The 49,635-nt window shown below is 69.2% G+C and carries 40 protein-coding genes and 1 pseudogene; 21 read left to right on the top strand and 20 right to left on the bottom strand.

The window, feature by feature from the left end:
• Nucleotides 1-204 precede the first annotated feature (204 nt).
• Nucleotides 205-1,416, bottom strand: coding sequence for a methionine adenosyltransferase (gene metK / locus M3U25_RS19755; RefSeq protein WP_010342184.1), 1,212 nt, complete (start codon nt 1,414-1,416; stop codon nt 205-207).
• Between the two features lie 206 nt (nt 1,417-1,622).
• Between metK and M3U25_RS19750 the strand changes: the two genes are divergently transcribed.
• From M3U25_RS19750 to M3U25_RS19740, 3 genes are all read left to right on the top strand, one after another.
• The gene (locus M3U25_RS19750) at nt 1,623-3,338 is read left to right on the top strand and encodes a GNAT family N-acyltransferase (protein ID WP_355500424.1); all 1,716 of its coding nucleotides are present in this window, start codon (nt 1,623-1,625) and stop codon (nt 3,336-3,338) included.
• The gene (locus M3U25_RS19745; protein WP_355500427.1) at nt 3,335-4,153 is read left to right on the top strand and encodes a UDP-2,3-diacylglucosamine diphosphatase; all 819 of its coding nucleotides are present in this window, start codon (nt 3,335-3,337) and stop codon (nt 4,151-4,153) included. Before M3U25_RS19750 ends, M3U25_RS19745 begins: the two co-directional genes overlap by 4 nt.
• A gap of 405 nt (nt 4,154-4,558) precedes the next feature.
• Nucleotides 4,559-6,739, top strand: a complete 2,181-nt coding sequence (locus M3U25_RS19740; protein ID WP_355500429.1) for a tetratricopeptide repeat protein — start codon at nt 4,559-4,561, stop codon at nt 6,737-6,739.
• A gap of 66 nt (nt 6,740-6,805) precedes the next feature.
• Here M3U25_RS19740 and M3U25_RS19735 read toward each other — a convergent pair whose 3' ends face one another.
• On the bottom strand, nt 6,806-7,192 hold the full coding sequence (locus M3U25_RS19735) for a hypothetical protein (protein WP_355500432.1): 387 nt from the start codon (nt 7,190-7,192) through the stop codon (nt 6,806-6,808).
• Between the two features lie 363 nt (nt 7,193-7,555).
• Here M3U25_RS19735 and M3U25_RS19730 point away from each other — a divergent pair, with 363 nt between their 5' ends.
• The 5 genes from M3U25_RS19730 to M3U25_RS19710 all read left to right on the top strand — a co-directional run bounded on the left by M3U25_RS19730 (nt 7,556) and on the right by M3U25_RS19710 (nt 12,985).
• Nucleotides 7,556-8,248: a hypothetical protein gene (locus M3U25_RS19730; protein WP_355500435.1), complete on the top strand. Its 693-nt coding sequence runs from the start codon at nt 7,556-7,558 to the stop codon at nt 8,246-8,248.
• A gap of 186 nt (nt 8,249-8,434) precedes the next feature.
• Nucleotides 8,435-9,115 carry a hypothetical protein gene (locus tag M3U25_RS19725; RefSeq protein WP_355500438.1) on the top strand — a complete coding sequence of 227 codons (681 nt, stop codon included), beginning with the start codon at nt 8,435-8,437 and terminating at the stop codon, nt 9,113-9,115.
• 335 nt (nt 9,116-9,450) lie between these two features.
• Entirely contained in the window at nt 9,451-10,524 is a 1,074-nt protein-coding gene (locus M3U25_RS19720) for a metal-dependent hydrolase (protein WP_355500441.1), read from the top strand.
• Between the two features lie 654 nt (nt 10,525-11,178).
• Complete coding sequence (locus M3U25_RS19715) at nt 11,179-11,862, top strand: hypothetical protein (protein ID WP_355500444.1); 684 nt, start codon at nt 11,179-11,181, stop codon at nt 11,860-11,862.
• A gap of 430 nt (nt 11,863-12,292) precedes the next feature.
• Nucleotides 12,293-12,985: a hypothetical protein gene (locus M3U25_RS19710; protein WP_355500447.1), complete on the top strand. Its 693-nt coding sequence runs from the start codon at nt 12,293-12,295 to the stop codon at nt 12,983-12,985.
• 152 nt (nt 12,986-13,137) lie between these two features.
• Here the strand turns inward: M3U25_RS19710 and M3U25_RS19705 are convergent.
• From M3U25_RS19705 to M3U25_RS19680, 6 genes and pseudogenes are all read right to left on the bottom strand, one after another.
• Nucleotides 13,138-13,963, bottom strand: a pseudogene (locus tag M3U25_RS19705) (methyltransferase domain-containing protein).
• A 26-nt stretch (nt 13,964-13,989) separates the two neighbouring features.
• Entirely contained in the window at nt 13,990-14,988 is a 999-nt protein-coding gene (gene dusB / locus M3U25_RS19700) for a tRNA dihydrouridine synthase DusB (RefSeq protein ID WP_355500449.1), read from the bottom strand.
• 148 nt (nt 14,989-15,136) lie between these two features.
• Complete coding sequence (locus M3U25_RS19695; protein ID WP_355500452.1) at nt 15,137-17,488, bottom strand: glycoside hydrolase family 98 domain-containing protein; 2,352 nt, start codon at nt 17,486-17,488, stop codon at nt 15,137-15,139.
• Between the two features lie 443 nt (nt 17,489-17,931).
• Nucleotides 17,932-18,534, bottom strand: coding sequence for a DUF4893 domain-containing protein (locus tag M3U25_RS19690; protein WP_355500455.1), 603 nt, complete (start codon nt 18,532-18,534; stop codon nt 17,932-17,934).
• A gap of 97 nt (nt 18,535-18,631) precedes the next feature.
• On the bottom strand, nt 18,632-19,585 hold the full coding sequence (locus M3U25_RS19685) for a ribokinase (RefSeq protein ID WP_355500458.1): 954 nt from the start codon (nt 19,583-19,585) through the stop codon (nt 18,632-18,634).
• A 67-nt stretch (nt 19,586-19,652) separates the two neighbouring features.
• On the bottom strand, nt 19,653-20,951 hold the full coding sequence (locus M3U25_RS19680) for a nucleoside transporter C-terminal domain-containing protein (protein ID WP_048490482.1): 1,299 nt from the start codon (nt 20,949-20,951) through the stop codon (nt 19,653-19,655).
• Between the two features lie 210 nt (nt 20,952-21,161).
• Here M3U25_RS19680 and M3U25_RS19675 point away from each other — a divergent pair, with 210 nt between their 5' ends.
• The 5 genes from M3U25_RS19675 (at nt 21,162) to M3U25_RS19655 (ending at nt 26,501) form a co-directional block, all read left to right on the top strand.
• A complete protein-coding gene (locus M3U25_RS19675) occupies nt 21,162-22,133 on the top strand; it encodes an aldo/keto reductase (protein ID WP_355500462.1) in 972 nt (323 codons plus the stop codon).
• 173 nt (nt 22,134-22,306) lie between these two features.
• Entirely contained in the window at nt 22,307-22,507 is a 201-nt protein-coding gene (locus M3U25_RS19670; protein ID WP_017907561.1) for a hemin uptake protein HemP, read from the top strand.
• Between the two features lie 176 nt (nt 22,508-22,683).
• Complete coding sequence (locus M3U25_RS19665; RefSeq protein WP_355500465.1) at nt 22,684-24,915, top strand: TonB-dependent hemoglobin/transferrin/lactoferrin family receptor; 2,232 nt, start codon at nt 22,684-22,686, stop codon at nt 24,913-24,915.
• Between the two features lie 6 nt (nt 24,916-24,921).
• Nucleotides 24,922-25,515, top strand: a complete 594-nt coding sequence (locus M3U25_RS19660; protein ID WP_355500468.1) for a Hemin transport protein — start codon at nt 24,922-24,924, stop codon at nt 25,513-25,515.
• Nucleotides 25,516-25,562: 47 nt separating this feature from the next.
• Complete coding sequence (locus M3U25_RS19655; protein WP_355500471.1) at nt 25,563-26,501, top strand: DUF6607 family protein; 939 nt, start codon at nt 25,563-25,565, stop codon at nt 26,499-26,501.
• Nucleotides 26,502-26,630: 129 nt separating this feature from the next.
• On the opposite strand, the gene M3U25_RS19650 is transcribed toward M3U25_RS19655, so the two are convergent.
• The 7 genes from M3U25_RS19650 to M3U25_RS19620 form a co-directional block, all read right to left on the bottom strand.
• Nucleotides 26,631-27,500 carry an ABC transporter permease gene (locus M3U25_RS19650; RefSeq protein WP_355500473.1) on the bottom strand — a complete coding sequence of 290 codons (870 nt, stop codon included), beginning with the start codon at nt 27,498-27,500 and terminating at the stop codon, nt 26,631-26,633.
• Nucleotides 27,497-28,375 carry an ABC transporter ATP-binding protein gene (locus M3U25_RS19645; RefSeq protein WP_355500476.1) on the bottom strand — a complete coding sequence of 293 codons (879 nt, stop codon included), beginning with the start codon at nt 28,373-28,375 and terminating at the stop codon, nt 27,497-27,499. Before M3U25_RS19645 ends, M3U25_RS19650 begins: the two co-directional genes overlap by 4 nt.
• A 1-nt stretch (nt 28,376) precedes the next feature.
• The gene (locus tag M3U25_RS19640) at nt 28,377-29,435 is read right to left on the bottom strand and encodes an ABC transporter substrate-binding protein (RefSeq protein ID WP_355500479.1); all 1,059 of its coding nucleotides are present in this window, start codon (nt 29,433-29,435) and stop codon (nt 28,377-28,379) included.
• A 70-nt stretch (nt 29,436-29,505) separates the two neighbouring features.
• A complete protein-coding gene (locus M3U25_RS19635) occupies nt 29,506-30,399 on the bottom strand; it encodes a TauD/TfdA family dioxygenase (RefSeq protein WP_242160715.1) in 894 nt (297 codons plus the stop codon).
• A gap of 353 nt (nt 30,400-30,752) precedes the next feature.
• The gene (locus M3U25_RS19630; protein WP_355500919.1) at nt 30,753-31,667 is read right to left on the bottom strand and encodes a trypsin-like serine protease; all 915 of its coding nucleotides are present in this window, start codon (nt 31,665-31,667) and stop codon (nt 30,753-30,755) included.
• A gap of 165 nt (nt 31,668-31,832) precedes the next feature.
• A complete protein-coding gene (locus M3U25_RS19625) occupies nt 31,833-34,316 on the bottom strand; it encodes an FtsX-like permease family protein (RefSeq protein WP_355500483.1) in 2,484 nt (827 codons plus the stop codon).
• Nucleotides 34,313-34,915 carry an ATP-binding cassette domain-containing protein gene (locus M3U25_RS19620; protein WP_010342203.1) on the bottom strand — a complete coding sequence of 201 codons (603 nt, stop codon included), beginning with the start codon at nt 34,913-34,915 and terminating at the stop codon, nt 34,313-34,315. The genes M3U25_RS19625 and M3U25_RS19620 overlap by 4 nt, the downstream gene beginning before the upstream one ends.
• A 124-nt stretch (nt 34,916-35,039) precedes the next feature.
• Here M3U25_RS19620 and M3U25_RS19615 point away from each other — a divergent pair, with 124 nt between their 5' ends.
• The 3 genes from M3U25_RS19615 to M3U25_RS19605 all read left to right on the top strand — a co-directional run bounded on the left by M3U25_RS19615 (nt 35,040) and on the right by M3U25_RS19605 (nt 37,894).
• A complete protein-coding gene (locus M3U25_RS19615; protein ID WP_355500487.1) occupies nt 35,040-35,699 on the top strand; it encodes an arylesterase in 660 nt (219 codons plus the stop codon).
• Nucleotides 35,700-35,791: 92 nt separating this feature from the next.
• Entirely contained in the window at nt 35,792-36,505 is a 714-nt protein-coding gene (locus M3U25_RS19610) for a response regulator transcription factor (protein ID WP_003481607.1), read from the top strand.
• A 108-nt stretch (nt 36,506-36,613) separates the two neighbouring features.
• A complete protein-coding gene (locus M3U25_RS19605) occupies nt 36,614-37,894 on the top strand; it encodes a HAMP domain-containing sensor histidine kinase (RefSeq protein ID WP_355500493.1) in 1,281 nt (426 codons plus the stop codon).
• 121 nt (nt 37,895-38,015) lie between these two features.
• Here the strand turns inward: M3U25_RS19605 and M3U25_RS19600 are convergent, their stop codons facing one another.
• The 5 genes from M3U25_RS19600 to M3U25_RS19580 all read right to left on the bottom strand — a co-directional run bounded on the left by M3U25_RS19600 (nt 38,016) and on the right by M3U25_RS19580 (nt 45,473).
• On the bottom strand, nt 38,016-39,185 hold the full coding sequence (locus M3U25_RS19600) for an efflux RND transporter periplasmic adaptor subunit (RefSeq protein WP_355500496.1): 1,170 nt from the start codon (nt 39,183-39,185) through the stop codon (nt 38,016-38,018).
• Nucleotides 39,175-42,387, bottom strand: a complete 3,213-nt coding sequence (locus M3U25_RS19595) for an efflux RND transporter permease subunit (protein WP_355500499.1) — start codon at nt 42,385-42,387, stop codon at nt 39,175-39,177. Before M3U25_RS19595 ends, M3U25_RS19600 begins: the two co-directional genes overlap by 11 nt.
• Before the next feature lie 187 nt (nt 42,388-42,574).
• Nucleotides 42,575-43,984: a HAMP domain-containing sensor histidine kinase gene (locus M3U25_RS19590; protein ID WP_355500502.1), complete on the bottom strand. Its 1,410-nt coding sequence runs from the start codon at nt 43,982-43,984 to the stop codon at nt 42,575-42,577.
• Nucleotides 43,962-44,648, bottom strand: coding sequence for a response regulator transcription factor (locus M3U25_RS19585; RefSeq protein ID WP_355500505.1), 687 nt, complete (start codon nt 44,646-44,648; stop codon nt 43,962-43,964). Before M3U25_RS19585 ends, M3U25_RS19590 begins: the two co-directional genes overlap by 23 nt.
• 108 nt (nt 44,649-44,756) lie before the next feature.
• Nucleotides 44,757-45,473: a GDSL-type esterase/lipase family protein gene (locus M3U25_RS19580; RefSeq protein WP_242081733.1), complete on the bottom strand. Its 717-nt coding sequence runs from the start codon at nt 45,471-45,473 to the stop codon at nt 44,757-44,759.
• A gap of 188 nt (nt 45,474-45,661) precedes the next feature.
• Here M3U25_RS19580 and M3U25_RS19575 point away from each other — a divergent pair, with 188 nt between their 5' ends.
• From M3U25_RS19575 to M3U25_RS19555, 5 genes are all read left to right on the top strand, one after another.
• Entirely contained in the window at nt 45,662-46,042 is a 381-nt protein-coding gene (locus M3U25_RS19575) for a diacylglycerol kinase (protein ID WP_019796877.1), read from the top strand.
• A 39-nt stretch (nt 46,043-46,081) separates the two neighbouring features.
• Nucleotides 46,082-46,831, top strand: coding sequence for a TerC family protein (locus tag M3U25_RS19570; protein WP_019796876.1), 750 nt, complete (start codon nt 46,082-46,084; stop codon nt 46,829-46,831).
• A gap of 74 nt (nt 46,832-46,905) precedes the next feature.
• The gene (locus M3U25_RS19565; RefSeq protein WP_242160725.1) at nt 46,906-47,538 is read left to right on the top strand and encodes a LemA family protein; all 633 of its coding nucleotides are present in this window, start codon (nt 46,906-46,908) and stop codon (nt 47,536-47,538) included.
• 81 nt (nt 47,539-47,619) lie between these two features.
• Entirely contained in the window at nt 47,620-48,540 is a 921-nt protein-coding gene (locus M3U25_RS19560) for a TPM domain-containing protein (RefSeq protein ID WP_355500922.1), read from the top strand.
• A complete protein-coding gene (locus M3U25_RS19555; RefSeq protein WP_355500511.1) occupies nt 48,540-49,031 on the top strand; it encodes a TPM domain-containing protein in 492 nt (163 codons plus the stop codon). Before M3U25_RS19560 ends, M3U25_RS19555 begins: the two co-directional genes overlap by 1 nt.
• Nucleotides 49,032-49,635: the final 604 nt, after the last annotated feature.

The following is a 49,635-nucleotide window of genomic DNA, read 5'->3' as shown; positions in this document are numbered from 1 at the left end:
CGCGGGGCCGCGGCCGGGCGCCGCGGCCCCCCCGGGCGCGCCCCGCCCCCCCCCCCCCCCCCCGCCCCCCCCCCCCGCTACTGCTGCGACAGGTATGCGATCGACGCGGCCTCCATCAGCCCAAGCAAGAGCCAAATCCCATCCCCCAAACGCAGAACGGGCCGCAGTGCGGCCCGTTTTTCGTCGCAAGCGCGGCAGGCCGGCTTACTTCAGCTTGGCGTCCGCGCGCAGCGCCTCGGCGCGGTCGGTCTTCTCCCACGAGAACGCGGTGGCCTGGTGCTGGGCACCGGTGCCGTCGGTGTAGGTGAAGGCCTTCGGGGTTCGGCCGAAATGGCCGTACGAGGCGGTCTGCTGGTACATCGGGTGGATCAGGTCGAGCATCTGGATGATGCCGAACGGGCGCAGGTCGAAGTGCTTGCGGATCAGCTTCTCGATCTTGTCGTCGGCGATCTTGCCGGTGCCGAAGGTGGTGACCGAGATCGAGGTCGGCTCGGCCACGCCGATGGCGTAGGAGACCTGCACTTCGCAACGGTCGGCCAGGCCCGCGGCCACCACGTTCTTGGCGACGTAGCGCGCGGCGTAGGCGGCCGAGCGGTCGACCTTGGACGGATCCTTGCCGGAGAACGCGCCGCCGCCGTGGCGCGCCCAGCCGCCGTAGGTGTCGACGATGATCTTGCGCCCGGTCAGGCCGCAGTCGCCCACCGGCCCGCCGATCACGAACTTGCCGGTCGGGTTGATGTGGAACTTGGTGCCCTTGTGCAGCCACTTGGCCGGCAGCACCGGCTTGAGGATCTCCTCGCGCACGGCTTCCACCAGGTGCTTCTGCTTGATGTCCGGATCGTGCTGGGTGGACAGCACCACCGCGTCGATGGCGGTCGCCACGCCGTCTTCGTAGCGCAGGGTGACCTGGCTCTTGGCGTCCGGGCGCAGCCACGCCAGCGGCGAGTTCTTCTTCTTGCGCACCTTGGCCTGCTGTTCGACCAGGCGGTGCGACAGGTGGATGGCGGCCGGCATGAAGCTGTCGGTCTCGCGGGTGGCGTAGCCGAACATCAGGCCCTGGTCGCCAGCGCCCTGTTCTTCCGGCTTCTTGCGGTCCACGCCCTGGTTGATGTCCGGCGACTGCTTGCCGATCAGGTTGAGCACGCCGCAGGTCTCGCCGTCGAAGCCGACGTCGGAGCTGTTGTAGCCGATGTCCAGGATCACCTTGCGGGTCAGCGCTTCCAGATCGATCCAGGCGCTGGTGGTGATCTCGCCGGCGACGATCGCCACGCCGGTCTTCACCAGCGTTTCGCAGGCCACGCGCGCGCGCTTGTCCTGGGTCAGGATCGCGTCGAGCACCGCATCGGAGATCTGATCGGCGATCTTGTCCGGGTGGCCTTCGGAGACCGACTCGGAGGTGAAGAGATAGCTGGACATCGCGGCTATATCCTTGTATTCGGATGAAAAGATGGAGGCGAATGATACACGGGCGCCGGGCGGCGTGCATGATGCCCGGGGTCGACGTTGCCCAAGGTTAACCGGTTGGCGCGCCACGGTGCGGCCGTCACCTTGCCGTAGCCAGATTGCAAGATCGGTGTCGCCGCCGCGGCCGAAGCTGTGCGCAGTCAGCAAGGGGGCTTGCCGTGCTCGCACTCGAACGCCGTCTTCAGGACCGCTACCCGCACTGGTTTGCCGGACGCCGCTCGCGGCTGGTCCGGCCATTGCTGCGCGGTCTGCAGAAATGGTCCGGACTGGACGCGCTGGACGCGTTCCTGGAGGCCAACCGCGACCTGCGCGGGTTCGCCCTGGTCCAGGCCGGACTGGATTTCCTGCAGGCCCGCTACGTGGTCGCACCGACCGCGGCCGACTGCATCCCGGCGCGTGGCCGCCTGCTGATCGTCGCCAACCACCCCTCCGGTGCGCTGGATGCGCTGGCGCTGCTGGACTGCGTGGGCCAGGTGCGGCGCGACGTGAAGATCGTCGCCAACGATTTCCTGTGGGCGCTGGAGGGGCTGCGCGATCTGCTGCTGCCGGTGCGCATCCTCGGCGGCGCGCCGTCGCCGGCCAGTGTGCGGGCGATCGAACAGGCGCTGGCGCAGGAGCAATGTGTGATCGTATTCCCGGCCGGCGAGGTCTCGCGGCTGGGTTGGGGCGGCGTCGCCGACGGGCGCTGGCGCCGCGGCTTCCTGCGCTTTGCCCTGCGTACCGCCGCGCCGGTGCTGCCGGTGCGTATCCATGCGCGCAACTCGGCGCTGTTCTATGGCGCCTCGGCGCTGTTCAAGCCGGCCGGGACCGCGCTGCTGGCGCGCGAGATGTTCGCCCGCCGCGAGCGCCGCATCGCGCTCAGCCTGGGCCGCGCCCGCGCGCTGCCGCAGGACCTGCCCGAAGCCGAGCTGATGCGGCGCCTGCGCAGCGAGCTGTATGCGCTGGGCCGCAGCGGTGGGCAGGCCGCGCCGAACGAGGAAGCGCTGGTCGCCGCCGAGGACCCGGCGCAGCTGGCGGTGGAAGTGGCCGGCCTGCGCAGCCTTGGCCACACCCTGGATGGCAAGCAGATCCGTGTCGGCCGGCTGCGTGCCGGTTCGGCGCTGCTGCGCGAGATCGGCCGCCTGCGCGAACTGACCTTCCGCGCGGTCGGCGAGGGCACCGGCCGGCGCCTGGACCTGGACGACTACGACACTTGGTACGAGCACATCGTGCTGTGGGACGGCGCCGCCACGCGCGTGGTCGGCGCGTATCGGGTCGCCCGCGGCGCGCCGGTGCTGGCCGAACGCGGACTGGCCGGCTTCTACACCGCCGAGCTGTTCCGCTACGGCGAGGGCATGCTGCCGCGCATCGCAGCGGGGATGGAGCTGGGCCGCAGCTTCGTGGTGCCGGACTACTGGGGCAGCCGCAGCATCGACTACCTGTGGCAGGGCATCGGCGCCTATCTACAAGACCATCCGCAGGTGCGCTACCTGTTCGGTGCGGTGTCGATCAGCGCCGCGCTGCCGTACGAAGCGCGCGAGCAGATCGTGGCCTACTACGCGCGCTACTACGGCGACGCCAGCGGCGAAGCCGCCTCGGCGCGGCCGTTCCCGTATCCGGAAGCGCCGCCGGCGTTCGACGAACTGGATGCCGACACCGCCTTCAAGGTGCTCAAGGGCAATCTCGACGCGCTGGGCGCGGCGGTGCCGATGCTCTACAAGCAGTACACCGATCTGTGCGAGCCCGGCGGTGCGCGCTTCCTCGCCTTCGGCGTGGATCCCGCGTTCAACGATGCTGTCGACGGCCTGATCGAACTGGACCTGCAGCGCATCCGCAGCAAGAAGCGCGCGCGCTACCTCGAACGACCCCGCAACGAAGCAGAGGTGGTGGCATGAGTCCGCTCAACAGCCTGGCGCCGCGCCGCGCGGTGTTCGTTTCCGATGTGCACCTGGGGGCGCCGCATTGCCATGCGCGTGAACTGGCCGACTTCCTCGGCGGCCTGCGCTGCGAACAGCTGTACCTGGTCGGCGACATCGTTGACTTCTGGTGGATGGCGCAGCGCCGCGCGGTCTGGAGTGCGGCGCACCAGCGCGTGATCGATGCGCTGCACGCGCTGGCCCGCGGCGGCACCGAACTGATCTACGTGCCCGGCAACCACGACCGGCCGATCCGCCGCTTCTGCGGACTGGCGCTGCCGGCGATGCAGGTGCGACGGCGCGCGGTGCACACGACCGCCGATGGACGCCGCCTGCTGGTGGTGCACGGCGACGACTACGACAGCGTGACCCAGTTCGGCGGCTTGCAGGAGAAGTTCGGCGACTGGCTGTACTACCGCATCCTCACCGGCAACCAGCTGACCAACCGCGTGCGCCGCCGCCTGGGCATGCGCTACTGGTCGCTGGCCGACTATCTGAAGCGGCAGAGCAGCGCGGCCGAGCGCTACATCGAGCGCTTCGTCGCCGCCGGCCTGGACGACGCGCGCCGCCGCGGCCTGGACGGGGTGATCTGCGGCCACGTCCATCGCGCCGGGCTGTTCGAACGCGATGGTCTGGTCTACGCCAACGACGGCGACTGGGTGGAAAGCCTCACCGCGCTCGCCGAGGAGGCCGACGGCACGCTGCGCCTGCTCTCGCATCGCGGCGACGTGCTGCGCGAACTGCCGCCGCGCCTGCGCCTGGTGCAGGAGAACGCCTGGCCGCGCGCGGCCTGAAGCAGGCGATCGGGCCAGGCGGCGCTGCACCGCCTGGCACCTGACTGGGAGATTGGTGCGTTCGACTGCTGCCGCGCCTGCACGCCGTGCCGTGGTCCCGGTCGCGATCGGCCCGGTCGAGGCGTGGCTGCCTCTGCACTGGACGGAAGCGTAGAACCTGGCGTGACCGCCATTCCACGATGATGGTGTGTGGTGTGCATCACCGCCGTGGCATCGGGTCTACTGCGATGCGTCGGTGCGGCATGCCCGGGCAGGACCCCACGTTCGCGCCCGGGCGTCGCGCTGATCCATGTCGCTGCGGCGCGTGTCCGTCGCGTCCCGATCAGTTCTGGAGTTGTGGAGACCGTGAAACCAGGGAAGGCGTCGTGCGGCCGGTCGCGCAGATCCATAAGGATGTGGTGCGGCTTGGCCTGGTCCGCCGTTTCCGGCGATCGCGTGCAGGCGCAGGTCACGGCGCCTGGCGCGCGGCCGCGGACATGCCTGCGCCTGGTGTGCCTGAGCGTGCTGCTTGCGGCGAGTGCGGCCTCGATCGCGCAGAACACGGTGTATGGCTGCGCGGAGCCCGCGGCGCCGCGTCCGCTTCCCGATCCGTTGCTGTGCGTGCAGCAGGCGGGCGTGTCGACGCCGCACACGGCGGGCGAAGCGCGGGTCGCGGCATTGTTTGCGCGTGCCAAGGAGCAGCTCGACGGCGGCCGCCTCGACGCTGCCGAACAGACGCTCGACTGCGCCGCGGCCAACATCGGCGATGCCGGCGATACCCGCCTGCGCTACGAACTCACCCGCCGCCGCGGCATTCTCGATTTCCGCCGCGAACGCCTGCCGCAGGCGCTGGCGCGCTTCGAATGTGCGGCCACGCTGTCCCGGTCGTTGCACGACCGCGCCGGCGAGGCGCGCGATCTGAACAATGTGGGGGCGGCGCTGCGCCGGCTCGGCGATTTCCGTGGCGCCCTGCGCCACCTGACGCTGAGCCTGGACCTGCAGCGCGCGCGCGGCGCGGCGTCGGCGTCCGTGCTCACCAATATCGCCGACGTGTACCGCGAACTGCGCGAGCCCGCCACCGCGATGCGCTACTACCGCGAAGCGCTGGCCGCCAACCGCGCGCAGGGCGACGCCATCGAGGCCGCGCATGTGCAGGAAACCATGGCCGAGCTGGCGCTCGACAGTGGCGACACGGCGCAGGCGCTGGCCTGGTTGCAGGAAGCGCTGGCCGTGTACCGCGCGCAGGGCCGCCGGGTGTACGAACTGCGTGTGCACGATGGCCTGATCCGCGCGGCACTGGCGCTTGGCGACGTGGCGCAGGCGCAGCGCTGGAGCTCCAGTGCGCTGGCGCTGGCCGAGGCATGGGCGCTGCCGTTGCCGTCGGCGTTGCAGCTGCAACTGGCGCGGACCGCCCGGCTCGAAGGCAATGCCGCCGCCGCCGCGGCACGCTTGCGCGCGGCGCTGGCGGCGGCCGCTGGCGGCGATCCGGTGCGGGTGCCATTGCTGGAAGAACTGGCACGGCTGCAGGAAAGCAGTGGCGACACGGGCGCGGCCATCGCCACGCTGCGGCGTGCGAACACGGAAGCCGCCGCACTGGTGCGCGCGCAGCACGATCGCCAGTTGGACTGGCTGCGGGTCCGCTTCGACACCGCCGAAAAGCAGCGCACCATCGACGCCCTGCAGAGCGAAAACCGCCTGCGCCAGGTCCAGCTGCGCCAGCGCACCTTGCTGCTGTGGCTGGCGCTGGTGTCGGGCGTCGCCGCGGTGCTCGGCGTCTGGCTGTGGCTGCAGCGTCGCCGGCAGCGCGAGCGCGTGCTGCAGGCCGCGCAGCAGGTCCGCCATGAGGAGCAACTCGCGCGCTATCGCCGAGAGGCCGATGCGCTGGCCGAGGATCGCAGCCTGCTGCAGACCTTGCTCGACAGCCGCGAGGATGCGCTGTGCCTGCTCGATGCCGAAGGCCAGGTGCTGGCCACCAATCGTGCCGGCCGCCTGCTGCTTGGCGGCGCGGACGCCGCCGAACCGGTCGGGCAGGCGGTGTTCGCCTGCGTTGCCGAGGGCGACCGCCCGGCCTTGCAGGCGGCGCTGGAGCGGATGGAGGACAGCGCCGCGCAGCGACTGGAGGTCGTGGCGCGGCACGGCACGCCGCTCGCCGTCACCCTCGCGCCCTGGCAGGGCGGCGATGGCCTGGTCGTGCTCGCCCTGCAGGAACGCGACAGTGGTGCGGCGTCGGACACCGCGCAGGCCGAGCATACGCAAGAGGCGGCCGCCGCGCCTGCGTTGCGCGATGCCTTCCGACGCGCGCTGGTCGACTTGATGCTGGCGGTCATCGACACCTGGGAGCGCGCCACGGCGACCGGCCGGCTGGAGCTTGCCGAGCGCAGCCGGATCTGGCGCGTGAACATCGACGACGGCCGCCTGCGCGCGCGAGCGATGGAGCGCTACCTGGCGGTCTCCAAATTGCCCAGCAACCCGCGCTGGCGGGATGTGCTGCGCTCGGCCTATTTCGTGCTCGCGCAGTGCGAGGGGCTGTCGGCAGAGGCGCGCGCCGCCTTGCAGTCCAGGATCGACACCGTGCTGGCCTACACCCGCCGAGACGCGCTCGGCTGAGCGCGCCCGGCATTCTTGCTGGCGATCGTTGGCCGCATTGAGGAGCGCGCGCGGCTGCACGGTGCGTCAGCGCCCGCGCTTGGCCGGGCAGACCACGCACGCGCCCTTCAAGCCGTGTTCCATGCGATAGCTGCTGTGGTGGTCGCGGGCCAGGAACGTCGTCGGGCCGAGCACGATGGGCTTGGCCGATCGCGACGGCGCCACCACCTCGCAATAGGCGGCGATGGTGTTCAGCGTATTCGTGTAGGGCTCGTGGCTATCGACCACGCCGCACTTGTCCATCGTCTGCCGCAGTTGCTCACCGTCGAAATCGAACTTCACCACGACTTCCGGTTCCTGGTCCTGCTCCAGGCACCAGTCCGGCGGCAAGGTGTCGTGGCCATGGGCGATCAGGGGAAGGGTCAGCAGCACCGCGACGAGGGCGGTGTGGAAGATGGAGCGGTAGGCAGGCATCGGAATCTCGCAATGCGCAGAGAAGGGACCAGCAGCCTACGAGCGGCGCCGCGGCGGATGCCAGCGCATCCACGGGTATAGACCGGGAATAAATCCGCCTAACGCATTGATTTCCAGGATGGTGGCATTCGCGCCACAGGTGCAGCGCGCGCCCGGTGCAGGCCTGCCGCCGCACTCGGCCTCGCCAATCCCGCCCGGTTCGTTCCGCGGGCGGCCCGGCTTCGCCCTCGTGCTGCGCCGACGCGCTGCCTAGCCTGAAATCGCCGGATCGCAGCGTCTGCCGATGCGGCGGTGGCCATCCCCCGGGGGCGATCCACGTACCCCAGCCATCTCCAATCCCTTCCATAGAGCGAGAGAACCCTCATGAAGAAGAAGTTCCTTGTCGCAACCGCCCTGCTGGCGGGCAGTGTCGTCGGCGCCCCTGCGCTGGCGGTCGAAAACCCGATGGACCAGGCCGGCATCCAGCACAACATGTACCTGGGCTGCCTGATGGAACTCAATGTCTCGGCTGAAGATGCCCTGGCGGTGCTGGTCAAGAAATGTGGCTATGCTCCAGGTGTGCCGATCGAGCGGTTCGTTGCCACGCAGCAGCCCATCGTCGATGGCGTCGATCCGACCCGGCCGATGACCGAGAACCTGGCCGGGCTGCGCCAGCAGCTCAGTGCCTATGAATTCTCGTTCATCGTGCGCATGGACCAGATCGTCGAGAACGCCGAGGACCTGGACGCCGCTGCGGTGCAGTTCGAGGAACTGGAGCGGGAGGCCATCGCGCGGCTCGATCCCAGGTCGAAGAACGGCGCGCTGATCCTCGGCGGGCTGAGCGTGGCCAAGCACTCCAACCGCTACTGGGCCAATGTCGTGGCCGAGCGTGGCGAGGCCGCGGCGGGTGGCACCGCAGCGAAGAAAAAGGGACGGTTCTGGCGGTGGCTGGCGGTCATCGGATCGGACGCGGCCGGCTTCCTGCTCACCGAAAATCCCGTCGTCGCGGCCGCCACCTCCAACACGGTCTACGACATCGTCCTTGGCGAGACCACAACGCCCACCCCGGGAGATTAATCCCATTCCGATGACTGTCCAGTTCCGATCCGGACAGTGTCCTGGCGCCGGGCGGCGTTCTGCCGGTGCGATTTTCCCAACGCCCAGAGAAGAACGGCCTCCCACTGCGCACCGTCGTCGTGGCGTTACGTCGCGGAGTCTGAGCAAGACCACATCGCCACAGCCTTCCCTTGAGAGAACCTATACATGAACAAAAAGTCCCTTGCCGCAAGCCTTGTGCTCTTGGCCGGTGGTGCCGTCGGCGTCCCCGTGCAGGCCGCAGAGAACCCCATGGACCACGCCGGCGTCCAGCACAACATGTACCTCGGCTGCCTGATGGACCTGAACCCGTCGCACGACGAGGCGTTGACCGTGCTGATCAAGAAGTGCGGCTACGACCCCGGCATGTCGCTGGAGCGGTTCATCGCCACGCAGCAGCCGATCATCGATGGGATCGACCCGACCCGGTCGGTGACCGAAAACCTGACGGGACTGCGCCAGCGGTTCAGTGCCGATGAATTCGCGTTCGTGGTGCGGATCGACCAGATCGTCGAGAATGGCGAGGACCTGGAGGCTGCGGCAGTACAGTTCGAGGACCTGGAGCGCGACGCCATGGCAAAGCTCGATCCCACCTCCAAGAACGGCGCGCTGATCCTGGGAGGGTTGAGCGTAGCCAGGCACTCCACGCGTTACTGGTCCAGGCAGGCGGCCGAAAGCGGTGAGGTTGCGGCAGAGGGCGCGACCTCGAAGAAGAAGGGACGATTCTGGAAGTGGCTGGGCGTCATCGCAGTCGACGTAATGAGCTATTTCGAATCGGAAAATCCCGGTACGGCGGCTACGTCCTCCGACGATGCGTACTCGCTGTTCTTCGAAGACTTCGGAGTCTGATCCGGGTGCTGCCTGAGTAGGGGAAGGGCGCCCTGGTGAGGTGCCTTTCCTTTTTGAGTCAGTCGGCCAGCCAAGCCGATGGGTGCTTCATGTTCCGGTGCATGCGCTGTGCGCAACGCCTACTCGGTCGCCGTCGTGACAGGCACCTTCGTGCAACGCAGCCGAACAGCGTCAGGACTGAAGCCCCTCACACACCTGCATGCCGCACATCTGCAGTTGCTCAAACCAGGCCACTGTGGGAGCGGCGTCCGCCCCAAAGGCTGTGTCACCTCTGCCGCTTGCAATGCATCAACACCGCCGCGCACCCATCGCCGCATCGCTGCTAGCATCGGCCGATGGATTCCCTCACCCAGATCGTGCTTGGCGGCGCCATTGCCGCCGCCATCACCCCAGCCGCACATCGGCGCGCGGCATTGCTCGCCGGCGCCGCGCTCGGCACCTTGCCGGATCTCGATTCGCTGATCCTGTTGCCGCTGACCCGCGACCCGGTCACGTTGATGACGGTGCATCGCAGCTTCAGTCATTCGCTGTTCGTGCTGCCGCTGCTCGGCTGGCTGATCTGGTGGCTGTTCCGCCGCTTCGGCCACGGGCGGGTCGCCGAAGCGCCGCGCCGCTGGTTCTGGGCGATCCAACTGGCGCTGATCACCCATCCCTTGCTGGATGCGTTCACTGTCTACGGCACACAGCTGTGGTGGCCGCTGAGGCCGCCGCCAACCATGTGGTCGAGTGTGTTCATCATCGATCCCGCCTACACGCTGTGGCTGCTGCTGGCCTGCGCCATCGCCTGGTTTGCCCGCGCGCGGCGCGTGGCGCAGCAGGCCTTGCTTGCCGGACTGCTGTTGAGCAGCGCTTACCTGGGCTGGTCGCTGCTGGCCAAGCAGCTGGTCGATCGCGAGGCTGACCGCGCGCTGGCGGCGATGGGCCTGGCGCAGGCGCCGCGCTTTTCAGTGCCGATGCCGTTCAACACGCTGTTGTGGCGGGTGGTGGCGATGACGCCGAGTGGCTACGTGATTGGCGAGCGTTCGCTGGTCGCCGATCACGGGCCGATGCGCTTCCAGGGCTATCCCTCCAACACCCAGGCGCTGGCACAAGTGCGCGACCTGCCGGCGGTGCAGCGTCTGAGCTGGTTCAATCGCGGTTTCATGCGCGCGCAGGTCAGGGACGGCGAGCTGGTGCTCAGCGACCTGCGCATGGGCCTGGAGCCGGACTACAACTTCAATTTCGCGGTGGCGCGGCAGCAGGGCGACAGCTGGGAGGCGATGCCGCCGCGGCAGTTGCAGGCCACCTACCGGGCGCCGGAAGCACGTGGGCAGATTCGGGCAGCGCTGGTGCGGATGTGGCAACGGATCTGGGTCGAACCGGCGTCATCCGCGCCGGTCAGCGCGCAGGCGCCGACAGCGGCGCATTGAGCACGGCGCAATCGGCCGTGGCGTGATGCGCCTTCATTGCCGGCGCCAAGTCGCAATAAGCGGCAATCGCTGCCAGGGTATACGAGAAGACTTTTCGTGCTCGGCTGCCCCGCACGTGGCCATCACCTGCCGCAATTGTTCCCCGTCGAAATCGAACTTCATCACCGCCTCCGACTTGTGATCCTGCTCCAGGCAGCAGTCCGGCGGCAGGGTGCCGTGGGCGTGGGCGGCCCAGGGGATGTGTCAGGAGGGCCGCGACGACGGCGGCATGGACGACGGGGTGCTGGCAGGCAGTGAGCTTCCTAAACAGAAAAGCTCGCATCAGCCTAGTTGCAGCGGCGATGCGGATTCCAGCGCAGCCGCGGGTATGGATCGGGATTGAGTCGACGTAAGGGATTGATTCTTCGATTGTGACACGCCGCCGCAAACCAGGGCCGCGTCTCCGCGATGCGGCGGTGGTGCCCACGGATTCGCCAATTCGACCCGGTTCGTTCCCGTCGCGACCCGGTTTCGCCCTCGTGTGTCGCCGCAGACCCGCCTAGCCTGAATCGTCGCATTGCGCCGTGTGCCGGTGCGGTGTTGATCGCCTCGCCTGGTCCTCCGCAGGAACGTCGGAAGACCTGGCCACTCTCTATCCATTGCATGGGAACACGCATGAATAAGAAGCTCTTTGCTGCAACCGCCATCCTGCTGATCGGCAATGCCTTCGGCGCCGCTCCTGCGCTGGCGGCTGAGAACCCGAAGGACCAGGCGGGCATCCAGCACAACATGTACCTGAGCTGCTTGATGGACACCAAGGCCTCGCCCGACGATGCGCTGGTCGTCCTGGTCGAGAAGTGCGGTTACGACCCCGGCATGCCGCTGGAGCGCTTCATCGCCACGCGCAAGCCCATGATCGATGCGATCGATCCGACCCGGCCGATGACCGAGAGCCTGACCGGGCTACGCCAGGAGCTCAGTGCCTACGAGTTCTCGTTCATCGTGCGGATGGACCAGATCGTGCAGAACGCCGGGAGCCTGGACGCGGCGACGGTGCAATTCGAGGAATTGGAACGCGAAGGCATCGCGCGGCTCGACCCCAAGTCGAAGAATGGCGCGCTGGTTCTGGGCGGCCTAAGCGTAATCAGGCACTCCGCGCGCTACTGGTCCAAATTTGCGGTGGGTACCACGTCGAAATACGCCGCGTCTCCGGACCCGAACAAGGGCTGGTTGATCGTCGCAGGGTCCGATACGTTAGGTTACTTTTTGTTTCGCGATGGCGATCAGGGGGCTTCCCTCTCCCATGCAATGTTTAACCATCTCGTTTCAGAAGGGTATTTCCCACTCTACGCGAACTAAGAGCCTTCCCACGGTCTCGGCTTCAGGCAGCGCAGATGAAGTGAAGGATGGCGGGGCGGCAGGCATCGGAGTTCTCCCGACGCAAGAGAGGGGATTGGCAGCCTAAGCGGCGGTGCCGCGGATTCAAGCGCATCCGCGGGTATGGATCGGGAACGAATCGGCCTAAGGCATTGATTCCTCCATCATGGAGTGCCCGCCGTAAGCCAGGACCGCGTTTGCGCGATGCAGTGGCGGTGCCCACGGGTTCGCCAATTCGACCCGGTTCGTTCCCGTCGCGACCCGGTTTCGCCCTCGTGCGTCGCCGCAGACCCGCCTAGCCTGAAACCGTCGCATCGCGCCGCGTGCCGATGCGGTGTGGTCGCCTCGCCTGGGTCCGCCGCAGGAACGTCGGAGATCTGGGCCACCCTCCATCCATTGCATGAGAAAGTTGATGAACAAAAAATTCTTTGTCGCAACCGCCATCCTCCTGGTCGGCAGTGCCTTCGGCGCCGCCCCTGCGCTGGCGGCCGAGAACCCGATGGACCAGGCGGGCATCCAGCACAACATGTATCTGGGCTGCCTGCTGGAGACGAAGGCCTCGCCCGACGAGGCCATCGCCGTCCTGGTCCAGAAGTGTGGCTACAACCCCGGCATGCGGCTGGAGCGCTTCATCGCCACGCACCAGCCCATGATCGATGCAATCGATCCGTTCCGGCCGATGACCGAAAACCTGGTCGAGTTGCGTCAACAACTCAGTGCCTACGAGTTCTCGTTCATCGTGCGAATGGACCAGATCGTGCAGAACACCGAGGGTCTGGACGCGGCGTCGGTGCAATTCGAGGAATTGGAACGGGAAGGCATCGCGCGGCTCGATCCCAAGTCGAAGACTGGCGCGCTGGTTCTGGGCGGGCTGAGCGTGGCCAGACACTCCGCGCGCTATTGGTCCAAATTTGCAACCGGCACCACAGCGAAATACGCTTCGTCTCCGGACCCGAAAAAGGGCTGGTCGATTGTCACGGCGTGTGATGTGGGCGGGTACTTCGCCCTTGGTCTCAGCGGTAACAGCGCAGTGGCGTCTAGCTTCTCCTATGGAGCCTTTAACATCCTTGTTTCACAAGGATATTTCCCGCTCTACGCAAACTAAAAAATCCTCTTCATGATCTCGCTTTAGGCAGTGCAGATGAAATAAACAAAGGCGTTCCCGCTGAGGGACGCCTTTGTCTATCAGACACACCGAGAATGCGGACATGTCGCTGCTATCTGGTGTGCAGGCGCCAGCGGCGCCATGAACGGGGCTCAATACACCGTCGCATGCGCCTGCACGAACGAATAGAAGAACACCGCGTCCGGGTCGCTCTGCACCTGCGCCATCTCCCGGCGCATGCCAGCCACGGTCTCCGCATCCACCGCGCCGGCCTGCAACAGCCGTTCGGCCGCCGACAGCAACAGTTCCTCCCAGAACCCGATCATGGTCTTGCGCCGCGCCGGCTCGCGGTTGTCCAGGTGCAGGGTCTTGATCTCGGTGCTGACGTCGCGATAGCCGCCGGCCAGCAGCAGGTTGCCGAGCTTGGCGCCGACGAACGGGTCCGCCGTGGTCGTACTGGAAGTCGTTGAACGCCATCCAGTAGCGCCACACGTTCGGCGAGTACGGGTGCAGCAGGAACGAGGCGTTCATCACCTCGGTCACGTAGACCGGCGAGCCCGGCGCCAGCACCCGCCGCACTTCGCTGAGCACTCGCGCCGGTGACGGTACGTGCTCCAGCACCCAGCACAGGAATGCCGCATCGAAGCTACGTGGCTGGAACGGCAGGTCGCCGGCGTCGGCCTGCTGCAGGGTGTAGCGATCCTGGCACCAGGGCATGCGCTGCAGGTTGTCGCGCGCGGCCTGCAGCTGCGCCTCGCTCAGGTCGACGCCGGTGACGTGCAGGTCGGGAAAGCGCCGCAGCAGCACCTCGGTCTGCGCGCCGACGCCGCTGCCCACTTCCAGCAGGCGCCGCGCGCCGGTGTAGTCGATCTGGTTGAACAGGGTTGCTTCCAGCAAGCGCGCCTGCTTCAGCAGGCGTGCCTGTTCGGTGTCGGAATAGCCGTGCAGATAGGTCGGGGTGTCGGGAGACGTGCCCATGGCGGTGCTCCAGGGAGAAGAAAACGTCAGGCGGCGGCGGACAAGGCCGGCGGCACCCCGGCGATCAGCGCATCGAAGTACTCGGCGGTCAGCGCCAGTTGCGCCTGCGCGCTCTCGGCGCGGTTGACCACGGCACGGAACGCGGCGTTTTCCGGCCGGTCCTTGGCGTACCAGCCCAGATGCTTGCGCGCGATGCGCACGCCCTGCGCCTCGCCGTAGAAATCGTGCAGGGCCTGCAGGTGGCCGAGCAGGGTGTCGCGCACGAACGCCAGCGACGGCGCCGGCTGCAGTTCGCCGGTGGCCAGGTAGTGGGCGATTTCGCCGAAGATCCACGGCCGGCCCTGCGCCGCGCGCCCGACCATCACCGCATCGGCGCCGGTCGCGGCCAGCACGTGCGCGGCCTTCTGCGGCGAATCGATGTCGCCGTTGGCGATCACCGGAATGCGCAGCATGGCCTTGATCTGGGCGATGGTGGCGTACTCGGCCTGGCCGCTGTAATGCTGGTCACGGGTGCGCCCGTGCACCGCCAGCGCGGCGATGCCGCAGTCCTCGGCGATGCGCGCGATGACCGGGCCGTTGCGATGGTCGCAGTCCCAGCCGGTACGGATCTTCAGCGTCACCGGCACCGGCGAGGCCTTCACCACCGCGCTGAGGATGCGCGCCACCAGCGCCTCGTCGCGCATCAGCGCCGAACCGGCCCAGGCGTTGCACACCTTCTTCGCCGGGCAGCCCATGTTGATGTCGATCAGTTGCGCGCCGTGGTCGGCGTTGTAGCGCGCGGCCTCGGCCAGTTGCTGCGGTTCGGTGCCGGCGATCTGCACGCTGACCGGGTCCGGCTCGCCGGCGTGGTCCATGCGCTGCAGCGACTTGCGAGTCTGCCAGAAGCGCGGATCGGAGATGGTCATCTCCGACACCGCCAGGCCGGCGCCCAGGCGCTTGCACAGCAGCCGGAACGGCTTGTCGGTGACCCCGGCCATCGGTGCCAGGATCACCTTCGGTTCGATCGTGTAGGGGCCGATACGCATGCCGCTAGTGTAGCGGAGGCCGCCTCGGAGCCGCTTGACTGCCGGGGCGAACCAGGCCGCTGAGGCGCGCGGCCGATGAGGGGCAGCGCGCCGCCACCGGCGCAGCCCGCGGGCAAGGCTGCGCCTCGCCCGGGGAGCGGTCGTGCCATCACATCTGGCGTGACAGGCGGATGTTGTCCAGATACAGCGATGCCGGCCGCGCCGCATTGCCGCGGAACTCGATGCGGTTGCTGCCGGCAGTGAGGATCACCGGTTGCTGCAGCGTCGCCCAGTCGCTGGCGGAGGGGGTCTGCGCGAATGTCGGCGTGCCGACCTTCACGCCATTGACGTACAGATCGACGTTGCCGATGCTCGCGCCCGCAGTCGAATAGCGGATCTGCAACTGGTAGGTACCGGCGTCGGTCACGCGGATGTCGTCGCGCACGCTGGCGACCGGGCTGGTGCCGAAGTCCACGTAACCCAGGCCCTGGTAGTTGCGCACCGAGCCGGACACGCCATTGGCGACCAGGCTGCGGATGTTGCGGAAGTCGAAGTGCTCGGCTTCGTACTGGCGCACGCCGGTGTAGGCCGGTGGCGCCTGCGGGGCCTGTACGGACGCTGTGGGTGCTCCGCTGAGGCGTCCGCTGGCGTTGCCGGTGCATCGCACGTTGATGTCCAGCGGCCCGTTGTGCGCCACGCGCAGGGTCAGGCCGTCGGTGGTCGCGGTGCTGGTCACCGTGCTGGGCTGGTGGTCGCCGCGATCGGCGAAGTCGAAGGTGGGCGTGGTGCTGGCACCATCGATGTCGATCGTATCGGTCTTCAGCGCTCCGTTGGGGGAATCGAAGTTGGTCAGATAGATCGACAGCGAATCGGGGAACTCCTTGATCACGCCGCTGGTGTAGGGCGCATAGGTCACGCTGACGGCGGCGCAGCTGTTGTACTTGAGCGGCAGGGTCCCGCTGGCGCTCTGGCCGGCCTTGGACGGGTTGTAGGTCACCCAGGTATTGTCCTGGCGCCCGGCGTAGATGTCGCCGCTGTATTCCTGCGGAAACAGCGCGTCCAGCTCGGCGCGCTTGGCCTCGATGGTGGGCCAGCGCGCGGCATATCCGCTCTTGGCGATCTGCACCTGGAACGACTTGGCGGTGGCGTCGGTCAGTTGCCAGACGGTGGGGATGGCCGGATAGCGTCCGGTCTTCTTGTACCAGCTGTGCTGGTTGAGGTACGTGCCGTCGCCGTCGATCAGGTACAGGCCGCTGAACAGGGTTTCCGGCGAGGAGTACAGGTTCCTGTCGTCGCCGGTGGTGGCGTCGTTGACGATCACCACCTTGGAGCGATCGATCACTTCCTGGCGGTCGAGGATGCGCAGCGTGCCGTCGAGGATCTTGCGGTAGATGTCCAGCTGGATGTTGCGGTAGTGCGGGTAGAACTCCCAGCGGCGGCTGCTGTAGCCGTCGGCCGTGGTGGCGTTGGGCAAGGTGTGCACCGCATCGAGCATGATCTGTTCGGGGCCGTCGAACACGGTCTCGCCGGTAAAGGCCAGGTGCTCGATCAGGTGCGGCGATCCTGCCTGGACCGGGTATGCGCTGTTGTCGCTGGTATACCAGCCGGTGCGGTCGGGACGAATGCCGTAGTGGCCGGCGAAGCCGGACAGGAACATCCCCAGGCTCACGCTTTCGATGTCGTGATAGCCATAGCCGCTGGTGAACTTTTCCTCGATGATGAAGTTGTCGGCGTAGCTGCCCAGCGCGGCGCGCAAGCGCGGGTTGCGCTTGACCATCGCCAGCGGGTTGATGTTCGCCCCCCAGAAGCCGCCGGTGAAGCTGACCGTCAGGTAGCCGCCGTACTTGTGGGTCAGCTTGAGCAGATTCGACCAATGCTCCCAGCGCTGCGCGGCCGAACCGGAACACGGTTGATCGAAGCCCCAGAACTGTTCGGCATAGTTGAAGCCGATGAAGTTGGGATAGTCGCGGAAGAATTCGCCGTAGACGGTCGACTCCAGGTCGGCATCCGGCGCGTAGTCCGGGAAGTGGCTGAAACCGCCGCTGGACGGCTGGATCATCGCCCAAACGCCGTTGGCCGCGGCGGTCTTGATCCAGGATCGCGCGGTTTCGATGCCGTTCTCCACCTGCAGCCAGTTGCATTGATTGCCGGTGGCGCCCTGGTGGTAGATCGAGAGGGAGATCAGCAGCACCGTGTACGGACGCAGATCCGCCGGAATCAGGTCGATGATCTTCTGCGGATCGGCCGAATTCCAGGTATCGGCGTGGACCAGGAACATCGGTTGGCGCGGCGACAGCGGGCGGCGCAGCGGCGTGCTGGAGCCGTCGCTGCCGGCATCGGCATCGGCATCGTTTGCAGCGGTTGCCGTGGTCGCCGGTGTGGCGGTGCGCGTGGTCGCCGACCAGGCCATTGGCGCGGGGTCGGCTGCCGCCGGCGTCGCGGTCCGGCTGTCGCCGTTCTCGTCGCCGCCGCACGCGGTCAGCAGCAGGCACAGCAGCGCGCTGGGAAGCGCGCACGTCATCCATCCTCGGTGCTTGTTCATCGAAGAATCCATTTGCAGTGGGGGAGTGCGTCGGCAGGGGCGGTCGTGGCCGCATCCTGCGACATGGCGAGCGGGCACTGCCTGAGTGGCGGCGAATCTAGCAAGCGTTCATCTGCCGCGACTGCGAACGGCCGCACGTTGCGCGCTGGTGTTTACGGAAATCGCAAAAGACACGTGGCGATTCTGAGCGTGAGGCGCGATGTCGGCATCCAACGGTTACGCACGTCTCATCGCATGGCGGCGCACAAGCACGGCGCAGGCGTGACACGCAACGCATGCGGGCCGCGTGCTGCGTATGGTCGCGTCACACCGAGCAATGAGAAGGGCGAGGCGGGTACCTCGCGGCGCTGTGGCGCACACGGCCAGCCGTGCATGGGCGATGCGCGTCGCTACACCGCACCGGCCGCGGCCCGCCGCGCGCGTCAGCGAATCAGCTGGTACAGCTCGAAGCCGTTGTCCTTGCCGTCCAGGATCAGCAGCAATTCGTCTGGTCCCAGCGCGACCAGGCGGCCGACGCTGTTGCCATGCGTGTCGTCGGAGACATGACCAGGCGCGTAGGCCGCTTCCGGCTCGTCGTTCACCGTGCTGGCGCCGAGGAAGGCCAGTTCGTGGCTGCCGGCGGCCAGCGGGTACAGCGTGCCGCTGCGGCGCTGCGAGCCGCTGGTCTTGCTCAGGTGATAGCCGCAGGGATCGCGGCGGATCTCGGCCTTGAAGTAGGGATAGGCGTAGGCGAAGTGCGGGTCGACCTGGATCGAGCGCACCTTCCAGCGGCCTTCCAGGGTGCCGGGCTGCTGCGGCGTCCGCGCGCGTTGCAGCAGGGTGCGCGCCAGCGCCGCGCCCTTGTCCTGATCGGCATCGTCGTACTGCGCGGCGATCACCTGCTGCAGGCGTTCGGCGGACACGGTCACCGCGGCGCGGTCGGCATCGGCGGCCAGGCTGTTCCAGTCGCAGCGCGGTGCCGCGGCGGCGGACAGCGGGAGCAACAGTGCGCACAGCACACCGAACGGCAGCAGGGAGCGGGGCATCGGGAACTCCTTGTCGGGATGCGGCCGGCGCGGCGGCCGGCGGTGTGCGGTCAGGGAAACACCGCCAGGGCGGCGGCGCAGGCCGCCGCGCCCGGACTCAGGCGGCGTCCGGGGTCAGCCGCGGCATCGACGCCGCCGCGCCTTCGGCCTCGGTGGAGCGTGCCGCATAGTGGTTGGCGAAGCGCACGTGGGTGGCGAACGCGGCGTTCGGCGACTGCGCCATCGACGCCACCAGGGCGCCGTTGAAGGCATCGCCGGCACCGGTGGTGTCCACGGTGTGCGCGGTCTCGGCGCCGATCCGGTAGTAGGGCTGGGTGTCGCCGAGCAGGCGCTCGTCGGGGTGCGAGATGAAGGCGCCGACCGCGCCCAGCGTCACCACCACGGTACCGCCGGGCAGCAGCTTGCGGCACAGCGCGTGCAGGCTGCCGCCATCGGTGGCGGCGACGTCGTCGGCGTCCACGCGCACGCCGACATGGCGCGCGAGCAGGGCGGCGAACTCGGTCTCGTTGGGGGTCAGCACGTCGGCCAGCTTGAGCAGGCCGATGCTGGTCTGCGCATTGGCCGGGGCGGCGTTGAGCACGGTGGTCAGGCCGGCCTCGCGGGCCAGCGCCAGGGTGGCCTCGATGGTCTCGATCGGCGATTCCAGCTGCGCCAGCAGCACCCGCGCCGAGCCCAGCAGCGGGCGCTGCGCCTGCACGAAGTCCAGGCTCAGCGCCGCGTTGGCGCCGGCACCGATGACGATGGTGTTGCGACCATGGCCGTCGACATAGATGCCGCCGGTGCCGGTCGGCTCGCTGCTGGCCTCGGCGACCAGGGCGATGCCGTCCTGCGCGGCCAGGCCGCGTGCCATCGTGCCGCCGGCATCGTCGCCGAGCGCGCAGACGAAACTGGTGCGCGCGCCGGCGCGTGCTGCCGCCACCGCTTGGTTGAAGCCCTTGCCGCCGGGGCCGGTGCTGTAGCGGCCGGCGATGGTCGCCCCCGGTGCGGGCAGATTCTCGCACCGCCACACATGGTCGACATTGAACGAACCGACGACGATGACCGAACTCATAGGCATGTACTGCGTCTCGACTGGAACTGAAAAAAGGAAAAACGGTGGAGCGGATGTTGCGGCCGGATCAGGCGAAGTGCGACAGCACCCCGGCGATGGTCGCGGTCATGAAGGTGGCGATCGAGCCGCCCAGCACGGCGCGCAGGCCGAAGCGCGCCAGGTCGTGGCGGCGCTCCGGGGCCAGGCCGCCGATGCCGCCGATCTGGATCGCGATCGAACTGAAGTTGGCGAAGCCGCACAGCGCGTAGGTGGCGACCAGCCGGCCTTCCGCGCTGAGGCTCACGCCCGGCACCTGGCCCTGGACGATGCGCGACAGCTCGGTATACGCGACGAACTCGTTGATGACCACCTTCTGGCCGATCAGCGAACCGACCGTGGTCGCATCCGGCCACGGCGTGCCGATCACCCAGGCCACCGGCGCCAGCACGTAGCCGAAGATGGTGGACAGATTGGTCGGGCGACCGAGCGCGCTGGCCAGGCCGGTGACGTCGCCGAGCCAGGTCAGCGGCGCGTTGACCAGCGCGATCAGGGCGATGAACGCCAGCAGCATCGCGCCGATGTTCAGCGCCAGGCGCAAGCCGTCGCCGGCGCCGGCGGCGGCGGCATCGATCACGTTGCTGGTGGTCTTCTCCACTTCCATCTTGACCGTGCCGCGGGTCAGCGGCGTGCCGGTCTCCGGCACCAGCAGCTTGGCCACCACCAGCGTGGCCGGCGCGGCCATGATGCTGGCCGCCAGCAGATGCTTGGCGTAGAACGCCTGCTGCGCGGGATCGCCGCCGCCGAGCATGCCCACGTAGGCCGCCAGCACGCCGCCGGCGATGTGCGCCATGCCGCCGATCATCATCGTCAGCAGTTCGGATTCGGTCATGCGCGGGATGTAGGGGCGCACCGTCAGCGGCGCCTCGGTCTGGCCGATGAACACGCTGGCGCAGACGCTGGTGGTCTCGGCGCCGGACACGCGCATCACCTTGGTGATGGCCCAGGCCATCACCCGCACCACCGCCTGCATCACCCCCAGGTGGTACAGCACGCCCATCAGCGCGGAGAAGAAGATGATGGTCGGCAGCACCTGGAAAGCGAAGATGAAGCCGTAGGTCTTGGTGTCGAGCAGGCTGCCGAAGATGAAGCTGGAGCCTTCGTTGACGAAGCTCAGCACCTTCACGAACACCTGGCCGAGCCAGTCGAACACCTCGCGCCCGCCCGGGACCAGCAGCACCAGCGAGGCGAAACCGATCTGCAGGACCAGGCCGGTCGCGACCAGCTTCCAGTCCACCGCCCGGCGGTTGTTGGAGAACAGCCAGGTGATCCCGATCAACACCGCCAAACCGAACAGGCCGAAGCCGATCCTTCCCAATCCCTCGACCATCTGCGTCCCCGGGTCCCCGACCAAAGACGGGAAGCCTAGTGCAGGGGGTGACGGCCGGCAAGGCGAGGCGTGTTCAGTCGGGGATTCGGGAGTGGGGATTCGCAAGAGCGGGGCGTCCCCGCTGCCGCCGACGAGGCCTTGCGGCGCCGCCGCTACACTGTGCGGCCGCCCCCGGCCTTGCCGCGGGTTCGCTCAGCAGGAGGAGTTGCCATGCATTACCGTCGCCTCGGGACCACCGGGCTGCAGCTGTCGGCGCTGTCGTTCGGCGCCTGGATCAACTTCGGCGGGCAGACCGGCCGCGACGAAGCGCGCAACCTGATCGCCGCCGCCTGGGATCACGGCATCAATTTCTTCGACAACGCCGAGGTCTATGCGCACGGCCGCGCCGAGCAGGTGATGGGCGACGTGATCGCCGACCTGCGGCTGCCGCGCGACGGCTTCTGCGTGTCCAGCAAGGTCTACTTCGGCGCCGTGGAGTCGCCGCGCCCGACCCAGCGCGGGCTCTCGCGCAAGCACGTCACCGACGCCTGCCATGCCGCACTCAAGCGCTTGCGGGTGGACTACCTGGATCTGTACTACTGCCACCGCCCCGACCCGGACACGCCGGTGGAGGAAACCGTGCGCGCGATGGACGCGCTGATCCGCCAGGGCAAGGTGCTGTACTGGGGCACCTCCGAGTGGCCGGCCGAGCGCATCCGCGAGGCAGCGCACGTGGCGCGTGCGCTGGGCCTGCACGGGCCGTCGATGGAACAGCCGCAGTACAACCTGCTGCATCGCCAGCGCGTGGAGCAGGAGTACGCGCCGCTGTACGCCGAACTCGGCCTGGGCACCACCATCTGGTCACCGCTGGCCTCGGGCCTGCTCACCGGCAAGTACAACGACGGCATCGATCCGGCCTCGCGGCTGGGCCAGGAGCGCAACGCCTGGCTGCAGCAGGAGGTGATCGGGCCGCCGGCGCAGCGCCGGGTCGAGCGTGCGCGCGCCTTCACCGCGCTGGCCGCGGCCGAGGGCGTGGCGCCGGCGGCGCTGGCGATCGCCTGGTGCCTGCGCAACCCGCATGTGTCCACGGTGATCCTGGGCGCCAGCCGGGTCGCGCAGTTGCTGGAGAACCTGGTCGCCCTGGAACTGGCCGAGCGCGACGACCCGGCGTGGTGGGGCAGGGTCGAGTCCGCGTTGGCGTAAGCACTCGGGCCGGCGCCGCCGCGCCGGCCGTCGCTGGCGTGCCGTTCGATTTTCCGCGTCTTTGGTTGTTGCGGTTTCGATCGCGAGTGCGAATCGAAATGGTCGAGAATGGGTCTTGATTAAGTATTGAGAATCATTATCATCTCGATGCACCCCGTGGATGGAGTCCGACCATGACCGCTCAACCCGTGCTGTTGCGTCACCCCGAAACCCTGAGCCTGCGCGAGCGCACCGTGCCGCGCGCGGTGCCGGCCGAAGAAACCATCAGCAGCCAGGCGCTGCTCAAGGGTCGCCGCGAAGTGCTGATCCAGCACGGCGACCGTGTCTATCGCCTGCGCCACACCAGCAACGACAAGCTGATCCTGACCAAGTAACGCCGTCCGGCCGCCGCGCGCGGCCGGCCTCCCCGCTCGATCTGCCGCCACCTGGCCGACGCCCCTGCGCGTCGGCCGCGGCCGCCTCGCAGTCGCGATCCTTCTCTCTCCCCTCGGCCAGGCGCGGACCCCGCGCCGTGCCGGTCGAGGGTCTTCCGCGACGACCGATGCTCTCCATGTTCCGTACCGCTCCGCTGACCGGCGCGCTGTGGCTGGCCCTGGCCTCCTGCGCGCATGCCGCTCCCGCATCCGCCTCTGTCTCTTCTTCCAACGCTGACGCCGACGCCAGTGCGGCGTCCGCCGTCCGCGATTTCGATCGCCTGCAGGTCACCGCCACCCGCACCCAGCGCGCCATCGTGGATGTGCCGGGCAGCGTCGATGTGATCGACCGCGAACAGATGGATCGCACCCTGGTCCACGACCTGAAGGACCTGCTGCGCTACACGCCGGGCGTGTCCGCCACCGGCAACAGCGGCCGCTTCAGCGGCATCTCCGGCATTCGCATCCGTGGCCTGGACGGCAACCGCGTGCTGATCCAGACCGACGGCATCCCGGTCTCGGACAGCTTCAGCTTCGGCAGCTACCTCAACGCCAACCGCAACTTCGTCGACATGGACACGCTCAAGCGCGTGGAGATCGTGCGCGGCCCGGCCAGCGCGCTGTATGGCTCCGATGCGCTCGGTGGCGTGGTGGCCTACGTCACCAAGGATCCGGCCGACTACCTGGCGCCGGGCAAGGACAGTTACGTCGGCCTGAAGTTCGGCTACGAGAGCGAGTGGAAGGGCCTGTTCGCCGGCGCGCTGGTCGCCTTCGGCGGGGACCGCTGGAGCGGCATGGCCGCGCTCAGCCATCGCCAGGGCCAGGAGAGCGAGACCCAGGGCGACAACCGCAGCATCGGCGCCGCCCGCACCGCGCCCAATCCGCTCAGCAGCGACGGCCGCAGCCTGCTCAGCAAGCTGGTCTACGCGCCCAGCGCCAACCAGCGCTTCAAGCTGACCGTCGAAGGCAACGAGGACTATTCCCGCATCGATGCGCTGAGCAACGTCACCGCCAGCATCCTGTCGCAGCGTGGCCGCGACCATCAGACCCGCGCCCGCGTGTCGCTGGGGCACGAGGTGGACCAGCTCGACACGCTGCTTGCCGACGACCTGCAGTGGCAGCTGTACCGCCAGGACAGCCAGAGCCTGCAGCGCACCGACGAGCGCCGCAGCAACGCGACGCTGCGGCACATGGAGCACGACTTCGACCAGCGCCTGTACGGGCTGCAGGCCAACCTGCACAAGCGGGTGGACCAGGGCCGCGTCGTGCACGACATCAGCTACGGCATCGACCTGTCGCACACCGATACCCACGAGAAGCGCGACGGCCACACGCTGAACCTGCGCACCGGGGCGATCAGCAAGACCGTGGGCATGGAGACCTTTCCGGTCCGCGATTTCCCGATCACCGAGACGCTCAAGGCCGGTGCCTACCTGCAGGACGAGATCGCCCTGGCCGACGGCCGCTTCAGCCTGACGCCGGCGCTACGTGCCGACTACTACCGGCTGTCGCCGCAGGTCGATGCGATCTTCGCCACCGACAATCCCGGCGTGGCGGCGAAGAAGATCAGCGACCGCAACGTCTCGCCCAAGCTCGGCGCGATCTGGCGCCTGGACGACGCCTGGTCGCTGTACGCCAACTACGCGCATGGCTTCCGCGCGCCACCGTACAACGACGTCAATATCGGCTTCACCAATCTGCTGATCGGCTACACCGCGATCGCCAATCCCGACCTGAAGCCGGAGACCAGCCGCGGCGCCGAACTGGGCGTGCGTTACGCCGGTCCGGCCATCTACGCCGGCCTGAGCGCCTACCGCAACGCCTACCGCGACTTCATCGAGTCCTACCGCTTCGTCGGCTTCAACGCCGACGGCCTGATGCTGTATCAGTCGCGCAACGTCGACCGAGTGACCATCCGTGGCGTGGAGGCCAAGGCCGGCATCGACTTCGGCGCACTCGATGCGCGCTGGGCCGGCTGGTCGCTGCAGGCCAGCGCCGCCTATGCGCGCGGCGACAACCGCACCGACGGCACGCCGCTCAATTCGGTGGATCCGCTGCGCGGCGTGCTCGGGCTGGGCTACGACCGCGGCACCTGGGGCACGCAACTGGTCGCCACCGCGGTGGCGAAGAAGCGTCGGCCGGAACTGCCCACCTACTACACGCCGGCCGGCTACGCGACGCTGGACCTGCTCGCGCACTGGCACTTCACCGAAGGCGCGCGGCTCGACGTGGGCGTGTTCAACCTGGCCGACCGCCGCTACATCGACTGGAACATGCTGCCCGGCGCGACCCTGGCCAGCAGCGCCGTGCTCGACCGCTATACCGGCGCCGGGCGCAACGTCTCGGTCAGCCTGGCGCTGGATTGGTAGCCGCGCATGCGCACGGCGTCGCCAGCGCGGACGGAGCAGGAGCGGATGGCCGCGTTTGCGCCGCTGCCGCGCCCGGCGCAACTGGCCGCGCTGGGCACCGTGCTGTGCCTGTACCGCGCCCGCACCGGCGCCGAACTGATCGGCTGGCGCCATGCCCGCGGCGTGGCCGCGCACCTGGACGTGGACAGCGACGGCGTGCTGGAGAGCCTGCGCTTCTACGATCGCCAGCAACAGTGCTGCTGGCGCCTGTATCTGCTGCCCGACAGCGATTTCGTCGCCTGGGACATGCTGCTGTCGGCGTTGCCCGCGGCGCAGGATGCCGCCGACGGCGGCGTCGCCGAGCGGCTGTGGCGGCGCGTCGCCGGGCGCCTGCGTGGCGATGGCTGGCACGCGCGGGCGCTGCGCCTGCACGCGGCCGATGGCGTGCTGGCGGCCAGCGTGGCCGGCGTGTCGCCGCTCGGCGCCAGCATCGCCCGGCGCATCGCGCGCCTGGAGGCGGCCGAGGGCGACGTGCTGGTCGACGACTGCTGTTGCGCCCGCGCCGGCCGCCCTGCGCCGCGTCCCGATCCCGAGCGGCCATGGCCGCTGCTGCGGTTGTGAGCGGCCGATCGGTTTCCTCGTTCCCATCACCCAAGACAACTCTCTCGATGATGAAAGCTCCGCCTCTGTTCTGCGCCCTGCTGCTTGCCGGCAGCCTTCCCGTCCATGCCGAGAACGCCGACCCGGCACGCGACCGCGCCAGCATCCTGGCGATGCAGGGCGAGTACACGGTGGCGTTCGCCTTCGACGAGACGGTGCTGCTGCAACCCGGCTACACGCGCGCCGCGCCGATGCGCAGCGGCGGCGACGAAGTGGTGATCGTGGTCGAGGACAGCCCGCGCAAGGTGGTGCTGCAGCATCTGCTGGTGGAGCCCAAGAGCGGCCACGTGACCAAGCACTGGCGCCAGGACTGGATCTACGAGGCGCCGCAGCGCTTCGAGTTCAGCGCCGACCAGACCTGGCAGGTGCGCCCGCTCGATGCCGCCGCCACCAGCGGTGCCTGGACCCAGTGCGTGTACGAAGTCAGCGATGCGCCGCGCTACTGCGGCACCGGCCGCTGGGACTACGCCGACGGCCATCCGACCTGGACCAGCGACCTGAGCTGGCGCCCGCTGCCGCGTCGCGAGTACACCAAGCGCAGCGACTACAACGCGCTGGCAGTGATCAACCGGCACACGCTGACCCCGGCCGGCTGGACCCACGAGCAGTTCAACACCAAGGTGCTGCGCAAGCCCGATGGCAGCCAGCAGGCCATCGCCCGCGAGTTCGGCTTCAACGACTACGTCAAGACCACGACCGTCGACTTCACTCCGGCGCGCACCTACTGGAACGCGACCCAGGGCTACTGGGCCAGGGTGCGTGCGCGCTGGGACGGCCTGCTCGGCAAGCCACCGGGCGTGCACCTGAAGACCAAGGTCGATGGCATGGCGATCATCGTGCCACTGTTCGGCCAGGCCGAGGCGGTGCAACAGGGCAAGCCGGTCAGCGATGCGCAACTCGATGCGGTGTTCGCGCAATGGACGGCGCCGGCGCCGGCCGCGCGCTGAGGCCAGCGTCGGCGCCACAGCCAGGGTGGGGAAGGCGGCCGGGATGGCGCCTTCCCCTTTTTTGCGTTTCATCGATGCGCGGGCATTTGTGCCGGCGGCGACCGGCCGTGGAGATGACGCCCGAATTGCTCAGCGCTGCATGCCCCAGCGGCGCACGGTGAGCCGTTCCAGCACGCGGAAGCCGGCGCCTTCCACCAGCAGGCCGAGCAGGATCACCATCGCCAGCCCGGCGAAGACACGGTCCGTGTAGAGCTCGTTGCGATTCTGGAAGATGTACCAGCCCAGGCCACCCTGGCCGGAGGTGGCACCGAATACCAGTTCGGCGGCGATCAGCGTGCGCCAGGCGAAGGCCCAGGCGATCTTCAGGCCCGACAGGATCGCCGGCAGCGCGGCCGGCACCAGGATCGCGACCACGTAACGCAGGCCGTGCAGGCCGTAGTTGCGCGCGGCCATGCGCAGCGTCTCCGGCACGCCCTGGAAACCGGCGTAGGTGTTCAGCGCCAGCGGCCACAGCACCGCGTGCACCAGCACGAACACCAGGCTGCCGTTGCCCAGGCCGAACCACAGCAGGGCCAGCGGCAGCAGGGCGATCGCCGGCAACGGATTGAACATCGCCGTCAGCGTGCCCAGCAGGTCGCGGCCGATCCGGGTCGAGACCGCCAGCGCGGTCAGGCCGAAGGCCAAGGCCACACCGAGCGCATAGCCTTGCGCGAGCATGCGCAGCGACGCACCGACCCGCCCCAGCAGTTCGCCGCTCCACAGCCCGTCGGCGAAGGCGCGCGCGGTCTGCAGGAAGCTCGGCAGCAGCAGGTCGTCGTCGAGCCAGCGCGCTGCCGCTTCCCACAGTGCCGCGAGCGCGACCAACACCAGCGCCTGGCGCAGCCAGTCCGGGACCTGCCGCCGTCGGGTCACGGCCGTCGGCACGGTGGCGGTGTAGGGCACGACCGGGTTTTCGTACTCGGCGCGGATCGGCGGCCGCAACGGTGCGGCGGCGCTCATGGCGTGGCCTCGCGCATACCGGCGCGGCGGCGCAACGGTGCGACGTTGCTGGCGGCCGTCGCCGTCCCCTCGGTGTCGTCGCCGACGTCGGCGGCGCCCGGCGGATCGAACAGCAGCCGGTGGATGCGCTGTGCGGCGTGCTGGAACGCCGCGCTGCCGACGCTGCCGGGCCCGAAGCCGTGGCTGTTGAGTTCGGCGCGCACCTGGCCCGGATGCGCCGACAACAGCACGATGCGGCTGCCGACCAGCAAGGCCTCCTCGATCGAGTGGGTCACGAACAACAGGGTGAAGCGCGCCTCGTCCCACAGTTCCAGCACCTCCTCCTGCATGCGCTGGCGGGTCAGTGCGTCGAGCGCGGCGAACGGCTCGTCCATCAGCAGCACGCGCGGCTGCATCGCCAGCGCCCGCGCGATCGCCACGCGCTGCTTCATGCCGCCGGACAAGGTGTGCGGATAGGCGTCGGCGAACGCCGACAGCCCGACCTTGTGCAGGAAATGATCGGCGCGCTCGGCCGCTTCGCACCGCCCCAGCTTGCGCGCCGCACGCAGGCCGAAGGCGACGTTCTGGCGCACCGTCTTCCACGGCGCGAGCTGGTCGAATTCCTGGAACACCACCACTCGGTCCGGCCCCGGTGCGCGCAGCACCTGCCCATCCAGGCGGATCTGGCCCTCGCTGGGCGCGACGAAGCCGGCGATGGCCTTGAGCAGGGTCGACTTGCCGCAGCCCGACGGGCCAAGCAGCACCATGCGATCGGCGGCATACACGTCGAAGCTGACCTGGTGCGTGGCGCGGACCACGCGCGACCCGCTGGCGTAGTCCAGGCTGACCCGTTCGAGCTGCAGCAACGGCGCCGGCGTCAAGGCGAAAGGGTTCATCTCAGCTGCCTCCGGCGACTTGCGCGCTATCGAAGAAATAGTCCTTGACCGAGGTCGGCGCCTGCTTGATCGCGCCGATCCGGGACAGGAACTGGCCAAGCTTGAGCGTGTTCTGTGGCGCAGTCTTGAACTGCACCTTGGGGTCCTTGAGGATGCGCAGCACCAGCGCGCGATCGATCTTGCCGCCATTGCGGCGCACGAATAGGTCCGCCGCCTGTTCCGGCTGGCGTTGCACGAACACCGCCGCCTCGGCCAGCGCCGCGACGAAGGCCTGGTAGGTCTTGGGATTGTCGCGGCGGAACTTCTCGGTGGCGTACAGCACCGTGGCCGAGGTCGGGCCGCCTTCGATCGCGTACGAGTCGAGCACGATGTGCGCCTTCGGATTGCGCGCCAGTTCCTGTTCCTGGAACGGCGGGCTGGCGAAGTGCGCGGTGATCTCGGTGCCGCCGCGGATGATCGCCGCGGCCGCGTCGGGATGCGGCAAGGCCACCTGCTGCGCGTCCAGCCGGTTGTAGGCGCGCTCGCCCCAGCGCTGCGCCGAGGCATGCTGCAGCAAGCGCGACTGCACCGACACGCCGACCGCCGGCACCGCGATGCGGTCGCGCGGGCCGAAATCGTCCAGGGTCTTGATCCGCGGATCGTTGCTGATCAGGTAGTACGGGAAGTTGCCCAGCGAGGCCACGCCGCGCACGTTCTGGCGGCCGCGCGTGCGATCCCACAGGGTGAACAGCGGGCCCACGCCGGCGCCGGCCACGTCTATCGACCCGGACAGCAGCGCATCGTTGGCGGCCGCGCCGCCGGACAGCTGCACGGTCTCCACCGCGATGTCGATGCCGGCGGCCTTGCCGTGCTTCTCGATCAGCTTCTGCTCCTGCGCCACGTCCAGCAGCAGGTAGACGATGCCGTATTGCTTGGCGATACGCAGCCGGCCTTCGGCGTGCGCGGACTGGACGTGCAGCAGCGCGACGGCGAGCAGCGCGGTGGCGAACCAGCGTAGCCGCCGCGCTGCGGCAGCGGGCGACGCGGTGGCCGGGAATGCGGGCGAATCGAAAGCGGTCATGCGTCGTTCCAGTGGGGGAAGGGACTACGCGGTCGGACAGCGGCGTATCCGCCGCGTGGAGGGGCGCGGCTCAGAACGGCACGTCGCCCTCGATGGTGGTGCGGTGCAGGCGCCGGCGCAGGTGGTCCGGCGTGCCGCCGGCCAGGTGGGTGACCGAGCGGTTGTCCCAGAACACCATGTCGTGCGGCTGCCATCGGTGCCGATAGACCAGCGCATCGTCGCTGCTGTGCGCGAACAGCGCCTGCAGCAGCGCATCGCTTTCGTCCTGCGGCAGGCCGACGATGCGGGTGGTGAAGTGCTCGCTGACGAACAGCGCGCGGCGCCCGGTCTCCGGATGGGTGCGCACGATCGGATGGCGCACCGGTGGCACCTCGTCGATCTGCGCCTGGGTCAGCGGCGGGCGCCACGGATTGCGCTTGCGCAGGTCTTCGTACTTGGCCAGGTAGCTGTGCTCGGCCAGGCGTCCGTCGACCGCGCGCTGCAACTCGAGCGGCAGCGTATCCCAGGCCAGGTGCTGGTTGGCGAACAAGGTATCGCCGCCTTCGGCCGGCAACTCCTGTGCCAGCAGCATCGATCCCAGGCTCGGGGTCGGCTTGTACGACAGGTCCGAATGCCAGTAGTGGCCGGCATCGCCCAGCCCGATCGGCTGGCCATGCTCCTTGATGTTCGACACCACCAGCACTTCCGGATGATCGCGCAGCTGGAACTGGCGCAGCACATGGATCTGCAGCGGGCCGAAGCGGCGGCTGAAGGCGACCTGTTGCGCCGGGGTGATGCGCTGGTCGCGGAAGACCAGCACGTGGTAGTGCAGGTGCGCGCGATGCAACAGCGCGAACGTGGTGGCGTCCAGCGGTTGGGTCAGGTCCAGCCCCAGCACCTGCGCGCCCAGCGGCGCGGCGAACGGTTCGATGCGGACCGTCGGCGCGGCGGCGGCCGGCCGTGTTGCGATGGATGCGCGTGCCATGCGGCGGCCTCGTCTGCGAAGGATGCGACGCCATGGCTCCGGCATGCGGCGTCCATGCCCACTGTAGGCCGCGCCCGGCGCGCGCCGAAGCAACGATTCGGATGGTGCTTATACGCAACCGGCATATGCGTGGTGCCGGGATTCGGGATTCGGGATGCGTCGTGGTGCGCCGATCGCCGTTGGTGGTGCGTGCCGCCGATGGTGGCAAGCCTGCGGGGGCGACGTCCGCGTCTTGCAGCGGCCCGGTGTGCCGGGCCGCAAGGCGCTTGGTCTCGCGCAAGGCCAGCGCCGGCGGCGTGCGCAGGATGCGGCGGGTGCCGACTCGGTGAAGATCCCAGTCGGCCTACCGAAGATCAGGGAGCTGGAACCTGCATTTGCCCGGACGCCACCGGTGCTAGTGGCGTCGCGGTCGGCGACGCGTCGTCCGTGGCAGTGGACATCACCTGTTGGATCCACGGCAAATAGTGGGACACGCGGACCGCATGCGTGAGCTGGCCATACAGGCCTTGCACGAACGGGCGCTGTGCCGTCCAGGTGCTCCAGAACGGATGGGCCGGCGGATATTGACCCCAGGAGGTCAGGCCGACGAGCTGGCGCGCATCGCCTGCGCCGATCAACAAGGGGCCGCCGCTGTCGCCGCTGCCGGCGATGCCTTCCAGCGGCAGGGCAGACGGCGGCGGATCGAAGCGATACCAGAGGTAGCGCGGATCAGCGCCGACGATCGTGTTGAACGCGTGGCGCAGCACGCCGCGATGGGCACCGTGGGGATCCTGGCCGACGCTGCCGTTGCCGGTGGCGCCCTTGCCGATCAGTTCGGCGGTCATCCCCACCTCGTCGTCGCCGAGGTACAGCGCGGCCGGCGCCACGTCCGTTACCGGCGTGGCCAGCTCGATCAGCGCGATATCGTCGGAGGCGGCCAGAAACGCGTAGAACTTGGCGAAGTCGCGCGAGGCCAGCGCCTCCTGCACCAGCGCGTCGGGCAGCTTGCGATAGCCGGAATGGACGACGACCCGCTTGATCCTGTGCGCCACGCCGCCGATGGACACGTCCTGGTCCATGCCCGGCATCTGCATCGGCGCTGCGTGCGCGGCGGTGACCACCCATCGCGGGGCTATCAGCACACCGTGCCCCTCGCCGGGCAGGTCGGCCAGTGCCGGGAATGCCGCCGCCGGGATCCGATAGCGCGCTTCCTCCACGTCCGCCCTGACCACCACGGCGCCGGCCTTGGTGGCGATGGCAAGCAGGCAACAGGCGACAATCCATTTCATGCGTTTCTCCTTTCGATGCACCGCGATCCTGCTCGTGGTGCTGAACGCATTGCGCCTGCTGTCGCCACAGACCGCCGCCGAGCGCCCGATGCGGCCGTATCACGTCCGCGCAACGTGCAGCGCTTTTCCAAATCCCCAATCTCCATTCCCCAATCCCGGCTGCCCTCAGTTCTCGCGCAAGGCCAGCGCCGGCGGCGTGCGCAGGATGCGGCGGGTGCCGGACCAGCCGGCGAGCAGGCTCAGCGCCACGCCACCCAGGCCGCCGAGCAGCAGCGCCGGCCACGGTGGCGACAGCGCGAGGTCGAAGGCCTGCCTGGCCACCACCACGCCGATGATCGCGGCCGCGCCGACCGCAAGGACCGCCGCGAGCAGGCCGAGCGCGCCGAACTCCACCAGCACCGCACCGCGCAACTGCCCACGGCGTGCGCCCAGGGTGCGTAGCACCGCGCTGTCGTAGCGACGCTCGCCGGCGGTGGCCTGCAAGGCAGCCAGCAACACCAATGCGCCGGCCAGCAGGCTGAAGCCCATCACCAGTTGCACTGCCTGGGCGACGCGGTCGATGACCTCGCGCACGCGCTGCAGGATCGCGTCGATGTCCAGCAGCGACACGTTCGGATAGGCGCGGCTGAGCCCGCTCAGTTGCGCGGCCGAGGCGCGCGGCAGATGGAAGGCGGAGATCAGGTTGTACGGCGCATCCTGCACCGCGCCGGCGTTGAGCAGCAGGAAGAAGTTGACCCGGAACGAATCCCAGTCGGCCTTGCGCAGGCTGGTGACGGTGAAGCTGCGCTGCTGGTCGCCGAGCAGCAGGGTGATGCGGTCGCCGAGCTTGAGTCCGTAGCGCTGCGCCCAGCCTTCCTCCACCGAGGCCTCGGCGGCGGTGCTGTCGGCGGCCCAGAAGCGTCCGGACAGCAGCCGGTTGGCGGCGGGGAACGCGTGCCGCCAGGAGAAGTTGATCGGCCGGTCGCTGCCGTCGCCGTCGTCGTCCGGACCCTGTTCGCGGCGCTGCGGCGGCTTGCCGTTGATCGCCACCAGCTTGCCGGTGCTGAACGGTTCCACCGCTGCGTCGGCCACGCCCAGCGTGCGCAGGGTGCTCAGCACCTGCTCGGCCTGGTCGGGCTGGATGTTCATCAGGAAGTAGTTCGGCGTGTCCGCCGGCAGCCGGTCGCGCCACTGCCCGAGCAGGCCGGGGCCGATTACCGCCAGCAACAGCAGGGCGCACAGCGACAGCGACAGGCCCACCAGTTGCACCACGCTCAGCGCGCGACGCCGGGTCAGCGCCGCCAGGCCCAGCTTCCATGGCCCGCGCAGCCGTCCCTGCAGCCGCCGCAACACCGCCAGCAGCACCGCGCCGACCGCCGCGGCCAGCGCCGCCAGCAGGGTCAGGCCGCCCAGCACCCAGGCCGCGAGCACGCCGTCGCCGGTGGCGTAGACCGCCAGCACCACGGTGGCGACCAGGGCCGCGGCGTAGACCAGCAGCGAGGTCGGCGGCAGCGCGGCGAAACTGCGGTTGAGCACGCGCATCGGCGGCACGTCGCGCAGGCGCAGCAGTGGTGGCAGGCCGAAGCCGAGCAGCAGCAACAGGCCGATGCCGGCGCCTGCCAGCGCCGGCGTGGCCTGCGGCAGCGGCAGACGGTTCGGGATCAGGCTGCCCAGCGCTTCGACCAGGCCGACCTGGGCCAGCATGCCCAGGCCCACGCCGAGCGCGCAGGCGGGGATCGCCAGCAGCAGCAACTGCAGCGCCAGCGCGCCGAGGATGTCGCGCTGGCGCGCACCCAGGCAGCGCAGTACGGCGACCTGATCGATGCGGCGCAGGGCGAAGCGGTTGGCGGCCAGTGCGGTGGCGACGCCGGCCAGCAGCACCGCCAGCAACGCGGCCAGCGCCAGGAAACGCCCGGCGCGGTCGAACGCGCCGCGCACGCCGCGCTGGGTGTCCTCGATGCCGACCAGGCGGAACGCCTTGGCGCGCGGCGCCAGCCATGCGCGCAGGGCGGCGATCTCGCCGGGCGCGCCTGCGAACATCAGCCGGTAGGAGGCTCGGCTGCCGGGGCCGAGCAGGCCGGCGGCATCGACGTCGGCGCGGTTGACCAGCAGCGGCGGCGACAACTGCATCAGTTCGCCGGAGGCATCCGGCTCGGCGCGCAGCACCCGGGTCACGCGCAGCGTGCCGGCGCCGAACTCCAGCGCGTCGCCGAGCTTCAGGCCCAAGGCCTCGAGCAGGCGCGGATCGGCATAGGCCTCGCCGCGTGGCGGCGGCCCGGCGCGTTCGCTGCCGGCGCCGACGGTATCGCGCGCCACCAGCAGCTCGCCGCGCAGCGGATAACCGGCGCCCACCGCCTTGATGTTGGCCATCTGGCTGGCGTCGCCGTGGAACAGCACGCTGGGGAAACTGACCAGGCGCGTGCTGCGCAGCCCGCGCCGCTGCGCCTCCTCGGCGAAGGCGGCCGGGATGTCCTGGCGTCCGCTGACGCCGAGATCGCCGCCGATCACCTCGGCGGCGCTGCCGGTCAGCGCCAGGGTCACCCGGTCGACCAGGGTGCCGACCGCGGTCATCACCGCCACGCCCAGCACCAGCGCGGCGAACACGGTCAGCAGGTCACCGGCGAACAGCTCGCGGCGCAGCGCGCGCGCGGCGTGGCGCAGCACGTTCATGCGGCATCCGCCGCGTCGGCGGCGCGCAGGCGGCCGCCGTCGAGGCGGTAGCGGTGCTCGCAGCGCTGCGCCAGGCGCATGTCGTGGGTGACCAGCACCAGGGTGGTGTCGCTGCCGGCGTTGAGCGCGAACAGCAGGTCGCTGATCTGTTGTCCGGTAGCCTGGTCGAGGCTGCCGGTGGGCTCGTCGGCGAACAGGATGCGCGGCCGCGCCACGAACGCGCGTGCCAGCGCCACGCGCTGCTGCTCGCCGCCGGACAGTTGCCGCGGGTAGTGCCGCGCCCGCGCGCTCAGTCCGACCGCCTCCAGCACTTCGCGTACCCGCGCCGGATCCTCGCGTCCGGCCAGTTCCAGCGGCAGGGCGATGTTCTCGGCCGCGGTCAGCGACGGCAGCAGGTGGAAACTCTGGAACACGAAGCCGACTTCGCGTGCGCGCAACGCGGCGCGGGCTTCCTCGTCCAGCGCATTGAGCGACTGCCCGGCCAGCACGATCTCGCCGCGCGTGGGCAGGTCGAGGCCGGCCAGCAAGCCGAGCAGGGTGGTCTTGCCGGAGCCGGAGGCGCCGACGATGGCGACGCTGTCGCCTTCACCGATGGTCAATCCCACCTTGTCGAGAATGTGGACCGTACCCTCCGGTCCGCTGACGGATTTGCCGACATCGCGCACGTCGATGGCGATGCCGGCGCGAAGCGTGGGGGCCTGACTGTCGATGAGGGAATCTCCGATGCGTGGTGATGAGACGAGAAGCAAGCGGGCCTGGGCGCGCCGCGCCTGGCTGCTGCTGGCATGGTGGGTGCTGCTGCCCGTCATCGCCTGTGCCAAAGGTGCGACGGGCCCGGTGCTGGTGCTCGGCGACAGCCTCAGCGCAGCGCACAACATCCCGCTGCAGTCCGGTTGGGTGGCCTTGCTGGACAAGCGCCTGCAGCAACAGATGCGGACGCCGCCGGCCGTGGTCAATGCCAGCATCAGCGGCGAGACCTCCTCCGGCGCGCTGACCCGCCTGCCGGCGCTGCTGCAGAAGCACCGGCCGTCGGTGGTGGTGATCGAACTGGGCGGCAACGACGCGTTGCGCGGGCTGAGCCCGGCCGAACTGCGTGGCAACCTGGAGAAGATGATCGTGCTGAGCCGTGACGCGGGTGCGAAGGTGCTGTTGCTGGGCATCGACGTGCCGCCGAATTACGGCCCGGGTTACCGGCAGCGCCTGCGCGCGGTCTACGCCGACCTGGCGAAGCAGTACCGGACCGGCCTGCTGCCGTTCCTGCTGGAAGGCGTGGCGCTGAACCCGGCGCTGATGCAGGGCGATGGCCTGCATCCCACCGCCGCGGCCCAGCCCAAGGTGCTGGACAACGTGTGGCCGCAACTCAAGCCATTGATCGCGCAGTAGTTTTTTCTCTGCTCAGGCAGATCAAGCGGTCTTCACGCCGCCACCACCGCCCATCCGGCATGTTTCACAAAGCTGAAGACTGAGGAAGCGTTATGCGTCAGACCAAGGAAACATCCGGGCTCGTGCTGGTGGTGGAAGACAACCGCAATATTTCCGAGATGATCGGCGAGTATCTGGAAGGCCGCGGGTTCGAAGTGGATTACGCCTGCGACGGCCTGGACGGCTACCGCCTGGCGGCGGAGAACAGCTACGACGTGGTGGTGCTGGACCTGATGCTGCCGCGCCTGGACGGCATCGAAGTGTGCCGCCGCCTGCGCAACGACGCGCGCAAGTCGACCCCGGTGCTGATGCTGACCGCGCGCGACACGCTCGACGACAAGCTCACCGGCCTGGGCTTCGGCGCCGACGACTACCTGACCAAGCCGTTCGCGATCCAGGAACTGGAAGCGCGCCTGCGCGCGCTGATCCGCCGCGAGCGCCGCCAGGTCGGCTCGGAAGTGCTGAAGGTGGCCGACCTGGTGCTGGACCCGGTGAGCATGCGTGCCACCCGCGCCGGCACCGAGCTGCAACTGTCGCCGATCGGCCTGCGCCTGCTGACCATCCTGATGCGCGAATCGCCGCGCGTGGTCACCCGCCAGGAAATCGAGCGCGAGATCTGGGGCAACGGCCTGCCGGACTCGGACACCCTGCGCAGCCATCTGTACAACCTGCGCAAGATCATCGACAAGCCGTTCGACCGCCCGCTGCTGCACACCGTGCAGAGCGCGGGTTACCGCATCGCCGACATCGCCCAGCCGATGAGCTGAGGCGGCGCCCGATCGTGGAATCCGCAGCGGCCCCGGTGAACGGGGCCGCTTGCACGAAAGACTCACGATCGCCCTTCCTATAATCGCGGCAACGATCACGGATGCCGTATGCCGCACGGGTTGCCGCGCAAACTTCGCCTCGCCCTGATTGCCCGCATCGTGTTTGCGGGCTGCGTGGTCACGCTTGCCAGTTATCTGGTGGTGGCGATCGTGCAGCACTCGCTGGTGGGGTCGATCCTGGAGCAGGAGGCGCGCTACTACTGGCGCCTGCATGCGCAACAGCCGCAACAGCCGCCGCCCAACACCCACAGCCTGCGCGGCTACCTGGTGGCGCCCGGCCAATCCGACGCCGCGGTGCCCGTCGACCTGCGCGGGCTGACGCCCGGCCTGCACGAGGACCGCCCCGGTGGCGAGATCGTGCTGGTCGACCAGAACCCGGCCGGTCGCCTGTACCTGGTGTTCCTGCGCGCGCCCGCGCAGCGCCTGGCGTTCTGGTTCGGCGTGGTGCCCACGTTGTTGACCCTGATCGCGGTGCTGGTGGTGGCCTGGCTGACCTGGCGGGTGTCGCGGCGCTTGCTGTCGCCGATGAACTGGCTGGCGCGGCGCGTCTCGCGTTGGGATCCGCGGCATCCGGTCGCCGCCGAACTGGCCCCGGAAAACCTGCCGGCCGACGTGCAGGGCGAGGCGCGGCAGCTGGCCGCGGCCCTGCATGCGCTGGCCCAGCGCGTCACCGACCACGTCGCCCGCGAACGCAACTTCACCCGCGACGCCAGCCACGAACTGCGCACGCCGCTGACCGTGATCCGCGTCGCCACCGACATCGCGATGACCGAGCAGGAGCTGCAGCCGCGCCTGCACCGCAGCCTGCAGCGGATCCAGCGCGCCGGCCGCGACATGGAGGCGGTGATCGATGCCTTCCTGATCCTGGCGCGCGAAGCGGACGTGGTGCCGCAGAGCGAGACCTTCGACGTGGCCGACGTGGTCGAGTACGAGGCCGAGAACGCGCGCGAGCTGCTGGCGGACAAGCCGGTGACCCTGAGCGTACGCGTGCTGGGCTCGGCGACGCTGCACGCGCCGCCGCGGGTGCTGCACGTGGTGGTCAGCAACCTGCTGCGCAACGCCTGCAGCTACACCGATGCCGGGCGCGTCGAGGTCGAGGTCGAGGCCGACCGCATCCGCATCCGCGATACCGGCATCGGCATGTCCGAGGACGCCTTGCGACACGCCTTCGAGCCGTTCTTCCGCGCCGAGCCGGAGCGCCCGCAGGGCGCCGGGTTGGGCCTGTCGATCGTGCGCCGGTTGTGCGAGCGCTTCGGCTGGCAGGTCGCGCTGGAAAGCGCCGAAGGCGGCGGCATCCTCGCCACGGTACGGTTCGCTCCGGCAACCTGAGCGCCGGCGCCGGGCGGGCGCTGCGTCCTGGTGGCGGGCGGCGGTGCGATCGCTGTTGCCGGCCGAGCGTCCGCGCCGCGCCGCAGGTTTCCCGCCGTGCCTCGGCGGTGTTTCGCGAGGGTCACGCCTTGGCGTGTGCGCCTTCCGCCTTCGACGCGCTGATGCGCACCTTGTCGCCGTCGGCCAGGCCGTCCGGCGGGCTTTCGATCAGGCGGTCGCCGGCGGCCACGCCGGACCCCAGTTCCACGGTCTTGCCGAAGTCGCGCGCAATCGTCACCGGCTTGAAGGCGACCGTGTCGTGCGCGTCGACCACTGCCACGCGCAGGCCCTTGTCGTCGAACACCAGTGCGCTGGCCGGCACCCGCAGCCGCGCGGCGTCGGCCGGAAGATCGAGGCGGACGCTGGCATAGCCGCCCGGCAGCAGCTTGCCGTCCTGGTTGTCCACGGCGACCTGGACCAGCGTGGTGCCGGAGGCGGCATTGACGGCCCCCGATGCGCTGTCGACGACGCCGGTGAAGGTCTGCCCCGGGTATTCGGGCACCGTCAGCGTCACCCGGCTGCCCGTGCGCACCGATGGCGCATCGCTCTGCGGCACGTTCACGTACATGCGCAGCTTGCGGGTGTCCGACACCACGAACAGTTCCTGGCCGCCGCCGGCGTTGATCAGTGCGCCCACATCGGTGTTGCGGGCGGTGACGGTGCCGTCGAACGGCGCCACCAGGGTGGCGAAGCGTTTCAGCGCTTGGAGGTGGTCGAGATTGGCCTGTGCGGACTGGGCGAGGGCGCGCTTGGCGTCGTAGTCGCCGGTCTTCTCGTCCACGGCCTGCTTGGACACCACCTCGGTCTGGCCCATGGTTTGCCAGCGTTTGGCGGTGGTCTGCGCCAGCGCGGCGTTGACGCGCGCGTTGGCGAGGTCGGCCTTGGCCTGGAGCAACTGCTGGTCCAGGTCGGGCGTCTCGATCTCGGCGAGCACATCGCCGGCCTTCACCCTGGCGCCGATGTCGGTCTTCCACCATTTCAGGTAGCCGCTGGCACGGGCGAAGATCGGCGCGCGCGCATACGCCTCCAGGCGGCCGGGGAGATTGAGGACACCATCGCCCTCGGCGGTCTGCGGGGCCACCACGGCCACCGTCGGCACCGCCTGGTCCGCGGTCCAGGTGCGCAGCCGGCGCGCGTCGCCGGCGCGCGTGGCGACCCCGGCGACGACGATGGCCAGGACCACGATCGCGGCGATGAGCGCGGCCAGGCGCAGCCGGCGCGGCGGGACGGGGGGGGACTGATCAGGCGACATGCGGGGACGCTCCGGGGGCGTGCGCCGTGGGCGAGGACGGCTGGGAGGCACGGCGGTGGATGAGGCTGAAGACGATCGGCACGAAGAACAGCGTGCTGACGGTGGCGAAGATCAGGCCGCCGATGACGGCGCGGCCCAACGGTGCGTTCTGTTCGCCGCCTTCGCCCATGCCCAGGGCCATCGGCGCCATGCCGATGATCATCGCCAGCGCGGTCATCAGCACCGGGCGGAAGCGCACGAAGCCGCCTTCCAGCGCCGCCTTCGCCGCGTCGCCGTGCGCGGCGAGGCGCTCGCGGCAGAAGCTCACGACCAGGATCGAGTTGGCGGTGGCCACGCCCATGCACATGATGGCGCCAGTGAGGGCAGGGACCGACAGGGTGGTGTGCGTGGCGAACAGCATCCAGACGATGCCGGCGATCGCCGCGGGCAAGGCGCTCACGATCACGAACGGATCGCTCCACGACTGGAAGTTCACCACGATCAACAGGTAGATCAGCACGATCGCGCCAAGCAGGCCGAAGATCAGGCCGGAGAATGCCTTGTTCATCGTCTGCACCTGGCCGAGCAGGACCGTGCTGGAGCCCTTGGGCAGGAACTTCTGGTCGGCGTCGAGGATCTTCTGGATGTCGGCCGCGACCGCGCCCAGGTCGCGGTCCTGCGGGGAGGCGAAGATGTCCACGGTCGCATTGATGTTGTACTGGCTGACCACCGCATTGGTCGCGGTCCGCGACAGCGTCGCCAGCCCGCCCAGGCGCTGCGCGCCGCCCTGGCCCGCGCTCGGGCTGATCGGCACGTTCTGCAGGTCGGGCAGGCTGTCGAGGCTGTACTGCGGCGTCTGCATCACGATCGGATAGGACACGCCGTTCTGCGGGTTCAGCCAGAACGTCGGGGCGATCTGGCTGGAGCCGGCGAGGTTCACGCCCAGGCTGCTGCTGACGTCGCGCTCGGTGATGCCGACCTGTTGCGCAAGGCTGCGGTCCACATTCACCGCGAAGCCGGGGCTGGCCTGCGACTGCTGGATGCGCGCGTCGGCCACGCCGGGGACGCGGCGGATCTCGCGCAGCAGGCGATTGGCATAGGCGAAGTTGGCGGCGAGGTTGGGGCCGCGGATCTGCAGGTCCACCGGCGCCGGCGCACCGAAGTTCAGGATCTGACTGATGATGTCGGCCGGCGGAAACGAGAACACCACCGACGGGAACTGCCGCGGCAAGGTCTGGCGCAGCATCCGCACGTAGTCGGCGGTGGGCGCGTGGCCTTCGCTCAGCGCGATCTGGATGTCGCCGTCCTGCGAGCCGATGGTGCCGGTGTTGTTGTAGGTGTTGTTGATGCCCGAGGACGACAGCCCGATGTTGTCGACCACGCTGGCCAGATCGCGCGGCGGAATGCGCCTGCGCACGGCGCCGGTCACGTCGGCGAACAGGTGCGCGGTCTCCTCCACGCGGGTGCCGACCGGGGCGCGCACGTGCATCAGGATCTGGCCCGAGTCCACCGACGGGAAGAAGTTGCGGCCGAGCATCGGCAGCAGCAGGAACGACAGCGCCACGCACAGCAGGAAGCCGGGCACGAACGCCCTGCGGCGCAGCAGCGCGGTCTCGAGCAGCGCGTAGTAGCCGGCGCGCAGCCGCTCGAAGCGCTTTTCGAAACCGCGCTGGAAGCGCACCAGCGGATTGCGCGACGGCGGCTGGCCATGGCCGTCGCCGTGCATGTCGGTATGCGGCGCATGCGGACGCAGCAGGTACTTGGCCATGGTCGGCACCAGCGTGCGCGACAGCAGGAAGGACGCGATCATCGCGAACATCACCGCTTCGGCCATCGGCACGAACAGGAAGCGCGCCACGCCTTCCAGGAAGAACATCGGCACGAACACGATGCAGATGCACAGCAGCGAGACGAAGGCCGGCGTCACGATCTGCGAGGCGCCGTCCATGATCGCCGTCTCCACCGACTTGCCCTGCTCCAGGTGCCAGTTGATGTTCTCGATGGTCACCGTGGCATCGTCCACCAGGATGCCCACGGCGAGCGCCAGGCCGCCCAGGGTCATGATGTTCAGCGTCTCGCCGATCGCCGACAGCGCGGCGATCGAGCCGAGGACCGCCAGCGGGATCGAGATGGCGATGATCAGCGTCGAGCGCCAACTGCCGAGGAACAGCAGGATCATCAGGCTGGTGAGCGCCGCGGCGATCACGCCTTCGCGCGCCACGCCCTCGATGGCGCCGCTGACGAACAGCGACTGATCGCCGATGGGCACGATCCGCAGGTCCGGCGGCAGGGCGTCCTTCATCGCCGCCACCCGGTCCTTGATGCCGGCGATGATCGCCAGCGTCGAGGCCGAGCCGTTCTTCATCACCGTCATCAGCACCGAGCGATTGCCGTTGACGTGCACGATGTTGGTCTGCGGCGGCGCGCCGTCGCGGACATGCGCCACGTCGCGGATGAACACCGTGGCGCCGTCGACCGTCTTCACCGGCAGGTTGCCCAGTTCGGCGATGTCCGACGGCGCGTTGTTGAGCTGCAGCGTGTATTCGTACTTGCCGATCTTCTGCGTGCCCACCGGGGTGATGAGGTTCTGCGCCGCCAAGGCGTTGGCCACGTCCTGCGCCGACAGGCCGCGCGCCTGCAGCGCCGGCGGATCGATGTCGATCTGGACCTGGCGGGTCTTGCCGCCGAACGGGTACGGGATCGCCGCGCCGGCGACCGAGGTCAACTGCGGGCGGATGATGTTGAGGCCGAGGTCGGCCAGGTTCTGTTCGGTGAGCCCTTTGCCGGACAGCGCCAACTGGATGATCGGCACCGTGGACGCGTTGTAGTTGAGGATCAGCGGCGGCGTGGTGCCTTGCGGCAGTTGCCGCAGCATGGTCTGCGCGACGGCGGTGACCTGCGCGTTGGCGGTGCGGATGTCGACGCTGGGCTGGAAGAAGATCTTGACGATGCCGAAGCCCTGGATCGACGTGGCTTCGATGTGCTCGACGTCGTTCACGGTGGTGGTGAGCACGCGTTCGAACGGCGAGCTGACGCGGCCGGCCATCTGCTCGGGCGGCAGGCCGTTGTATTGCCACACCACGGCGATCACCGGGATCTTGATGTCCGGAAAGATGTCGGTGGGCGTGCGCAATGCGGCGAGCGGGCCCACGATCAGGATCAGCAGGGCCAGGACGACGAAGGTATACGGACGCGTCAGTGCGATCCGGACGAGGCCAATCATGGAGGAGCGGTTTCCCTGCGCGAATGTTGCGTCGCGGCGGATTTTGCCTGCGGAGCTTTCCTCGGCGTCATGAAGATTTATTTAGATAGCCCGGCCGTGGGCGCAAACGCGCGCTGGTTCAACGGCTTGGGCGCCAGTGGCGGACGCGCCGGGCGGATCGGCGCCCTGCCGGCACGGACGGTCCGTGTCAGGCCGGGCCGGACGCGCCGCGTGCGTGCTGCGCCGCCGTGGCGGGCGGGCAGAGCATCGAGAACACCGCGCCGCCCGCGTCGCCGCCCACCTGCAGTTCGTAGCCATGCAGGCGGACGATGGCGCTGACGATCGCCAGCCCCAGCCCGCAGCCGGGCTGGGAGCGGGTCTGGTCGGCGCGATAGAAGCGGCGGAAGATCGTCTTGCGTTCGTCGGGGGCGATGCCGGGCCCGGTATCGGCGACATCGATGCGGGCGTTGCCGTGCTGGTCGGTCCCTGCCAGCAGGCGGATCGTCCCGCCATCGGGGGTGAACTTGATCGCATTGCCGACCAGGTTGGCCAGTGCCTCGAACAGCAGGTGCGGATCGCCGTGCACGGCGGGCAGTGGCTGCAGCGCGAGGTCGAAGACCTGCCCGCGGTCCTCGGCCAAGGGCGCGTAGAACGCATGGACGTCGTGCAGCAGCGCGTCCAGGTCGATCGTCGAGAAGCAGGCGCTGCGCTGGCGATCTTCCAGTTCCGACACGCGCAGCAGCGCGCGGAATCGGGTCAGCACGGTGTCGATCTCGCTCACGCAGGCGTCTAGTTGCGCGCCTTCCGGGCGCTCCTCGAACTGCTGCTGCAGCCGGTGCAGGCGCGTGCGCATGCGCGTCAGCGGGGTGCGCAGGTCGTGGGCGATGTTGTCGGTGACGCCCTTCACCTCGCCGAGCAGGCGCTCGACCTCGTCCAGGGTCCGGTTCACCGTGGCCGCCAGCAGGTCCACCTCGTCGCCGCGCCGCGACACCGGCAGGCGCACGCTGAGGTCGCCGCGGTGGATGGGCTGCATGGCCTGCTGGATGGCACGGATGCGCCGCGCCGGGCCGCGCGCGAGGAGGATGCCGCCGAGCAGCCCCGGCAGCAGGGTCAGGGACAGTCCCCACAACAGCCCCCGGTAGATGATGGTGGTCAGCCCGTCGATCACGGTGCTCGCCTTGGCCACGACCAGGCGCCGCCCGTCCGGCAGCTCCCTGGCGATGCCCCTGGCCTGGGTCAGGCGGCCGTTGCCGGCACCGATCAGCCGGGCGCTGACCAGGCCGACGCTGCCGTCGGTGGCCACGTCCTTGGGGATCTCGGCGATATTGCCGGCGATGCGGCGCCCCTGCGGGTCGAACAGGCCGACCCACATGAAGCCCTGGATGTCGATGGCGTTGGCTTCGCCCACCGTGTTGGCCAGGCGCCTGGGGTCGGTGTTCTCCAGGTAATGGATGCGCGCGACCAGCATCTGGTCGATCACGTGCGACAGGTAGCGCGTGGACTCCCATTGCACGATGCCCAGCAGCACGATGCACCAGATCGCGAACAGCGCCCCGTAGATCAGGATCAGCCGCGTCGTGGCCGAGCGCCAGGCGTCACTCAGCGGGGGCAAGGACATACCCCGAGCCGCGCATCGTGCGGATGAGCGGCGGCTGGCCGTTGCCGTCGATCTTGCGGCGGAGGCGGCCGATATGCACGTCGATCACGTTGGTGCCCGGGTCGAAATGGAAGCCCCAGACGTGTTCGAAGATCATCTGCCGCGTCACCACCTGGCCGGCGTTGCGCATCAGGAACTCGAGCAGGCGGAACTCGGTGGGCAGCAGCGCGAGCGGCTGGCCGGCGCGCAGTGCGTTGTGGCGGACCAGGTCGAGTTCGAGGTCGGCCACGCGCAGGCGGGTCTCGGGCGTGGCCGCCGCGTTGCGATGGCGGCGCATCAGCACTTCGGCGCGTGCGACCAGTTCGTCGGGCGAGAACGGCTTGGTCAGGTAGTCGTCGCCGCCCGCGCGCAGGCCGCGCACGCGCTCGTCCACCTCCGAAAGTGCGCTGATCATCAGCACCGGCGTCTGCACCGCGCGCTTGCGCAGTTCGGAGACCACGTCGATGCCGTCCATGCCGGGCAGCAGGCGGTCGAGGGTGATGATGTCGTAGCCATCGGCCAGCGCGCGCTGCAGGCCGTCGCGCCCGTCGGCGATCCAGTCGGCGCTGAAGCCATGCGCGCCGAGTTCGGCGACGATGTCGCGGGCGGTCACTTCGTCGTCTTCGATGACCAGGGCTCTGGGCATCCTGGCTTACTCCGTGCCGTGGCCAGCGGAAAAGCCCCGGCGGACGCCGCCGACCGTGCCGGCCGGCAGCCGCCAGTGCGCCGTCTGCGCGAGGCCGTTCACCGCCTGTCAGGGAGCCAGGTACGGCCGCAGCGTATCGCGCCACAGCGCGTAGCCGGCCGCGTTCATGTGCAGCTTGTCCGGTCCGAACAGTTCGGCACGGGGCTGCCCGTCGGCGCCCAGCATCGGCGTGTAGACGTCGACGAACTGGACCTGCTTCAGGCCGGTCGCGGCCTTGCGGATCAGCGCGTTGGCCTCGGCCATCTTCGGCATCAGCGCCGCGCGCGAGGGGCTGGGCTTGATCGACAGGTAGACGATGCGGGTCTTGGGCAGGTCGCGGTGCACCCGGGTCACGAAGGCCACGAAATCGTCGCGCACCTGCTGCGGGCTGCGGCCGCTGTTGAGGTCGTTGTCGCCGGCGTAGAACACGATCAGGCGCGGCTTGTACGGCACCACGATGCGGTCGGCATACCAGGTGCTGTCGCGAATCTCCGAGCCGCCGAAGCCGCGGTTGAGCGTCTGCACGCCGGGGAAGTCCGTGGCCAGCGAGGTCCAGAAGCGGATCGAGGAGCTGCCGACGAACAGCACGCCGCCGGGTTTGACCGGATGTGCGGCATCGTCCTTGGCGAACCGCGCCATGTCCTCTTCCCAGGCGGCATTGGAGACCTGGTCGGGCACGCTGGGCGGCGCAGGCGGGGTGAGCGCCCGTGCCGGCGACAGGCCCAGCAGGGACAGGCTGAACAGACTCAGGGCGAGCAGCGGTGCGCGCAGCGGCGAACGGGGCATGACGCCTCCTCGAAGCTAGGGGATCGGCGATGGTGCCGCAGGCGCCGCATGCAGGCAATCCACGGCGATGCCGGGCGCCGCCGCGGGGCTTGTGGCAAAATTGCGGCCTACCCCGCTGCGCCTTGCCCATGACCGATTCCCTCCGGCCGTCGTCGTCGCGTCCCCGTTGCCTGGCACGGGGCTGAGCCGTGGCCGACCAGTTCGGGCATTTGCCGCGCGGGCCGCGCCGCATGCTGATGGCGGCACGCTGGTCGTGGCAGGGGCTGCGCGCAGCCTGGCTGCACGAGTCCTCGTTCCGCCTGGAGGTGTGCCTGTGCCTGATCCTGGCGCCGTTGGCGCTGTGGCTGGGGCAGGGGCCGGTGCAGCAGGTGCTGATGATCGGCTCGCTGCTGCTGGTGCTGGCGGTGGAACTGCTCAATTCGGCGATCGAGGCGGTGATCGAGCGCTACGGTCCAGAGCATCACGAGCTGGCCGGCCGCGCCAAGGACATGGGCTCGGCCGCGGTCTTCGTGATGCTGGCCAACGTGGTGCTGTGCTGGGGCTTGATCCTGCTGCCGCGCCTGCTGTGATCGCCGCCCGTTTCTTCTTCTGTTAAAGGACCCGACGCCATGGCCCTCGAGTTTCTCGCCGACCCCAACACCTGGCTGACGCTGTTGACGCTGAGCGCGTTGGAGATCGTGCTGGGCATCGACAACCTAGTGTTCATCTCCATCGCGGTGGGCAAGCTGCCGGAGGCGCAGCGCCCGGCCGCGCGCAAGTTCGGCATCGCCGTGGCCTGCCTGACCCGCATCGCGCTGCTGGTATCGCTGGCGTTCCTGGCGCGCATGCAGGGCGAGCTGTTCAGCGTCGCCGGCATGGGGATCTCGATCCGCGACCTGGTGCTGATCATCGGCGGCCTGTTCCTGCTGGTGAAGGGCACCATGGAGATCCGCGAACTGATCACCGGCGGCGAGGACGAAGACCCCACCACCAGCAAGGCCTCGGGCGTGTTCTGGATGGTGATCGCGCAGATCGCGGTGATCGACATCGTGTTCTCGCTGGATTCGGTGATCACCGCGGTGGGCATGGCCCAGCACATCCCGGTGATGATCGCGGCGGTACTGCTGGCGGTGGCGGTGATGCTGCTGGCGGCCAACCCGCTGGGCCGTTTCATCGACGCCAACCCGACGGTGAAGATGCTGGCGCTGGCCTTCATCCTGATGATCGGCGTGGTGCTGATCCTGGATGGCCTGGACGTGCACGTGCCCAAGCCCTACATCTACGCGGCGATGGGCTTCTCGGTGCTGGTGGAGTGGCTGAACCTGCTGATGCGCCGGCGCGCCGCGGCGCACCAGGTGCCCGGCGCCGGCAAGTGGTGAGCCACGGCTGAGGTCGGCTGCGTTTTCACCGGCGGCGTGGCAAGCTGCGCGCAGTCATCTGCCGGAGTCATCGCATGCGCCTGTTGTCCCGCTCCCTGTTCCTGGCCGCGTTGGCGGTATTGCTGTCCGGCTGCGGCTACAACGCGATCCAGCAGAAGGACCAGGCGGTCAAGGCCGGCTGGTCGGAAGTGCTGAACCAGTACAAGCGCCGCGCCGACCTGGTGCCGAACCTGGTCAACACGGTCAAGGGCTATGCCGACCAGGAGCGGCAGGTGCTGACCGACGTGACCAACGCCCGCGCACGCGTCGGCCAGGTGCAGGTCAACGCCGACGACGCCGCCTCGCTGCAGCAGTTCCAGCAGGCGCAGGGCCAGTTGTCCAGCGCGCTGTCGCGGCTGCTGGTGGTCAGCGAGAACTACCCGAACCTGAAATCCGACCAGGCCTTCCGCGACCTGCAGGCGCAACTGGAAGGCACCGAGAACCGCATCACCGTCGCGCGCGGCCGCTACATCCAGGCGGTGCAGGACTACAACACCTACATCCTGTCGTTCCCGCAGGTGCTCACCGCCAAGCTGTTCGGCTACAAGGAAAAGCCCAACTTCTCGGTGGAGAACGAGGCGCAGATCTCCGAGGCGCCAGCGGTGAACTTCGGCGGCCAGCCGGCGTCCGCGCCGCAGCAACCGCAGCAGCCGGCGCCGGCGCAGTAAGCGCCGCCGCGGGCGGGCTCGAGCGTGCGTTCCACATCCGTGTCGGCTGAGCGTGCGGCGTCGCGCGGCCTCATCCACCGCGTGCCCGGCCATCGCCGCGCCTGCGTCTGGCTGGTGCTGCTGCTGGCGCTGCTGCCGTGCGTGGCCTGGGCGCAGGCGCAGGCGCCGATCCCGTCGCTGGATGCGCCGGTGGTGGACACCACCGGCACGCTGACGCCGAACCAGCGCCTGGAGCTGGACCGGCAGGCGGTGCAGCTGCAGCAGCGCAAAGGCAGCCAGTTGCAGGTGCTGGTGGTGCCCAGCACCGCCCCGGAAAGCATCGAGCAATACACCCAGCGCGTGTTCGACCAGTGGAAGCTCGGCCGCAAGGGCGTGGACGACGGCGTACTGCTGGTGGTGGCCAAGAACGACCGGCGCGTGCGCATCCAGCCCGGCTACGGCCTGGAGGGCGCGATTCCCGACGCCACCGCCAACCGCATCATCCAGGAGTACCTGGTGCCGCGCTTCCGCGCCGGCGACTACAGCGGCGGGATTGCCGAAGCGACCGCGATGCTGGTCAAGCTGATCGACGGCGAGGCGTTACCGGCGCCGGTGAGTGCGCATGCCTCGGCCTCGCGCGGCGGCGGCCTGGGATTCGGGTTCTTCGCCGGCCTGTTCGCGGCGCTGGTCGCGCAGGTGCTGTTCGCGCGGCTGTCGCGGCCTGTGCGCGGTGTGCTGAGCGGCGTGGTCGGCGGTGGCGTCGGCCTGGTGTTGAGCCTGTCGCTGTTCGTCGGTGCGCTGACTGGGGCGATCGGCCTGTTGCTGGGCCTGTTCGTCGGGATCGCGCCGGGCCGCTCGGCTGGCGGCGGCGGTTGGGGCGGCTGGGGCGGCGGAGGTTGGGGAGGCGGCGGCTTCGGCGGTGGCTGGGGCGGCGGTGGCGGAGGAAGTTGGGGCGGCGGCGGAGGCGGCTGGGGTGGCGGCGGTGGCAGTTCCGGAGGCGGTGGCGCCTCGGGGAGCTGGTGATGCGCCTGCTCCGGCACCTGTTCGCGCCATCCGCGCAGCGCCTGTTCCCGGCGGCCAGCCTGGAGCGCATCGGCGCGGCGATTGCAGACGGCGAGCGGCTGCACAGCGGGCAGGTGATGTTCGCGGTGGAGTCGGGCCTGGTGCCGGCGCAGGTGCTGCGCGGCGTGGCGCCGCGGCTGCGCGCCGAGCAGGCCTTCGCGCAGTTGCGCACCTGGGATACCGAGGCCAACAACGGCGTGTTGATCTACCTGCTGCTGGCCGACCACCACATCGAGATCGTCGCCGACCGCGGCCTGCGCGGGCGGGTGGATGCGGCGCAGTGGCGCCAGGTCTGCGCGCTGATCGAACGCGACATGCGTGCCGGGCAGCCGGAGCAGGCGGTGATCGCCGGCGTCGGCGCAGTCTCGGCGCTGCTGGCCGCGCACTTCCCGGCGCAGCCGGGCCAGCAAGGCGAGAACGAGCTGCCGAACCTGCCGCAGGTGCTGGATTGAGCGCCTGGAGTCTGGGTGTGGTCTGCCGCTAGATGACGCGCGGCGTTTTGGCGTCGATGTGGCGGACAAGGAGGCCTGGCTTCCGTAGGTATGCGGCGAGTGCGGATGCTGCCCTCATATTGTCGATCCAAGCCATTTGCTTGGTCGGGGTTTCCGCACCGGACTCGCCGCCGATGCATCTCTCCCGTAGGAGCGGCTTCAGCCGCGACGGGCCTTCCCGGTAAAGCCTGTCGCGGCTGAAGCCGCTCCTACGGGAGTGCGCAACGTGTCTGAGTGTGCAGCGGTGACACGCGCAGTCGGCGGTGGAGGTATGCGCCTGCCGGCAGATGAAGCGCCACCCCGCTGTGCCGTCCGCAATCGCGGCAAACAGCGGAGTCGGTGGCAGACGCGTGCGCCTGCCGGCAGATGAAGCGCTACCCCGCTGTACTGTCCGCAAATCGCGGCAAGTAGCGGAGTCGGTGGCAGACACGTGCGCCTGCCGGCAGATGAAGCGCTACCCCGCTGTACTGTCCGCAAATCGCGGCAAGCAGCGGAGTCGGTGGCAGACGCGTGCGCCTGCCGGCAGATGAAGCGCTACCCCGCTGTACTGTCCGCAAATCGCGGC

The organism is Xanthomonas sp. PPL134, from assembly GCF_040595915.1.
Classification (GTDB): domain Bacteria; phylum Pseudomonadota; class Gammaproteobacteria; order Xanthomonadales; family Xanthomonadaceae; genus Xanthomonas_A; species Xanthomonas_A indica.
The sequence above is the reverse complement of the archived record's forward strand: the minus strand, read 5'-3'. Positions and strand labels throughout refer to the sequence as shown.

Coding starts and splice junctions, on each gene's coding strand:
- metK (WP_010342184.1), bottom strand. CDS start 1,416: ATGTCCAGCTATCTCTTCACCTCCGAGTCGGTCTCCGAAGGCCACCCG.
- M3U25_RS19745 (WP_355500427.1), top strand. CDS start 3,335: ATGAGTCCGCTCAACAGCCTGGCGCCGCGCCGCGCGGTGTTCGTTTCC.
- M3U25_RS19735 (WP_355500432.1), bottom strand. CDS start 7,192: ATGCCTGCCTACCGCTCCATCTTCCACACCGCCCTCGTCGCGGTGCTG.
- M3U25_RS19730 (WP_355500435.1), top strand. CDS start 7,556: ATGAAGAAGAAGTTCCTTGTCGCAACCGCCCTGCTGGCGGGCAGTGTC.
- M3U25_RS19725 (WP_355500438.1), top strand. CDS start 8,435: ATGAACAAAAAGTCCCTTGCCGCAAGCCTTGTGCTCTTGGCCGGTGGT.
- M3U25_RS19720 (WP_355500441.1), top strand. CDS start 9,451: ATGGATTCCCTCACCCAGATCGTGCTTGGCGGCGCCATTGCCGCCGCC.
- M3U25_RS19715 (WP_355500444.1), top strand. CDS start 11,179: ATGAATAAGAAGCTCTTTGCTGCAACCGCCATCCTGCTGATCGGCAAT.
- M3U25_RS19710 (WP_355500447.1), top strand. CDS start 12,293: ATGAACAAAAAATTCTTTGTCGCAACCGCCATCCTCCTGGTCGGCAGT.
- dusB (WP_355500449.1), bottom strand. CDS start 14,988: ATGCGTATCGGCCCCTACACGATCGAACCGAAGGTGATCCTGGCACCG.
- M3U25_RS19695 (WP_355500452.1), bottom strand. CDS start 17,488: ATGACGTGCGCGCTTCCCAGCGCGCTGCTGTGCCTGCTGCTGACCGCG.
- M3U25_RS19690 (WP_355500455.1), bottom strand. CDS start 18,534: ATGCCCCGCTCCCTGCTGCCGTTCGGTGTGCTGTGCGCACTGTTGCTC.
- M3U25_RS19685 (WP_355500458.1), bottom strand. CDS start 19,585: ATGAGTTCGGTCATCGTCGTCGGTTCGTTCAATGTCGACCATGTGTGG.
- M3U25_RS19680 (WP_048490482.1), bottom strand. CDS start 20,951: ATGGTCGAGGGATTGGGAAGGATCGGCTTCGGCCTGTTCGGTTTGGCG.
- M3U25_RS19675 (WP_355500462.1), top strand. CDS start 21,162: ATGCATTACCGTCGCCTCGGGACCACCGGGCTGCAGCTGTCGGCGCTG.
- M3U25_RS19670 (WP_017907561.1), top strand. CDS start 22,307: ATGACCGCTCAACCCGTGCTGTTGCGTCACCCCGAAACCCTGAGCCTG.
- M3U25_RS19665 (WP_355500465.1), top strand. CDS start 22,684: ATGTTCCGTACCGCTCCGCTGACCGGCGCGCTGTGGCTGGCCCTGGCC.
- M3U25_RS19660 (WP_355500468.1), top strand. CDS start 24,922: ATGCGCACGGCGTCGCCAGCGCGGACGGAGCAGGAGCGGATGGCCGCG.
- M3U25_RS19655 (WP_355500471.1), top strand. CDS start 25,563: ATGATGAAAGCTCCGCCTCTGTTCTGCGCCCTGCTGCTTGCCGGCAGC.
- M3U25_RS19650 (WP_355500473.1), bottom strand. CDS start 27,500: ATGAGCGCCGCCGCACCGTTGCGGCCGCCGATCCGCGCCGAGTACGAA.
- M3U25_RS19645 (WP_355500476.1), bottom strand. CDS start 28,375: ATGAACCCTTTCGCCTTGACGCCGGCGCCGTTGCTGCAGCTCGAACGG.
- M3U25_RS19640 (WP_355500479.1), bottom strand. CDS start 29,435: ATGACCGCTTTCGATTCGCCCGCATTCCCGGCCACCGCGTCGCCCGCT.
- M3U25_RS19635 (WP_242160715.1), bottom strand. CDS start 30,399: ATGGCACGCGCATCCATCGCAACACGGCCGGCCGCCGCCGCGCCGACG.
- M3U25_RS19630 (WP_355500919.1), bottom strand. CDS start 31,667: ATGAAATGGATTGTCGCCTGTTGCCTGCTTGCCATCGCCACCAAGGCC.
- M3U25_RS19625 (WP_355500483.1), bottom strand. CDS start 34,316: ATGAACGTGCTGCGCCACGCCGCGCGCGCGCTGCGCCGCGAGCTGTTC.
- M3U25_RS19615 (WP_355500487.1), top strand. CDS start 35,040: ATGCGTGGTGATGAGACGAGAAGCAAGCGGGCCTGGGCGCGCCGCGCC.
- M3U25_RS19610 (WP_003481607.1), top strand. CDS start 35,792: ATGCGTCAGACCAAGGAAACATCCGGGCTCGTGCTGGTGGTGGAAGAC.
- M3U25_RS19605 (WP_355500493.1), top strand. CDS start 36,614: ATGCCGCACGGGTTGCCGCGCAAACTTCGCCTCGCCCTGATTGCCCGC.
- M3U25_RS19600 (WP_355500496.1), bottom strand. CDS start 39,185: ATGTCGCCTGATCAGTCCCCCCCCGTCCCGCCGCGCCGGCTGCGCCTG.
- M3U25_RS19595 (WP_355500499.1), bottom strand. CDS start 42,387: ATGATTGGCCTCGTCCGGATCGCACTGACGCGTCCGTATACCTTCGTC.
- M3U25_RS19590 (WP_355500502.1), bottom strand. CDS start 43,984: ATGTCCTTGCCCCCGCTGAGTGACGCCTGGCGCTCGGCCACGACGCGG.
- M3U25_RS19585 (WP_355500505.1), bottom strand. CDS start 44,648: ATGCCCAGAGCCCTGGTCATCGAAGACGACGAAGTGACCGCCCGCGAC.
- M3U25_RS19580 (WP_242081733.1), bottom strand. CDS start 45,473: ATGCCCCGTTCGCCGCTGCGCGCACCGCTGCTCGCCCTGAGTCTGTTC.
- M3U25_RS19570 (WP_019796876.1), top strand. CDS start 46,082: ATGGCCCTCGAGTTTCTCGCCGACCCCAACACCTGGCTGACGCTGTTG.
- M3U25_RS19565 (WP_242160725.1), top strand. CDS start 46,906: ATGCGCCTGTTGTCCCGCTCCCTGTTCCTGGCCGCGTTGGCGGTATTG.
- M3U25_RS19555 (WP_355500511.1), top strand. CDS start 48,540: ATGCGCCTGCTCCGGCACCTGTTCGCGCCATCCGCGCAGCGCCTGTTC.